This window comes from Kitasatospora sp. NPDC032757 (assembly GCF_055579305.1).
In genome coordinates this window covers 1-57,671 of sequence record NZ_JBVINN010000027.1, presented here as the reverse complement: position 1 = coordinate 57,671, position 57,671 = coordinate 1, and the positions used below count along the sequence as shown (strand labels likewise).

At 74.8% G+C, this 57,671-nt stretch carries 35 protein-coding genes (1 of these 35 running past the window's edge); 21 read left to right on the top strand and 14 right to left on the bottom strand.

Annotated elements, in window-relative coordinates; genetic code table 11:
• The 8 genes from ACZ5WK_RS26185 to ACZ5WK_RS26150 all read left to right on the top strand — a co-directional run.
• Nucleotides 1-493: the end of a carbon-nitrogen hydrolase family protein gene (locus ACZ5WK_RS26185; protein WP_465550632.1), read on the top strand. It extends 521 nt beyond the left edge of the window; the window shows 493 of its 1,014 coding nt (coding positions 522-1,014); its start codon lies beyond the left edge, outside the window; it ends in the stop codon at nt 491-493.
• Complete coding sequence (locus ACZ5WK_RS26180) at nt 490-1,602, top strand: cupin domain-containing protein (protein ID WP_465550630.1); 1,113 nt, start codon at nt 490-492, stop codon at nt 1,600-1,602. The genes ACZ5WK_RS26185 and ACZ5WK_RS26180 overlap by 4 nt, the downstream gene beginning before the upstream one ends.
• Nucleotides 1,603-1,612: 10 nt before the next feature.
• A complete protein-coding gene (locus tag ACZ5WK_RS26175) occupies nt 1,613-2,593 on the top strand; it encodes a fumarylacetoacetate hydrolase family protein (protein ID WP_465550628.1) in 981 nt (326 codons plus the stop codon).
• The gene (locus ACZ5WK_RS26170) at nt 2,590-3,459 is read left to right on the top strand and encodes a maleate cis-trans isomerase family protein (protein WP_465550626.1); all 870 of its coding nucleotides are present in this window, start codon (nt 2,590-2,592) and stop codon (nt 3,457-3,459) included. The genes ACZ5WK_RS26175 and ACZ5WK_RS26170 overlap by 4 nt, the downstream gene beginning before the upstream one ends.
• 69 nt (nt 3,460-3,528) lie before the next feature.
• A complete protein-coding gene (locus tag ACZ5WK_RS26165; RefSeq protein ID WP_465550624.1) occupies nt 3,529-4,371 on the top strand; it encodes a PaaX family transcriptional regulator in 843 nt (280 codons plus the stop codon).
• A gap of 76 nt (nt 4,372-4,447) precedes the next feature.
• On the top strand, nt 4,448-6,061 hold the full coding sequence (locus tag ACZ5WK_RS26160; protein ID WP_465550622.1) for an amidohydrolase: 1,614 nt from the start codon (nt 4,448-4,450) through the stop codon (nt 6,059-6,061).
• Nucleotides 6,062-6,457: 396 nt separating this feature from the next.
• Nucleotides 6,458-10,354 (top strand): amino acid adenylation domain-containing protein, encoded by a 3,897-nt coding sequence (locus ACZ5WK_RS26155; protein WP_465550620.1) that lies wholly within the window; start codon nt 6,458-6,460, stop codon nt 10,352-10,354.
• Nucleotides 10,355-10,581: 227 nt separating this feature from the next.
• Nucleotides 10,582-11,925: a serine hydrolase domain-containing protein gene (locus ACZ5WK_RS26150; RefSeq protein ID WP_465550618.1), complete on the top strand. Its 1,344-nt coding sequence runs from the start codon at nt 10,582-10,584 to the stop codon at nt 11,923-11,925.
• A 136-nt stretch (nt 11,926-12,061) separates the two neighbouring features.
• On the opposite strand, the gene ACZ5WK_RS26145 is transcribed toward ACZ5WK_RS26150, so the two are convergent.
• On the bottom strand, nt 12,062-12,739 hold the full coding sequence (locus ACZ5WK_RS26145) for a macro domain-containing protein (RefSeq protein ID WP_465550616.1): 678 nt from the start codon (nt 12,737-12,739) through the stop codon (nt 12,062-12,064).
• Nucleotides 12,740-13,026: 287 nt separating this feature from the next.
• Between ACZ5WK_RS26145 and ACZ5WK_RS26140 the strand changes: the two genes are divergently transcribed.
• Entirely contained in the window at nt 13,027-14,643 is a 1,617-nt protein-coding gene (locus ACZ5WK_RS26140) for an ADP-ribosyltransferase domain-containing protein (protein WP_465550614.1), read from the top strand.
• Here ACZ5WK_RS26140 and ACZ5WK_RS26135 read toward each other — a convergent pair.
• Nucleotides 14,625-15,869, bottom strand: a complete 1,245-nt coding sequence (locus tag ACZ5WK_RS26135; protein ID WP_465550612.1) for an RNA polymerase sigma factor — start codon at nt 15,867-15,869, stop codon at nt 14,625-14,627. The two genes, ACZ5WK_RS26140 and ACZ5WK_RS26135, sit on opposite strands and share 19 nt — an antisense overlap.
• Complete coding sequence (locus ACZ5WK_RS26130; RefSeq protein WP_465550610.1) at nt 15,866-16,237, bottom strand: YciI family protein; 372 nt, start codon at nt 16,235-16,237, stop codon at nt 15,866-15,868. Before ACZ5WK_RS26130 ends, ACZ5WK_RS26135 begins: the two co-directional genes overlap by 4 nt.
• Nucleotides 16,238-16,525: 288 nt before the next feature.
• On the opposite strand from ACZ5WK_RS26130, the gene ACZ5WK_RS26125 reads away from it, so the two are divergent.
• Complete coding sequence (locus ACZ5WK_RS26125; RefSeq protein WP_465550608.1) at nt 16,526-18,019, top strand: MFS transporter; 1,494 nt, start codon at nt 16,526-16,528, stop codon at nt 18,017-18,019.
• 102 nt (nt 18,020-18,121) lie between these two features.
• On the opposite strand, the gene ACZ5WK_RS26120 is transcribed toward ACZ5WK_RS26125, so the two are convergent.
• Nucleotides 18,122-20,605 carry a tetratricopeptide repeat protein gene (locus ACZ5WK_RS26120; RefSeq protein ID WP_465550606.1) on the bottom strand — a complete coding sequence of 828 codons (2,484 nt, stop codon included), beginning with the start codon at nt 20,603-20,605 and terminating at the stop codon, nt 18,122-18,124.
• Nucleotides 20,606-20,843: 238 nt separating this feature from the next.
• On the bottom strand, nt 20,844-23,603 hold the full coding sequence (locus tag ACZ5WK_RS26115; protein ID WP_465550604.1) for an AfsR/SARP family transcriptional regulator: 2,760 nt from the start codon (nt 23,601-23,603) through the stop codon (nt 20,844-20,846).
• A gap of 334 nt (nt 23,604-23,937) precedes the next feature.
• Between ACZ5WK_RS26115 and ACZ5WK_RS26110 the strand changes: the two genes are divergently transcribed.
• A complete protein-coding gene (locus ACZ5WK_RS26110) occupies nt 23,938-26,817 on the top strand; it encodes an AfsR/SARP family transcriptional regulator (RefSeq protein WP_465550602.1) in 2,880 nt (959 codons plus the stop codon).
• A 33-nt stretch (nt 26,818-26,850) separates the two neighbouring features.
• On the opposite strand, the gene ACZ5WK_RS26105 is transcribed toward ACZ5WK_RS26110, so the two are convergent.
• The 3 genes from ACZ5WK_RS26105 to ACZ5WK_RS26095 all read right to left on the bottom strand — a co-directional run bounded on the left by ACZ5WK_RS26105 (nt 26,851) and on the right by ACZ5WK_RS26095 (nt 28,753).
• Nucleotides 26,851-27,651, bottom strand: a complete 801-nt coding sequence (locus ACZ5WK_RS26105) for a sigma-70 family RNA polymerase sigma factor (protein WP_465550600.1) — start codon at nt 27,649-27,651, stop codon at nt 26,851-26,853.
• Nucleotides 27,652-27,785: 134 nt separating this feature from the next.
• Complete coding sequence (locus tag ACZ5WK_RS26100) at nt 27,786-28,136, bottom strand: hypothetical protein (RefSeq protein WP_465550598.1); 351 nt, start codon at nt 28,134-28,136, stop codon at nt 27,786-27,788.
• Nucleotides 28,137-28,348: 212 nt separating this feature from the next.
• Nucleotides 28,349-28,753, bottom strand: a complete 405-nt coding sequence (locus tag ACZ5WK_RS26095; protein ID WP_465550596.1) for a hypothetical protein — start codon at nt 28,751-28,753, stop codon at nt 28,349-28,351.
• Between the two features lie 219 nt (nt 28,754-28,972).
• Here ACZ5WK_RS26095 and ACZ5WK_RS26090 point away from each other — a divergent pair, with 219 nt between their 5' ends.
• On the top strand, nt 28,973-30,175 hold the full coding sequence (locus tag ACZ5WK_RS26090) for a hypothetical protein (protein WP_465550594.1): 1,203 nt from the start codon (nt 28,973-28,975) through the stop codon (nt 30,173-30,175).
• A 90-nt stretch (nt 30,176-30,265) separates the two neighbouring features.
• Here the strand turns inward: ACZ5WK_RS26090 and ACZ5WK_RS26085 are convergent, their stop codons facing one another.
• The 6 genes from ACZ5WK_RS26085 to eccCa all read right to left on the bottom strand — a co-directional run bounded on the left by ACZ5WK_RS26085 (nt 30,266) and on the right by eccCa (nt 43,822).
• Nucleotides 30,266-31,606, bottom strand: a complete 1,341-nt coding sequence (locus ACZ5WK_RS26085) for a S8 family serine peptidase (RefSeq protein ID WP_465550592.1) — start codon at nt 31,604-31,606, stop codon at nt 30,266-30,268.
• A gap of 5 nt (nt 31,607-31,611) precedes the next feature.
• Complete coding sequence (locus tag ACZ5WK_RS26080; RefSeq protein WP_465550590.1) at nt 31,612-34,986, bottom strand: right-handed parallel beta-helix repeat-containing protein; 3,375 nt, start codon at nt 34,984-34,986, stop codon at nt 31,612-31,614.
• A 99-nt stretch (nt 34,987-35,085) separates the two neighbouring features.
• Complete coding sequence (locus ACZ5WK_RS26075; protein ID WP_465550588.1) at nt 35,086-36,453, bottom strand: hypothetical protein; 1,368 nt, start codon at nt 36,451-36,453, stop codon at nt 35,086-35,088.
• A 127-nt stretch (nt 36,454-36,580) separates the two neighbouring features.
• Nucleotides 36,581-37,024 carry a hypothetical protein gene (locus tag ACZ5WK_RS26070; RefSeq protein ID WP_465550586.1) on the bottom strand — a complete coding sequence of 148 codons (444 nt, stop codon included), beginning with the start codon at nt 37,022-37,024 and terminating at the stop codon, nt 36,581-36,583.
• Nucleotides 37,025-37,035: 11 nt separating this feature from the next.
• Nucleotides 37,036-39,753, bottom strand: coding sequence for a hypothetical protein (locus tag ACZ5WK_RS26065; protein WP_465550584.1), 2,718 nt, complete (start codon nt 39,751-39,753; stop codon nt 37,036-37,038).
• A gap of 133 nt (nt 39,754-39,886) precedes the next feature.
• Nucleotides 39,887-43,822, bottom strand: coding sequence for a type VII secretion protein EccCa (eccCa, locus tag ACZ5WK_RS26060; RefSeq protein ID WP_465550705.1), 3,936 nt, complete (start codon nt 43,820-43,822; stop codon nt 39,887-39,889).
• Between the two features lie 199 nt (nt 43,823-44,021).
• Here eccCa and eccD point away from each other — a divergent pair, with 199 nt between their 5' ends.
• The 9 genes from eccD to ACZ5WK_RS26015 all read left to right on the top strand — a co-directional run.
• On the top strand, nt 44,022-45,407 hold the full coding sequence (eccD, locus tag ACZ5WK_RS26055; RefSeq protein ID WP_465550582.1) for a type VII secretion integral membrane protein EccD: 1,386 nt from the start codon (nt 44,022-44,024) through the stop codon (nt 45,405-45,407).
• A gap of 47 nt (nt 45,408-45,454) precedes the next feature.
• Complete coding sequence (gene eccB, locus ACZ5WK_RS26050; RefSeq protein ID WP_465550580.1) at nt 45,455-46,906, top strand: type VII secretion protein EccB; 1,452 nt, start codon at nt 45,455-45,457, stop codon at nt 46,904-46,906.
• A gap of 55 nt (nt 46,907-46,961) precedes the next feature.
• A complete protein-coding gene (locus ACZ5WK_RS26045) occupies nt 46,962-47,309 on the top strand; it encodes a hypothetical protein (protein ID WP_465550578.1) in 348 nt (115 codons plus the stop codon).
• Nucleotides 47,310-47,340: 31 nt separating this feature from the next.
• Complete coding sequence (locus ACZ5WK_RS26040) at nt 47,341-47,631, top strand: WXG100 family type VII secretion target (protein ID WP_465550576.1); 291 nt, start codon at nt 47,341-47,343, stop codon at nt 47,629-47,631.
• A gap of 11 nt (nt 47,632-47,642) precedes the next feature.
• Nucleotides 47,643-48,134: a hypothetical protein gene (locus ACZ5WK_RS26035; RefSeq protein ID WP_465550574.1), complete on the top strand. Its 492-nt coding sequence runs from the start codon at nt 47,643-47,645 to the stop codon at nt 48,132-48,134.
• A 79-nt stretch (nt 48,135-48,213) separates the two neighbouring features.
• Nucleotides 48,214-50,364, top strand: a complete 2,151-nt coding sequence (locus tag ACZ5WK_RS26030) for a hypothetical protein (RefSeq protein ID WP_465550572.1) — start codon at nt 48,214-48,216, stop codon at nt 50,362-50,364.
• A 130-nt stretch (nt 50,365-50,494) separates the two neighbouring features.
• Entirely contained in the window at nt 50,495-50,932 is a 438-nt protein-coding gene (locus ACZ5WK_RS26025; protein ID WP_465550570.1) for a YbaB/EbfC family nucleoid-associated protein, read from the top strand.
• A complete protein-coding gene (locus tag ACZ5WK_RS26020; RefSeq protein WP_465550568.1) occupies nt 50,925-51,221 on the top strand; it encodes a hypothetical protein in 297 nt (98 codons plus the stop codon). Before ACZ5WK_RS26025 ends, ACZ5WK_RS26020 begins: the two co-directional genes overlap by 8 nt.
• Before the next feature lie 105 nt (nt 51,222-51,326).
• Nucleotides 51,327-57,671, top strand: a 6,345-nt coding sequence (locus ACZ5WK_RS26015) for a WXG100-like domain-containing protein (RefSeq protein WP_465550566.1), incomplete at its 3' end; no start/stop codon positions are given.

Sequence of the window (57,671 nt, the reverse complement as noted above, 5' to 3'; positions counted from 1 at the left end):
CCGCTTCACCCTGCTCGCCCAGGGCGAACTGGTGCACGCCGCGAGCTACATCGCGCTGCCGGTCGCGCCCGAGGACTACGACATGGCGGAGGCGATCGCGCTGCGCGCGGCCGCGCACTGCTTCGAGGGCAAGGTGTTCACCGTGGTCTCCTGCTCGACGATCTCGCCCGAGATCGTCGACCTGGTGGCCGGCGAGGACCAGCAGGTACGCAAGCAGCTCGCCCGCCCGCGCGCCGCGCTCTCCGGCGTCTTCGGCCCGGACGGGCGCCCGGTCACCGAGCCGCTGGTCGACGAGGAGGGCATCGTCTACGCCGAGATCGACCTCGCCCGGTGCGTCCGGCCCAAGCAGATGCACGACATCGTCGGCCACTACAACCGGTTCGACGTCTTCCGTCTGCACGTCGACAACCACCCGCACCTGCCGGTGACGTTCCCCGACGGACACCGGCCCGACGCCCCGCAGGAGCCCGGCTCCCACCAGGAGGAAGCGTGAACGACTACGACGACACCCGGCTGGGCCGGGCCAGGGTCGGGGACAGCCCCGAACTCGCCGCCTACTACGAGGAGCTGGCCAAGCAGGAGGCGGGCGCGCTCTGGACGGTGGCCAACGAGATCGAGCCCTGGTACCCGCAGCCCAGGTCCGTCCCGGTGCTCTGGCGCTACGCGGACCTGGCGCCGCTCGTCCGCAAGGCGCTGCCGCTGGTCCGGGCGGACGACGCCGGCCGGCGGGTGGTGATGCTGGTCAACCCCGGCCGGCGCGAGCTGAGCGCGGCCGTCGGACTGCTCTACACCGGCCTGCAGATCATGGGCCCCGGCGAGGCGATGACCGCGCACCGCCACCAGGCCGCCGCACTGCGCTTCGTCCACGAGGGCACCGGCGCCTGGACGATCGTGGACGGCCAGAAGCTCAAGGTCGGGCCGCGCGACTTCGCGATCACGCCGAACAACACCTGGCACGAGCACGGCAACGAGGACTCGGACGAACCGGTGATCTGGCAGGACGGGCTGGACATCCCGCTCGTCAACGCGCTCGACGCCGGCTTCTACGAAGTCCACCCCGAGCTGTACCAGCGGCCCGGCACGGTCGTGAACTCCTCGCTGCTCAGCTACGCCGGCACGCTGCTGCCGTACGGCGCCGAGAAGTGGGGCCGCCCGTACTCCCCCCTGCTCGGCTGGCCCTGGGGGCCCAGCTACGAGGCCCTGTGCCGGCTGGCCCGGGCCGGCGAGGGGTCCCCGTACGACGGCGTGATCATGGAGTACGCCAACCCGGTCACCGGCGGTTCGGTGATGCCGACCATGAGCGCCCACCTGCAACTGCTGCGGCCGGGCCAGGCCACCCTCGCGCACCGGCACACCGGCTCGGTCGTCTACACGGCGGCCAAGGGCCGCGGCGTCTCGGTCATCGCCGGGCGGCGCTTCGAGTGGCAGCAGGGCGACATCTTCGTGGTGCCGTCCTGGGCCTGGCACGAGCACGCGAACGCCGACCCCGGCGAGGACGCCTGCCTCTTCTCGTTCAACGACTTCCCGGTGATGCGCTCCCTCGGCATGTACCGCGAGGAGGCGCACCCGGACAACGGCGGCCACCACCCCGTCCTTCCGTAAGGAGCTTTCGATGCACCTGCTCAGCTACCGCACCGGCGGCAGCGACACCCCGCGCCTCGGCGCTCGGACCGGCGACCGGGTGGCCGACCTCGCCGCGCTCGCCACCGCCGCCGGCGCCGAACTGCCCGGCGACCTGGCCGCGCTGATCCGGGCCGGCGAGCCCGCCCTCGCCACCGCCCGCGCGCTGCTGGCCGGCGCGGCGGCCGGCGCGTCGCTGCCGCTGGCCGAGGTCACGCTCTGTGCGCCGCTGCGCCCCGGCAAGGTCGTCGGCGTCGGCCTCAACTACGTCGAGCACGTCGCGGAGTCGCACCGCTCGCTCGACACCGAACGCGAACTGCCCGACCGTCCGGTGCTGTTCGGCAAGCCGGCCACCGCCGTCACCGGCCCCGGGCAGCCGATCCTGCACAACGCCGACCTGACCAAGCAGCTCGACTGGGAGTGCGAACTGGCCGTGGTGATCGGCCGCACCGCCCGCCGGGTCACCGAGGCCGAGGCGCTGCGGCACGTCTTCGGCTACAGCATCGTCAACGACGTCAGCGCGCGCGACCAGCGCCGCTCCGGGCAGTGGTTCTTCTCCAAGGGACAGGACTCCTACTGCCCGTTCGGACCGGTCGTGGTCACCGCCGACGAGATCCCCGACCCGCAGAACCTCGACCTCTCGCTCAAGGTCAACGGTGTGACCAAGCAGGACTCCAACACCCGCCACATGCTCTTCGGCGTCGCCCGGCTGATCGCCGACATCTCCTCCGGCATGACCCTGGAGCCCGGCGACGTGATCGCCACCGGCTCGCCGTCGGGCGTCGGCGCAGGTCTGGTGCCACCGCAGTTCCTGCAGCCCGGCGACCTGGTGGAGGCCACCGTCGAGCGGATCGGCACGCTCGCCAACCCGGTCGTCGACGCCCGCGGTGACGAGGCCCGTGGTCACGAGGCCCGCGGTCACGACGCCCGCACCGGCGGCGCCCGGCTCGACGACGAAGGGGCGGACGCATGACCACCTACCGGATCGGCCAGATCGTCCCGAGCTCCAACGTCACCATGGAGACCGAGGTCCCCGCCCTGCTGCGGGCCCGGGAGGCGGTCGCCCCCGAACGCTTCACCTTCCACTCCAGCCGGATGCGGATGACCAAGGTCACCCCCGAGCAACTGCGCGCGATGGACGCCGACTCGGACCGCTGTGCGCTCGAACTCTCCGACGCCCGGGTCGACGTGCTCGGCTACGCCTGCCTGGTGGCCGTCATGAGCACCGGGCCCGGCTACCACCGGGAGTCCGAGCAGCGGCTGCACCGGCGCACCGTCGAGAACGGCGCGCCGGCGCCGGTGGTGACCAGCGCCGGCGCCCTGGTGGCCGGGCTGCACGTGCTCGGGGCGAAGAAGGTCGCCCTGGTCGCGCCCTACCTCCGGCCGCTCGCCCGGACCGTGGTGGACTACCTGGCGCACGAGGGCATCACGGTGACCGACCACGCGGCCCTGGAGATCCCCGACAACCTGGCGGTCGCCGCCCACGACCCGGCCCGGCTGCCCGGGATCGCCGCACGCCTCGCGCACGCCGAGGCGGACGCCGTGGTGCTCTCCGCCTGTGTGCAGATGCCCTCGCTGGCGGCCGTCGAGGAGGCCGAGCAACTGCTCGGCAAACCGGTGGTCTCGGCGGCGATCTGCACCGTCCACCAGTTGCTGCGCGCGCTCGGGCTGCCCGCCTTCGCACCGGGGGCGGGGTCGCTGCTCTCCGGCGCCTACGCCGAAAGCACGGCACCGGCCCACGGGGCGCCCGCCGCACCGCCGTCCCGCCCGCCGGCGACCGTCCCGCAGCCGCCCACCGCACCGCCGTCCGGACCACTCGGCTGCGCTCCGACAGTATGATCAGGCCGGGCGGTCGGCAGGCGTGACCGCCCGGGACCGGCGCACACGCCGTACGGGAGGAGGGCCGCCATGCCGGAGAACGCGTCACGCCCCAGCTCCCTGATCCACACGATCTACGGCGAGTTCGTCCGCCGGCTCGGCGGCTGGATCTCGATAGCCGACCTGATCGCCCTGATGGCGGAGCTGGACGTCGACGCTCCGGCCGTCCGGTCGGCGATCTCGCGGCTGAAGAAGGCCGGCACACTGCTGCAGGAGCGGCGCGAGGGCACCGGCTACCGGCTGAGCCCGGCGATGGGCCCGGTCTTCGACGAGGGCGACCGCCGGATCTTCCACAGCCTCGGGCCCGCCGAACTCGCCGACGGCTGGGTGGTCGCGGTCTTCTCGGTGCCCGAGTCGGAGCGGGCCAGCCGCCACCAGCTGCGGTCCCGGCTGAGCTGGCTCGGCTTCGGCAACGCCGCCCCCGGGGTCTGGCTGGCACCCGCCCGGGTGCTGCCGGACGCCCGGCTGCTGCTGGAGCGGCTCGGGCTGAGCGCGTACGTCCACCTCTTCCTCTCCGAGTACGCCGGGTTCGCCGAACTGCGCTCGGCGGTCGGCTCCTGGTGGGACTTCCCGGCGATCGAGGAGCAGTACGCCGAGTTCACCGGGGCCTGGGGCCAGGTGGCCGCCGACCTGCGCCCGTCCCCGCGGATCGAGGCGGTCGAGGCGTTCCGCGCGTACGTCCCGATGCTCACCCAGTGGCGCCGTCTGCCCTACCTCGACCCGGGACTGCCGGAGCCGCTGCTGCCGGCGGAGTGGAACGCCGTCGCGGCCCGCGCGGTCTTCACCGAACTGCACGGCCTGCTCGCCGGGCCCAGCCTGCGGCACGTCGAGAAGCTCACCGGGCTCTCCCAGCCCCGGCCGGACCCGACCTGACCCGACCTGACCCGACGCGACCTGGCCTGACCCGACCCGTACCCCAGCCGACCGCCGTAACGCCGGAGGATCCGCCGTGACCGACCACGCCCCCGCCGACCTGCTGATCCGCTCCGGCGCCGTGCACACGCTCGTCCCCGGCGAGGCACCGCACCGGGCACTGGCCGTCACCGGCGAACGGATCACCGCACTGTCCCCCGCGGCCGACGGCCTGGACCACCTGATCGGCCCGGGGACGGACGTGCTGGACCTGCCCGGCACGACCGTGCTGCCCGCCTTCGACGACACCCACACCCATCTGATCCTCGCCGCGCACAGCGTCCACGACGTCCCGGTGCACCGGGCCCGCGACCTCGACGGGTTCCTCGGCCTGATCCGTGAGCGGGCGGCGAACACGCCCCCCGGGCAGTGGATCCGCACCACGATCAACTGGCAGGAGGTCAACCTCGCCGAACAGCGCCTGCCCCGCACCGAGGAGTTGGACGCGGCCACCGACGAACACCCGGTGCTGGTGCGGCGCGGCGCCTACAACATGGTGCTCAACACCCCGGCACTGCGGCTGGCCGGCATCACCGCCGCCACCGAGGCCCCGCCCGGCGGCGTGATCGAGCGGGACGAGCGGGGCCGGCTGACCGGCCGGCTGGTCGACAAGGCGGTCGCACTGGCCGAACGGGTACTGCCGCGCCCGGCACTCGCCGACCGGATCGAGGGCCTGCGGGCCGCGTCCGCCGACTACGCCGCGACCGGGATCGGCACGGTCCGCGACTGCCTCGTGCCGGTCGAGGACCTCGAGGTGCTGCGCGCGGCCCGGGAGGCCGGTGCCCTGAGCGTGCGGGTGCGGGCCCTGGTCTCCGGATTCGGCGCCCGCACGCCCGGGCAGGTGGACGAACTGCTCGACCGGATGGAGCCCTGGCGTGCCGGGGGCGACGCCTGGCTGAGCGTCTGGGGCGTCAAGTTCGGCATCGACGGCGGCATCGAGGCGGGTGCGCTGGACGAGCCGTACGAAGGCCGCCCGTGCTACCACGGCACGCTGCTCTGGGACCGGCAGGAGCTGGTCGCGGCGGTCGGACGCGTGGTCGCGCGCGGCTGGCGGGTCGGCGTCCACGCCTGGGGTGACCGCGGGCTGCGCACGCTGCTGGACGTGTTCGAGCAGGTGATCAAGGACCACCCCGGTCTGGCCCCGGGCACGCTGGTGGTCGAGCACGGCGGGCTGGCCCGCCCGGACCAGCGCGCGCGCGCGATCGCGCTCGGCGTCCCGGTCACGGTGCAGCACCCGCTGCTGCACGATGCGGCGACCGCCCAGATCCGGGCCTGGGGCGGCGAGCGGGTGCGTGGCATCTTCCCGCTGCGCGAGTGGCTGGACGAGGGCGCGCTGCTCGCGGCCGGCTCCGACTTCCCGGTCGGGCCCTACGGCGCGATGGTCTCGGTCTGGGGCATGACCACCCGGCAGACCGTGGCCGGCGCGCAGGGCGTCGAGCACGCGATCACCCGGGCCGAGGCGATCGGGCTGCACACGGTCGACGCGGCCCGGCTGCTGGGCGAGAGCGGAGCACGCGGCAGCCTGCGGCCCGGGGCCCTGGCGGACCTGACCCTGTGGCCCGCCGACCCGTTCGACTGCCCGCCGGACGAGCTGGCGGGGCTGCGGCCGGTCCGCACGGTGCTCGGGGGCCGGACGGTGCACCGGATCTGACGGGTGCCCGGGCGGCGGGAGCGGCCCTGACGGGGCCCGGCCGGCGGGGCCGGACCTGACGAGTGCCCGGCCGGCCGGAGCAGCCTGACGGGGCCCGGCCGGCGGGACCGGATCAGACGGGTGCCGGGCCGGCCGGAACGGCCCTGGCGGGGGCCATCCACCCGGCCGGCGGCGCCGGCGTGCCCCGTGGAGTGCCCGGGACAGGTGGCCCTGGCCCGCGGCGCGCCACCCGGGACCTCCGGCCGCCCCGCGGGACCGGGCCCGACTGCGGCCGGGCCACGGCCGGGCGGGAAGGCGGCCCGTGCCCCAGGCGCCCGGGACGACGGGCGGCGCAGCGTGGATGTCACGCCCGCTCCACCGGGCGACGTCACCCGCAGCCACCCTGGGGATTCCACCATGTCCGCACAGCCCGTGCTCTCCACCGTCCACGACACCCGCCGCGCCGTCTGCCTGCCCGACCTGCTCCGGCAGCAGGTGGCCGCCCGGCCGGACGCCCCGGCCGTCACCGGCGGCGGCGAACGCCTCAGCTACCGGCAGCTCGGCGAGGCCGCCGACCGGCTGGGCGCCCACCTGCACCACCTCGGCGCAGCGCCCGACGACCGTGTCGGGCTGTTCGTCGAGCCCTCACCGGAGCTCCTGGTCGGAGCCTGGGGGATCCTCTGCGCGGGGGCCGCCTACCTGCCGCTCTCCCCCGAGTACCCCGAGGACCGCCTCCGCTACATGATCGAGGACGGCGGGACCGGGGTGATCGTCACCCAGGAGCACCTCCGGGACCGCCTCACCGAGCTGGCCCCGCGGGGCACGCTCGTCGTCACGCCGGGCGACGCCCGCGAGGACCGCGGCGACCGGCACGCGCGGGGCGCCCAGGACGCGCGCCCGTTCCCGCACCAGAGCCAGGGCCCGGGCGGGCCGCCGCCCGGCCCCCGGCCGGAGTCGCTGGCGTACGTCATCTACACCTCGGGCAGCACGGGCCGGCCCAAGGGCGTGATGATCGAGCACCGGAGCATCGTGTCCCAGCTGCGCTGGCTGATCGCCCGCGGGCACCTGGGCGCCGACGCCACCGTGCTGCAGAAGACGCCGATGAGCTTCGACGCGGCGCAGTGGGAGATCCTGGCGCCGGCGGCCGGCGCGCTGGTCGTCATGGGCGCTCCGGGGGTCTACCGCGACCCGGAGGCTCTGATCGCCACCGTCCGGGAGCACGGCGTGACCACGCTGCAGTGCGTGCCGACCCTGCTCCAGGCGCTGCTGGACACCGAGCGGCTGGGCACCTGCACCACGCTCCGGCAGGTGTACTCCGGTGGCGAGGTGCTGTCGCGCCGGCTCGCCCGGGCCCTCGCCGAGGAGCTGCCGTGGGCGTCGCTGGTCAACCTGTACGGGCCGACCGAGTGCACGATCAACGCGACCGCGCACCGGGTCGACGCCGCCACGGTCGGCGAGGACGCCGGCTCGGTGCCGATCGGCGTGCCGGTCGACCGCACCCGGTGCTTCGTCCTCGACGGGGGGCTGGCGCCGGTGGAGCCCGGCGCGACCGGTGAGCTCTACATCGGCGGCATCCAGCTCGCGCGCGGCTACCTGAACCGGCCCGACCTGACGGCGGAGCGCTTCGTCGCCTCCCCGCACCTGCCGGGCGAGCGCCTGTACCGCACCGGGGACCTCGCGCAGTGGAACCCGGACGGCACCCTCCAGTGCTCGGGCCGGGTGGACAACCAGGTCAAGCTGCGCGGCTACCGGGTCGAGCTGGACGAGGTCGCGCTCGCCGTCGAGGAGCACACCTGGGTGCGGCGGGCCGCTGCCGTCGTCACCGACGACCCGCGCACTGGCCACCGGAACCTGGTGGCGTGCGTCGAGCTGAACCCCAAGGAAGCGGCCCTGATGGACCAGGGCAACCACGGCAGCCACCACCAGTCCAAGGCGAGCAAGCTCCAGGTGAAGGCGCAGCTGTCGAACCCGGGCGCGCGGGACGCCGAGGAGCTGGCGGGCCGGCCGGTGGTCGAGCTGCCCGGTCGGCGGGAGACCGGCCGCCAGCGGCGGGAGACGTTCGCCCGCAAGACCTACCGCTCCTACGAGGGCGGTGCGGTCACCCGAGACGACCTGCTGGAGCTGCTCGCCCCGCGGGCGGCAGGCGGCGCGGCCGCGGCCGGCCGCCCGCCCCGGGAACCGGCGGAGCCGGGCCTGGCCGGGCTCGGCGCGATCCTGCGGTGGTTCGGCCAGTTCCACAGCGAGGAGCGGCTGCTGCCGAAGTACGCGTACGCCTCACCCGGCGCGCTGTACGCCACCCAGCTGTACCTGGAGACCAGCGGCGCCCACGGGCTGGACGCCGGCGTGTACTACTACCACCCCGTCGACCACACCCTGGTGCGGGTCGGCGACGGCACCGGGGGGCCGGGCCTGGTCGTCCACCTCCTCGGCAAGCGGCGCGCGATCGCACCGGTGTACCGCAACAACATCCAGGAGGTGCTGGAGTTCGAGGCCGGCCACATGGTCGGCGTCTTCGAGGAGGTGCTGCCCGCGTACGGGCTGGCCATCCGGCCGGCCGGCCACGACCCGTCCGTCCGGGAGAGGCTGGACGTGGCCGAGGAGGACGGCTACCTGGGCTCGTTCGAGATCCGCCCGGGCGGCGACCTCCTGCGGACCGACCGCACCGAGCTCTACGTACAGGCCCACACCGGGGGCGTCGAAGGCCTGGCGGCCGGTCAGTACCGGTACACTGACGGCGAGTTGGTCCGGATCTCGGACGACCTGGTGGAGTCCCGGCACGTGATCGCGATCAACCAGCAGGTGTACGAGCGGGCCGGTTTCGGCGTCACCGCGGTCAGCCGGGCCGACGAGCCGTGGCTGGAGTACATCGGCCTCGGTACGACCCTGCACCGCCTGCAGCGCAAGGGCCTCGCCCTCGGCCTCGGGTTCATGTCCTCCGGCTACAGCTCGAAGACCGGGCACCCGCTGCCGGCCGCCCGGCGGATCGACGACATCCTGGCCGCCTGCGGGATCCCGTCCGGCCCCTCGTACTTCTTCCTCGGCGGCAAGGTCAGCGAGGAGCAGATCCGCAGCGAGGGCATGCGCGAGGACGCCGTCCACATGAAGGGTCCGGCCGAGATCATCAGGGACGAGCTGGCCACCTTCCTGCCCGACTACATGCTCCCCAACCGGGTGCTCGTCCTGGACGAGCTGCCGTTGACCGCCAACGGAAAGGTCGATGTGTCGACCCTCACCGCCAGTGAGCAGGTCAGGAACGCGGAGACCGGCGGCCCGTTCGTCCCGCCGTCGACGCCGACCGAGCGCCGGCTCGCCGAGGCCTGGGGGCGGGCGCTGGCGTACGAGAACGTCTCCGCGACGGACGAGTTCTTCGGCGCCGGCGGGAACTCGCTGATCGCCGTGGCGCTGGTCAACCGGCTCAACCGGGAGTTCGGCACCCGCCTGCCGCTGCAGGTGCTCTTCGAGAGCCCCAGGCTGGCGGACCTGGCCGGCCGGATCGACGACGACACCGGCGCCGCCTCCCGGCTGGTACCGCTGCACCGCGAGGGCACCGGTGACCCGGTGTTCTGCTGGCCGGGGCTCGGCGGCTACCCGATGAACCTGCGGCTTCTCGCCGGCACCGCGGGCCGGCCGTTCTACGGCATCCAGGCCCACGGCATCAACCCCGGTGAGACGCCGTACCCGACGGTCCCGGAGACGGCCGCCGCCGACGTGGCCGAGATCCGCCGGGTTCAGTCCGAGGGCCCCTACACCCTGTGGGGGTACTCCTTCGGCGCCCGCGTCGCCTTCGAGGCGGCCTGGCGGCTGGAACAGGCCGGCGAACGGGTGACGGACCTGCTGCTGATCTGCCCCGGCAACCCCGAGGTCCGCCGGGCCGACGGCGAGCTGTACGGGCGCGAGGCCTCGTACCGCAACCCGGGCTACGTGACCATCCTCTACTCGGTCTTCGCGGGCTCGATCGGCGGACCGGGGCTGGCGGCGTGCCTCGCCGAGGCCCGCGACGAGGACGGCTTCACCGCCTTCGTCCACCGCCTGCTTCCGGACCTGGAGGAGGAGTCGATCCGCCGGATCACCCGGATCGTCGGGGAGACCTACGCATTCGAGTACAGCTTCCACGAGCTCGCGGAGCGCCGGCTGGACGCCCCGGTCACCGTCTTCAAGGCCGCCGGCGACGACTACTCCTTCATCGAAGGCCGGTCCGGCTACTCCGCCGCGCCGCCCACCGTCGTGGAGCTGGCGGGTGACCACTACGCCGTGCTGAAGGAGCCCGGCATCACCGAACTGGTCACCGCCATCCGCACCCGCCGGCTCGGCTGAGCAACAGGGCGAGCGAGGGATCTACACGCGTCATCCTCCGGCCCGGGCCGCCTCCCCGGGCCGGAGGAGCGCCGTGTCCGGACGTCCACGGCCCGACGGGCCGGTCCGCCGGGATCCGATGTCCTGTCACCCGGACAGCTCGTCAGGCTCGTCGTGGTGGGCGTTTGCCGTTGACGATCTCACCAAGAGCTCGACACCAACGCGACCCTGGAACGAGGACAATCCTGATGACCCGATCGTTTCCCCACCGACGAAAGACGACGGCCTACCGCGGCTTGGCAGTGGCTGCGATAGCCGTCGCCGGGCTCCTCCCGGTGGGGGCGACACCCGCGAACGCGGCTGCGCCCGACAAGGTGGCCGCGCACGACCACGACCACCGCCACGGCCACGGCCACAGGCATGGGCACGGCCACAGACACGGACACGGACACGAATACGGCGCCCGCGGCGACGGCCACCGTGACGATCACCGCCGGTACACCGACGTCAGCTCCGACGAGGACTGCGCGCCGGACGAGCTGAGCCCCGAACTCGCGGCCAAGCTCGACGCGGCCATCCAGCAGACGATGAGCCAGGCGGGTGTTCCCGGTGTGTCCGTCGGGCTCTGGCTGCCGGGGAAGGGCCAGTACGTCCGCTCGTTCGGCGTCGCCGACAAGAAGACCGGCGCCCCCATGACCGACGACCTCTTCACGCGGATCGGCAGCGTGACCAAGACCTTCACCGCCACCGCGGTGCTCGAACTGGTCGACGACGGACTGGTCGGGCTGGACGACCCCATCTCGACCTACGTGAGCGGCGTCCCGGACGGCGACCGGATCACCATCCGCGACCTTGCCGAGATGCGCAGCGGCCTGTTCCCGTACTCCGCGGACCCGGGCTTCATCACCGCGCTGGAGTCGGACCCCACCAAACCCTTCACTCCTCACGAGCTGCTCGCGTACGGCTACAAGCACCCCAACGTCGCCGCGCCGGGCACGCAGTTCCTGTACAACAACAGCAACTACATCCTGCTCGGCCTGGTCGTCGAGAAGGTCAGCGGCATCCCGCTGGCCGACTTCATCCACGACCGGGTGACGGAGCCGAGCGGCCTTCGCCACACCGTGTTTCCCGAAGGGGCCGAGTTCCCGTCGCCGCACGCGCACGGCTACACCAACCAGACCCCCAACGGCGCGACGGTGGACGCCACGGACTGGAACCCCAGCTGGGGCTGGGCCGCCGGTGCGATGATCTCCGACCTGGAGGACCTCAAGCACTGGGCCAAGGACCTCGCGACCGGCACGCTGCTCTCACCCGAGACCCAGGCGCAGCGCACCAAGTACCTGCCCGCCGGCCTCCCCGGCGCGGGCTACGGGCTCGGCCTCTTCGACGTCCAGGGGTGGGTGGGCCACAACGGCTCGCTGCCCGGGTACCAGAGCCTCACCCTCTACCTGCCCGAGCTGGACGCGACCCTCGTGGTGGTGCTCAACACCGACATCCTCTACCAGGGCATCGAGCCGAGCACGCTCTTCGGACAGGCCATCACCAAGATCGTGACGCCGGACCACGTCTACTTCATCCCCCCGACGAGGTAGACCTCCGCCGAGGACTGCAACGCACGGCGGAACCCGTGACCGGACCGCGCCCGATCGGCGGTCCGGTCACCGTGCGATCCGGCTCGCCGGCGCGGCGGGCGCCCCGAGGGGGACGCCCCGATGCCGGCGGCCCGGCTCAGCGACGGGAGGCGGGGCGCTTGGGCGGGGCGATGCGTATCCGCTGCTCGACGGGGGCGCTGTCGATGCCGTCGAGCTGCGCGGTGATCGTGCTGCGCAGGTCGTCGTCGTCCTCGAAGCTGAAGTCGTTGAAGAGCGTGTAGCCCGTCCACATCAGGTTGGCGCACACCCGTGCCGGGACCCGGCCGGTCCGGGCGCCCATGCCCACCAGCGCCACCGACGTGATGCTGCCCGGGGTCGCCCCGTTCTGCCGGTGGATCGCCTGGAACGCGGCGGCGCACGCCAGGGCCACGTTCAGCGTCTCGCTCACGTTCTGCGAGGAACTCTCCATCGTCGGCGTCGAGATCAGGAACCTCGGGCTGACCGCACCGGACGGGACGCAGACCGCGCTTCCCACCGGGAGGCTCCCCGCGAACCGGCTGCGGATGGCGCGCTGCACGCGGAGCTGGATGCCGGCGCCGAGGTGGCGCTTGATGACCGCGTCGACCCCGCCGTCCATCCGGCCGAGGGAGTTGGTGGGGCTGACCCAGGCGTCGACGTCCTCGTCGAGGATGGACCCGGTGCGGATCTCGATGCCGGGGGTGTCCGCGAACGCCGCCCGCCACGCCTCCACCACCGCCTTGTTGAGGTCGGTCAGCACCACTCGCAGCGGCGGCTGTACCTGGTCCACGGTCATGGTTCACTCCGTTCGAAGCAACTGCCCTTCACTGGTCACGACGCTATCGGGGCCCACTGACAGTGCGGCCGACGGCGGCGGCTCCGCCGGCCCCGCCCGCTCCCCGCGCCGAGGGCGCTGTCAGTGGGCCGACCTATCGTCAGGTCCGTCGAGGTCGGTCGACGGGAGGCCACGGCCACCGGCCGCCGCTCCCCGGTCCCGCGCGCCAATTCACGGCTGCCGCACGGACATCGGCCGCCTCGACGACCACCCCGTCAGCACGGTTCGACAGTTCGGAGCCCTCCGCCATGAGCGATGCCACCACCCCCGCCACGCCCGACCCGAACGACCCGCTGGCCCTCGCGGAACTCTTCAAGGGCGGCGGCGAGCCCTGGCTCCCGCTGCTGAAGCCGGTCATCGAGGCGCAGCCGGACGCGGCCTCGTTCATCGGCGCGGGCCGCGGCCCGGAGGTCGTCCCCGTCCGCGAACTGACCTTCCAGGCGCTCAAGCCCAACGCGCCGCACCGGTGGAAGGTCGTGATCTTCGGTCAGAACCCGTACCCGCGGCCGGAGAGCGCCACCGGCATCGCCATGTTCGACAACACCTTCCACGACTGGAAGGACAGTCAGTTCGGCCGGGTCGTCAGCATCCGCTGCATCATCAAGGCGGCGGCGATGTGGAAGTACGGCGTCCCCAAGAAGACCCCGATCGCCGACATCCGTGCGCTCCTGAAGAAGGAGGACACCGTCCAGCCGCCGGAGTGGTTCCAGGCGATGCTCACGCAGGGTGTGCTGCTGTTGAACGCGGCACTCACCGCCAGTGCCGACGGGGCGATCGGGACGGACCGGCACACCGCGTTCTGGCGGCCGGTCGCCGAGCGGATCGTCGAGGAGATCCTCAGGGCCAAGCAGAACGCCGCCGAGGAGGACCGCGGCGTCGTCTTCGCGTGGTGGGGGGCGCACGCGCGCAACCTGAAGAAGGTCGTCCTCCGGCTGCAGGAGAAGTACCCCGAGGTCGAGGTCCGGCACATCGACCACCCCAATCCCGCGGCGCAGGGCGACGTCTTCTGCGACGGCGACCACTTCGCCATGGTGAACGCGGCCCTCGCCTCGCTGGGCAGCGACGCGATCGACTGGCTTCCGAGCAAGGGGTGGAACAAGGCCGGGGCGGAGGCCGGCGGGACGGACGGTGACGTCGCCGACCGCATGGGCGCGTTCATCGCATCCACCATGGAGCTGCACCAGCTCTATCTCGACCGGCTCGCGAGCGTCAAGGACGAGGGGCTCGTCCTCCCCGCCATCACGGGCGTGTTCGACACGCCGCTCATGGACTTCCGCGAGGCCGTGGGCCCGGTCGCCGAGCTGCTGTCCGGGCTGGACCGCCACGTCGTGCGGTCGGACGAGTTCGGCAGGCGGCGGGCGGACGAAGCGGCCGGCGGCCTGTCCGCCGACGCGATCGCCGCCCTCTACCTCTACACCTGCGAGTCCGCGTTCTACCGGGAGATCAACGCCATCCTGCGCTCCCCGGACCGCACCAGGATCGTCCCCTACCTCCCGTATCTGCGGCTGCTGTTCTCGGCGGTGTCCCAACTGCCCGCGCGCACGGAGCCGTTGTGGCGCGGGGTGTCGCTGGACCTCCGGGCGCAGTACCCGCTCGGGCGGACCGTGACGTGGTGGGGCGTCTCCTCGTGCACGTCCGAGCTCGGCGTGGCCCGGGGGTTCCTCGGCAGCCGCGGCAAGCGGACGCTCTTCGAGGTGCAGCCCGCCCGGGCGGTGGGCATCCGCAGCTTCTCCGCGTTCACCGGCGAGGAGGAGTTCATCCTCCTGCCCGGCACCCAGCTCAAGGTGACGGACGTCAGGACGGAGCGCGGCGGCCTGTGCACCGTGAAGCTGACGGAGCTGGAGGATCAGTCCCTGGTGTCCTGACCACGCCCCGGAGGGCCCCCGCCGGCCCTGGCCGCCCGGGACTCGAGGTGGCGTTGCTCGGCGATGCTGGCGGTGGCCCTGGCGGCACGCCGGTAGTGCTCGTACGCCCCGGCCGTGTCGCCGGTCCGCTCCAGCAGATGGGCCCGGACGGACAGCAGCCGGTGGTGCCCGGCCATCCGTTCGTCGCCGTCCAAGGTGGACAGCAGGGCCAGCCCCGCCTGCGGGCCCTCGGTCTCGGCGAGCGCGATCGCCCGGTTGAGGGTGACCATCGGGTTGGGCGCGATCCGTTCCAGGATCAGGTAGAGGGCGTGCACCTGCGGCCAGTTGGTCTCCTCGGCGGTGGCCGCGGCGGCGTGCGTGGCGGCGATGGCGGCCTGCAGCTGGTAGGGCCCCAGCGCCGGGCCGGCCAGCGCCGCCTTGACCAGCCCGATGCCCTCGTCGACCAGTGCGCGGTCCCACCTCCCGCGGTCCTGCTCGTCCAGCGGCACGAGGTCACCGGCCGCCGTGGTCCGCGTCTCCCGGCGGGCGTGGGTCAGCAGCATCAGTGCGAGCAGTCCGGTCACCTCGCCGTCCTCCGGCAGCTGCGCGTGCACCGTCCGGGCCAGCCGGATCGCCTCGCGCGCGAGGTCGGCGCGGTGCAGCTCGCTGCCCGAGGAGGCCGTGTAGCCCTCGTTGAAGATCAGGTAGAGCACGAGCAGGACGACCCGCAGCCGCTCCTCCCGCTCCGCGCCGGCCGGCAGGCCGAACGAGCTGCCGGCAGCCTTGATGCGCTGCTTGGCCCGGCTGATCCTGGCCGCCATCGTGCCCTCCGGCACCAGGAACGCGCGGGCGATCTCGGCCGTGGTCAGGCCGCCGACCGCCCGCAGCGTCAGGGCCGTCTGGGAGGCCGCGGTCAGCGTCGGATGGCAGCACAGGAACAGCAGGACGAGCGTGTCGTCGGTGTCCGGCACGCCGTCGGGCACCACCTCGGCGGCCGTCGCCGACTCCCGCTCGCGGCGCGCGTGGTCGCTGCGCATCTGGTCGATGAGCCGCCGGGACGCCACGGTCACCAGCCAGGCGCGCGGGTTGTCCGGCACTCCCTCGGCCGGCCACTGCACGGTGGCGGCGAGGACGGCCTCCTGCACGGCGTCCTCGCAGCCTTCGAACCGGCCGTACCGGCGTACCAAGGTGCCGAGGACCTGCGGCGTGAGCTCACGCAGCAGGTCCTCGAAGTCCGGTGCTGTCATGCCTCCAATTGTCCGTCGGCGAACATGACCTGCCGCACCTCGACACCCAGACCCTCGATCGCGGCGTCCGGGATCTGCGCGGCCAGCTCGACCGCCCGCTCCCTGTCCTCGCAGTCGACCAGGTAGAAGCCGCCCAGGTACTCCTTGGACTCCAGGAACGGACCGTCGGTCACCACCGGCTGGCCGTTGCGCACGGACACCACGACGGCCTGGGACGGGTGGACCAGCGCCTGCGTGGTGATCAGCTCGCCGGACGCCTTCAGCGCCTCGATGAACCCGCCGTGACCGGCGCCGATCGCCGCCTTCTCCTGGTCGGTCAGCGCGTCCAGCACGGCCGGGTTGATGTGCATGCTGATCAGGAACTGCATCTCGTACCCCTCATGGTTCGCGGGCCCCGGGCGGGCCCTCCGACCGGTTGGTCGGAGCCGGCGCCGCCGTCTTGACACCCCCGCCGGAACTTTCGCACGAGTCCTTCCCGCCGCACCGACCGACCCGCTGGGGCGCCACCTCCGGCGACGCTCGACCGCGGGTGACGGGCCGCCGCGGGTGACGGCCGGCCGTGGCAGGCGCGGGAGATTCCGTCCGTACCGATGTCAAGAAGCTCCCGGCCGCTCCGACCAACGGGCGAATCGTCGGGAGAACAGGGAGTTTCGGATATGCGGGTCAACCGGGCGTGGCTGGGACTGGTCGTCCTCATGCTGCCCACACTGCTGGTCGCGATGGACACGACGGCGTTGCTGCTCGCGCTCCCCCAACTGAGCGCCGACCTGGGTGCCACCAACGTCCAGCAGCTGTGGATCAGTGACGGCTACGGGCTCATGGTGGCCGGCCTGGTCATCACCATGGGCACGCTCGGCGACCGGATCGGCCGCCGCCGGCTGCTGATGACCGGCGGCGCGGCGTTCGCGGTGCTGTCGGTCGTGGCGGCCTTCGCGACCGGCCCGCTGATGCTGATCGTCGCGCGTGCGCTGCTGGGCGTCGCCGGCGCGACCCTGGCGCCGTCCACCCTGGCCCTGATCATCACCATGTTCCGCGACGAACGGCGGCGCGGGCGGGCCATCGCGATCTGGGCGACCTGCCAGTTCACCGGCGGCGCGCTCGGACCCGTCCTCGCCGGAGTCCTGCTGCAGCACTTCTGGTGGGGGTCGGTGTTCCTGGCCGCCGTGCCGCCGATGGCGTTGCTGCTGCTCGCCGGGCCGGTCCTGCTGCCCGAGTTCCGCGGCGACCGGGTGGGGCGGCTGGACCCGGTCAGCGTCGGGCTGTCGCTCGTGGCGGTGCTCCTGATGGTCTACGGGATCAAACAGCTGACCGTCGGGAGCGCGCCGGTCGTGCCGGCGGCGGCCCTCGTCGTCGGCGCGGCGGCCGGATTCCTGTTCGTCCGCCGGCAACTGCGGATGGAGACGCCCCTGCTGGACCTGCGGCTGTTCCGCAACCGCCCGTTCACCGCCGTGATCGTCGCCCTGGTCTTCGCCGGCGTGGCCATGGCCGGTACCGGCCTGCTGGTGACCCAGTACCTGCAGGGCGTGCTGGGCTTCTCGCCGGTGGCGTCGGCGCTGCTGTTCGCACCGATGGGCCTGGGCGTGGCGGCCGGCACGACGGCCGCGCCGGCGCTGGCCCGGCGGATGCGGCAGACGACCGCCATCGCCGGCGGGCTGGCGGGATCGGCGCTGGGCAGCCTGTTGCTCGTCCGCGTCGACGGTGCGGGCGCCCTGCCGCTGGTGATGACCGGTATCACCGTCCTGGCGCTGGGCACCGGCCCGCTGTTCGCGCTGGGCACCGGGCTGGTCGTCGGGTCCGTGCCGCCGGAGCGCGCCGGCTCGGCGGCGTCGATGTCGGAGACCGGCAACTACTTCGGCGGTTCGCTGGGCTTCGCGCTGCTCGGCGCGACGGCCGCGGCGGTCTACCGCAGCCGGACGGACGGCGCGTCCGACTCGCTGGCCGGCGCGGTCGCCGCCGGCCGGAGCCTCCCCGCCGGCCAGGGCGCGGAACTGCTCCACACCGCGCGGGAGGCGTTCACCGCCGGCCTGCACGTCACCGGCGTCGTCGCCGCGGTCATCTTCGCCGGGCTGGCCGCCCTGACCCTGGCCATGCGCCCGGCCGCCCGCTCCACCCCGGCCGCGCTCCCCGACTACGAGGCGACTCACTCGTAGGGCTTGTCTCCTGCCGGGCCGGTCTCGTGGCTGGGGTACCACCGCCGGGAACCCTCTCCGCGAGCGCGTCCGGCGTGGCGGCACCGGCAGCTCCGGCCCGGGCTACGAGGCCGTCGTGGCGCCCGGGCGGGTGCTGTGGCGGCCGTGGGGCCGGCCGCTTTCGGAGCTGAGGTCGGTCAGCGCCTCGGTGAGGATCTCGCGGGCCTCGTCCGCGCGGCCCTGCTCGATCAGCGCGGTGCCCAGCTCGGTGAGGGTCTTGGTCATCGAGTCGGGGCGCCCGACCGCCTCGAAGTGCACCAGGGCCTGGCGGTACGCCTTCTCGGCGGCGGGCCAGCGCTTCAACGCCGCGCGGTCGAGGCCGAGTTCGTGGGCCGCGAAGGCGGCCATCAGGTGCGGCAGCGGGGACGACCAGAGCTCCACCAGCTCCAGGGCCCCGGCCAGGGCGAGCCGGCGGGACTCCACCGCCTCCTCGACCCGGCCGGACTCGCGCAGGCAGTTGGCCGCGCCGCGCAGGGTGACCAGCCCGCCCAGCCGGGCGGACCGGCCGGGCACGGCGGCGAAGACCTCGGCGGCCTGGCGGTAGGTGTCGAGGGCCTCCTGGTGCCGGACGAGGAACCGCAGCGATCCGCCGAGGTAGATCAGCGCCCAGCCCTCCTGCTCGCGGTCGCCGACCTGCCGGGCCGACTCCAGTGCCTCGCCGGCGAGTTCGGCCCCCCGCCGGTACTGGTGGAGGCAGGTGGAGTAGGTCCAGGCCAGGTAGTTCAGGTGGACGGTCTCGGCGAGCCGGTCACCGCACGCGCGGGCGGCGTCGACGGAGAGCTGGAAGACCTCGGCCCAGATGTCCCAGCTGATGAGGCGGTCCGAGAACCAGTGCATCGCCTCGGCGGTGTCGATGACCTCACGGTGGCGGCCGGCGGTGAAGGCCTGACGCAGGGCGGCCAGCCACTCCGGGCTCTCCTCCTCCAGCCAGCGGGCGGCCTCGGCGAGCGCCCCCGTGGCGGCCGGGTCCGGGTCGCCGCCGCCGGAGTCGTCGTCGGCGCCGTTCTCGGCGGCCTCCGGGTCGAACAGCAGGCCGGCCTCGGCGGCGCGGCGCAGCAGCCAGGCGCCCGCCCGGCCACGGACGGCTTCGAGGCCCTCCGGGGTCTCCTCGGCGGCGAGCAGCTCACCCGCGTAGAGGCGCACGAGGTCGTGCAGGCGGTAACGCTCCGGGGTGGAGAGCTGGATCAGCCCGGCATCGGTGAGCTGCTCCAGGTGGCGCTCGGTACGCGGGACGGACAGCTCCGCGTAGGCGGCGACCACGGCGGCGGTGACGTCGTACCCGGCGGTCAGCGCGCAGCGGCGCAGGACCAGCCGGGTCTCCGCGGGCAGCCTGCGGTAGGAGAGGGCGAAGGCCGGGCGGACTGCGAGGTCCCCGGTCTCCAGCACGTCCAACCGGTGCTCCTCGGCGGCGAGTTGGCGCACGAGGTAACTGACGGTCTGCTGCGGGCGGGCGACCAGGCGCTGGCCCGCGATCCGCAGGGCGAGCGGCAGGTACCCGCAGAGGCGGGCGAGTTCGGCGGTGGCCTCGGGCTCGGCGGCGATCCGGTCGGGGCCGGCGATGCGGCCCAGCAGGACCGCGGCCTCGGCCGCGGTGAGGGCGTCGAGCCTCAGGCGGTGGACGGACTCGAGCCCGGGCAGGGTGTGGCGGCTGGTGACGACGGTCAGGGCCGGCCCGGAGCCGGGCAGCAGCGGCCGCACCTGGCTCTCGTCGGCGGCGTTGTCCAGCAGCAGGACGAGCCGGCGCTCGCGGACCAGCGCGCGGTAGAGGCCGGCCCGCTCCTCCGTGCCGGCGGGCACCGCGCCGTCGGCGACGCCGAGGGCGCGCAGGATCTGGCCGAGGGCGTCGCGGGCGGCGAGGGGCTCGGGGGCCATGCCGCGCAGATCGAGGGAGAGCTGTCCGTCGGGGAAGAGGTGGGCCAGGGTGTGGGCGGTGTGCAGGGCGAAGGCGGTCTTGCCGAGGCCGGGCTGACCGCTGATCAGGACGACCCGGGGGTGGGCGGGCCGGTCCTCCGGGGCCGGTTCGCCGGTGCCGGCCAGTGCAGTGATCAGCGCGAGGGCGTCCTCGCGGGCGGTGAAGTCGGCGATGTCGCGGGGCAGGGCCAGGGCGTACGTCCCGGCGGCCTGGGCGGCGGCGCTCTCCTCGGGGGCGGGCGCAGCAGTGGCGGGTGTGCCGGCAGGCGCAGCGGCGGCGGGTGTGCCGGCGGGCGCAGCGGCCGGAGCGGGAACGGCCGGAGCCGGAACGGCTGGAGCGGGAGCGGCCGCGCCGGTGGCCCGGGTGCCGCGGGGGCGGCCGGCCCGGGCGGCCTGTTCGAGCGCGGCGGCCCGGCGCTGGTCGAGTCGCAGTGCCTCGGCCAGGGCCCGCACGGTGCGCCGCTGCGGCCCCCGGGTGCGGCCGCGTTCCATGTCCCCCACGGCGCGCAGGCTGATCCCGCTCACCGCGGCCAGCTCCTCCTGCGTCAGCCCCGCCCGCACCCGGTACCGGGCCAGCAGCAGGCAGAACTGGTCGGCCTCGCCGGTGTCCGTCACCGTGCTGCCCGGATCAGCCATGTTCCGCCCCCGCTACTGCCACTACTTCTGCCCCCACTCGTACCGCGTCGGCCGTATGAGGCAGAAGTATGCCCGGTCCACCCCGGTCCTCCGCCATCGGCCCAGCTCAGCGCGGTCTTCCCGCACCGCGGTGAGGCGGCCGGCCGGGGCTCGGGGCGGCACTTTCGCCCGCTGGATCTGCCGGTAGTTCTGCTCATGGCGGCAGTTCGAGGGGCATCCTGCGGACCACGCCGGGCGGTCAGCGGTCTCCGGCCAGGAGGAGCTCGGCCTGCCGCCGCTCCACCGTGGCCTCGGTGGTGCGGCCGACCGCCTGGAGGAGGTCGGCGAGCAGGGCGTGGGAGCGGTGCTGGAGGGCCGCGTCGCCGACCGTGCGCCCGAGCGCGACGGCCAGTTGGGCGGCGACCAGGGCGAGGCCCGGGCGGCCGAGCGCGTCCAGGGCCCGGGCCCGGCTCTGCGTGGCCAGCACGACGTCCACGCCGCCGGGGCGGGCGGTGGCGGCCTGCAGCGCCTCGTCGGCGTGGGCGAGGGCCGGGCCGGGCGCGCCCGCCAGCACCAGGGCGTCGGCGAGGTCGCTGAGGGACCGGGCCAGCAGGTGGCCTGCGCCCGGCATCCGGGCACCGGCCACCAGGGCGGTCAGCAGCGGCAGCGCCTGGTCGTACCGGCCCGCCCGGACCAGGGCGTCGGCGACCCGGGCCCGGCAGCGGTGGCGCAGCAGCGGGTCGTCGGCCCGGTCGGCCGTGGTGACCGCCCGGTCCAGGTGTTCGGCGGCGCCGCGGAACACCCGCCGGTCGACCAGCAGGACGGCGAGGTCGGTGCAGAGCCGGGCCTCGGCGGCCGGGTCGGCGCAGGCACGGGCGGCTCGCAGGCCGGCCTCGACGGTGGTCCGCCAGTGGGTGCGGTCGAAGTCGGTGCGCTCGTAGAGGCGCCCGGCCCGGTGGGCGAGCTGCCAGGCCTCGACGGTGCGGCCGTGCTCCTCGGCGCAGAGCACCACCGCGCGCACGGCGCCCTCCTCCCGCCGGAACCAGGCCTCGGCCCGCCCCGCACCGGCCGGGCCGGGTGCGTCGGCCGCGGTCTCGGCCAGGTAGTGGCCGATCAGCCGGTCCAGGGCGGCGAGCCGCTCGTCGCAGGTGAGGTCGGCGGCCAGCCGGGCGCTGTAGCGGCGGACCAGCTCGCGCCGGGTGTAACGGCCGGGTGTCGTCTCCTCCAGGAGGTGGGTCGCGTCGAGCCGGGCCAGCAGCGTCCGGGCGGCGGCGGGTGGCAGGTCGGCGAGCGCGGCCGCGGTGCCGGTCCCGATCACCCGGCCGGGGTGCAGGCCGAGCAGGGTGAACAGCCGGGCCGCGGCGGGCGTCAGCGTGCGGTACGTCAGGTCGAGGGCCGCGGTGATGCCGAGCGGGCCGCCCGTCCCGGCGAGCGCGGCGTGCCCGGCCTCGTCGTCGGAGAGTTCCGCGGCGAGGTCGCCCAGGGTCCAGCCGGGCCGGGCGGACAGCCGGGCGGCCGCCAGGCGCAGGGCGAGCGGCAGGCGGTCGCACCGTTCGGCGAGTTCGACGGCGGCCTGCGGCTCGGCGGCCACCCGGGCCGCGCCCAGGCTCCGGGCGAGCAGGTCGCCGGCCTCGGCGGGGGTCAGCACGTCCAGCGGCACCGGGATGCCGCCCTCCCGGAGCAGGAGGTGGCGCAGCCGGCTGCGGCTGGTGACGACCGTGACGGGCCCGGCGGGTGCGGCTCCCCCGGCGAGCGGCAGGCCGGGGTCGGGCGGCGGGTCCGGCAGCAGCGGGGCGAGCTGCTCGTACGAGCGCGCGTCGTCCAGGACGAGCAGCATCCGGCGGCCCGTCAGCAGGTCGCGGTAGCGGCGGGCGCGGTCGTCGGGCGAGTCGGGCAGCTCGTCCTCCGGGACTCCGAGGGCGGTCAGCAGGACGCCCAGCACCTCGGCGGGGTCGCGTGGTCCGTCCTTGGCGAAGCCGCGCAGGTCGACGTGGAGCCGGCCGTCGGGGAAACGGTCGGCGGAGCGGTGTGCCCAGTAGTGGACCAGGCCGGTCTTGCCGACCCCGGCGGGCCCGGTGACCAGGATCGGGCGGCCGGCGGGACCGGTGGCGACCGCCTCGTCCAGCCGGTCGAGTTCGGCCGTCCGGCCGACGAAGCGCCGGTCGGCGGGCGGCGGCGCGGCCGGTGCCGGCCCCGCGGGTGCCGTGGGGCCGGGCCGGGGCGCGGGGGCCGCGGACGGCGGGCCGGCGTCCGCCCGCCGGCCGAGCCGCTCGCCGGCCAGGCGCAGCTCGGGGCCCGGTGCGCCCGGCAGTGCGGCCACCGTCCGGTCGTACCGGGCGATGGCCTCGTCGTGGCGGCCGGCCTGGCCGAGGCAGGTGATCAGCCGGGCGGCCAGCCCCTGCCGGGAGGGGTGGGCCGCCGCGGCTTCGGTGAGTTCTGCGACGAGTTCGCCGCCCCGGCCCGCCCGGCAGAAGCCGTCGGCGAGCCGGTCGAGGGCGCGCAGCCGCAGGTCGTCCAGGTGCGGGGCGGTCCGTTCCCGGAGCAGGGTGGAGCCGCAGTCGGTGAGCGCGGCGCCGTGCCAGAGGTCGACGGCGGCGCGCAGGAGCGGGAGTGCCGGGTCCTCGTCCGGGCGCGTGCCGGGGCCGGCGGGGCCCGGTCCGGCGGGGTCGGGGCGGCCGGGCAGGTGCAGGCCGGCCCGGTCGCAGAGCCGCTGGAAGCGCAGCGCGTCGACGCGGTCGGGGTCGCCGGTGAGGACGTAGCCGGTGCCGCGGGTGCCGAGGGCGAGTGAGTCGTCGTCAAGTACGCGGCGCAGGGCGGTGATGTGCCCCTGGAGGGCGGCGCGGGCGGTGGGCGGCGCGGTGGCGTCCCAGACCAGTTCGATCAGTTCGTCGGTGGCGACGAGCTGGTCGAAGCGGATGGCGAGCGCGCTCAGCAGGGCGCGGCGCTTGGGGGCCGAGGGTGTGACCGGCGCCCCGTCGTCACGCCGGACGGCGACCGGTCCGAGCAGGTCGATCCGCATGCGGCCGCTCCCCCTCCCGCGCCGGGCGGGCATTCCGCCCGGCGGCGCTTCTCCGAGCCGTCCGAAGCCGCTCGATTCGCTGATGATCCGGTCGGTCGGGTCGGTCCGACCGGCGGCGGCCGGACGGTCCCGGGCAACGACGAGGGCGTCCGATCCGGCCGGTCCGTCCGAAGGATAGGCCCGGGCCGGCCGGTGGCCCACGCCGGGTCCGCCGCCGGCCGGTCGCCCGCCGCCCGTCGCCGTCCGTGGCGCGGCCGACACCTGCGGGCACTACACTGCACCACCCGGGACGGTCCCGGGCCTGGTCGGGGTGGTCTGAGGGTGAGGGGTACGGGTGCGGATTCGGCTCCTCGGCCCGGTGGAACTGCGCGCCGGGGCAACCGACTTCGCGGCTCTTCCGGGGGCGCAGCGGCGGGCGGTCCTGGCGCTGCTGGCCCTGCGGCTGGGGCGGGTGGTCGCCGTCGACACCTTCTGCGAACTGCTCTGGGGCGAGTGGCCGCCGGCCAGCGCCCGGGCGGCGCTCCAGGGGCACGTGGCCGCGTTGCGCAAGGCACTCGCCGGGACGCCGTTCGTGCTGCACACCCGGGCGCCCGGCTATCTGCTCACCGGGCCGGCCGACGAGGTGGACGCGCTGCGGTTCGAGGCGCTGACCGGCCGGGCCGACCGGCACGCCGGCCGCCACGAAGGCAGCGCGGACTCCTACGGCTGCGACGGCTGTGACGACTCCGGCGGCTGCGCCGCGGACGACGCGGCGATCGCGCTGCTGGAGCAGGCGCTGCGGCTCTGGCGCGGCGGCGCACTGGCCGACCTGCCCGACACCGCACCGCGCCGCGCCCTGGTGGAGCAGCTGGACCAGGCCCACACCCGGGCCCTGATCGCCTGGGCCGGGCTGCGCCTGCGCCAGGGCAGCGGCGCGGCGGCCGTGCCCGTCCTGGAACAGAGCGTCCGGGCCGACGGGCTGCGCGAGGAGGTGGTGGCGCTGCTGGTCCGGTGCCTGCACCAGAGCGGGCGGCAGGCGGACGCGCTCACCGCGTACCACCGCGCCCGCGTGAGGCTCGACGGCGAGCTCGGCATCCGGCCCGGCCCGGCCCTCCAGGCGGCCCTCGCCGAGGTACTGGCCGGTGGCGGGGCCACGCCGCCTTCGCCGCCCCGGGCCCGTCCGGCCGACCCCGCGCCGACGGCGCCGGAGCCGGCCGCCCACCCCGTGCCGCGCCAACTCCCGCGCCCGCCGGTGGACTTCGCCGGCCGAGAGACCGAACGGCAGTGGCTGGACCGGATGTGCGGGCCGGACCGCGGTGACGACGGTCCGGCACTGGTGGTCGGCCCGGCCGGGGTCGGCAAGAGCGCCACCGTCCTCGCCTGGGCGCACCGCGCGGCCGGGGACTTCCCGGACGGCCTGCTCTTCGCCGACCTGCGCGGCTTCGACCCGGACGGCCCGGCGGACCCGGCGGAGCTGCTCGGCCGGTTCCTGCTCGCGCTGGGCGTGCCGGCCTCCGAGATCCCCGCGGACGGGGCCGGGCGGACCGCCCGCTACCGCGACCGGACACGCGGGCGGCGGCTGCTGGTGGTCCTGGACAACGCCCTCGACGCCGAGCAGGTCGCCGAGCTGCTGCCCGGCGCGGGGTGCGCGGCCGTCGTCACCAGCCGGGGATCACTGGAGGGCCTGCTGGTCGCCGAGGGGGCCGCCCTGCTGCGCCTGGCCCCGCTGCCGGAGGCCGACGCCCTGCTGCTGCTGGAGCACGGCCTGACGCCCGCGCGGGTGCGGGCCGAGCCGGCGGCCGCCGCGCGGCTGGCCGGGCTCTGCGACCGGCTGCCGCTGGCGCTGCGGACCGCGGTCGCCAGGCTGGCCGCCCGGCCGGACTGGACGATCGCCGAGCTGGCCGACGAACTCGCCGACGAGCGCACCCGCCTGGGCGCGCTGGAGGCCGACGGGGTGGCCGGTGTCGGCGAGGCACTGGAGCAGACGTACCGTCACCTCTCGCTCGACGCCACGCTGTTGTTCGCCCTCCTCGCGACCCACCCGGGCCGGGATGTGGACGCCCTCGCGAGCGCGGCACTGCTCGGCGCCGACCCGGCCGCCGCCCGCGCCACCCTGGGCGAGCTGGTCGCGCACCATGTGCTCACCGAGACCGCGCCCGGACGGTACGGCCGCCCCGACCTGGTCCGCCTGTTCGGCGTCCAGCTGCTCGCCGAACAGGCGGAGGGGTTCCGCCGGATCGGCACCGAGCGGCTGCTGGACTACTACCTGGAGGCCGCCTGGCACTGCGGCGAGCAGGTGGAACCGGGGCAGGACAGCCTCGGCGAGCGCGTCCACCCGCCGGTCGCGCTGCCGCCGGTGACCGGCACCCGCGGCGCGCTCGACTGGTTCGCGGCCGAGGAGCCGGCGATCCGCGCCCTGGTCATCGCGACCGCCGGCACCGACCCCGGGCGGGCCTGGCGGCTGGCTGCGGCCGCCTGCCCGCTCTACTACGGCTCCAGCCGCTTCACCGACTGGCTGGACTGCCTGCGCGCGGGCGGACGGGCCGCCGAGGCCTGCGACGACCGGGTCGGCATCGCCCTGCTGCGCGGGGCGGTGGCCAACGCCCTGCTCGGCCTGGAACGCCGCCAGGAGGCGGCCGAGGTCGCCCGCACGGCCGTGGCGGGCACGTCCCCCGCGGACGGCGCCGCACACCTGCGGGCACTCGCCACCCTGGCGCTGGCCACCGCCCTGCGGGGGGACACCGCCGAGGCCACCCGGCTGGCCGCCACGGCGTTGGCGCTCGCCGAGGAGACCGGCGACGCCCGGCGCCTCTCCTACGCGCTCGGCTACCAGGCCGGGGTCAGCCTGCTGGCCGGCGACCGGGAGGGGGCGCTGCGCCAGGCCCGTGAGGCCAGGGGCCTGCTGCCCGGCCTCCCGGCCTCCACGATCCAGCTCTGGTCGATGCTGACGGAGGCGCAGGCACTGCAGGCGCTCGGCCGGCACGAGGCCGGCGAGCTGGCCTGGCACCGCCTGCTGGCCACCTGCGAGGAGGCGGGCATGCTGCACCTGCAGGCCCTCGCCGAACAGTCCTACGCCACCTTCCTGGCGGCCCGCGGCCGCGAGCCGGAGGCCGTCGGCCGGATGCGCTCGGCGCTCGGCCGCTTCCGCTCCTGCGGCCATCTGGCCGGCGCGACCAGCGAACGGGCCACCGTCATCGAGGAGGCGCTGAACGCGCGGACCGACCGGCAGATCTGACGGCTGGTCAGCCGGCTCCGGCGGCCCCGGCCGTCAGGCGCCCACCCCGCGGCGCACGGGGGCCGCCGTCGCGGTGCGGGCCTCCTTCGGGCCGTACCCGTGCTCCGCCGCCAGGACCGGGCGCAGGGCGCGGATCGCATAGAAGTTGCGGGACTTGACCGTGCCCGGCGGCACGCCGAGCCGGGTGGCGGCGTCCGCCACCGACCGGTCGTTCAGGTGCAGCTCGACCAGCACGTCGCGGTGGTGCTGCTGGAGCCGCCGGAGCGCCGAGTCGACGTCCCGGGCGACGACCACCTGGTCGTACGGGTCCTCGGTGACCGGGCGGTCCGTCGACTCCTCGCCGAGCACCTCGCGGGCGCGGGCGGCGGCCATCCGGTAGTGGTCGATGGCGATCCGCCGGGCGACGGTGAACAGCCAGGGCCGGCTCTGCTCGGGCCCGGCCGCCAGCGCCTCGGGGTTCTGCCAGGCACGCAGCAGGGTCTCCTGCAGGATGTCCTCGGCCTTGCCGCGATCGCCGCCGGTCACCCGCAGCAGCGCCCGCAGCAGGTAGCCGCCGTGCAGGCGGTGGATCTCGGCGAGGGTGTCCGGGTCGAGGGTCGGACGGGCCTTGCGCGCGGCGGCCGCGGCGGACTTGGCGGCGGACCGGGCTGCGGCGGCGGCCTTGGCGTCCGCAGCGGCCGACGGCTCGGCGGGCCGCAGGGTGCCGGACTGGGGAGGGGGGCCCGGCTGTGACGGGATGACCGGGTGGGTGACGGGGTGCTTCTGGGTGACCGGGTGCGGCTGGGTGACCGGCTGTGACGGGGTGGCCGGCTGTGACGGGGTGACGGGCGGCATGGGGAAGCGCTACCTCTCGGGTCGGGCAAGGGCAGGGCAGAGACCGACCGGAATCCCCCCGGTGGTCGGACACCAGGCTGCCGGGGGCCGCCAAGAGTGCACCAACATTCCGCCAACGCGCGCCCCGCGCCCGCTCAGCCCCTGGTGAGCGCGCCGACCAGCTCCTGGACCCCGTCCTCACCCCGGTGCTCGATCAGCACGGCCACCCACTCGGCGAGCCGTTCCCGGTCGGCCACCGACCAGGCCGCCGCGGACGGGTGCTCGTCGACGACCAGCACCGTCGCGAGCCGCAGCAGCGCGGGCAAGGGAGCCAGACGCGGCCGCCCCGCCGGCAGCGCGCGCAGGGCGATCCGCCGGGCGACGGCGATCACCTCGTGCGCCGGCGCCTCGGGTACCGCCAACGCGGGCGGCCCGGGCAGGCTCTCCACCCGCTCGCCCACCAGGGCCGCGACGAGGTCGCCCGGTCTCCGTCCGTCCGCCGCCATCGTTCTCCCTCCCCCGTCCCGAACCGGGACGCATGCCGACTCTCCTCGGTGGTGCCGGCCACTGGCCGTACACCCCGGGGAAACGGTATCGATTGGCCGCCGGATCCAGCAGCGGATTTCCGGCGGCCGGCCGCACAGCCGGCAACCTCACAGCAACCGGACGGACGGGCGCTCGCCGCCCTGCCGCCCGCCGGCCTGCTGTAGGGGCCGTCCTAGAACGTCGTCCAGTCGTCGTTGTCGGGGGTGTTGAGGGTCTTGATGCGCTCGCCGTCGGGGAGGTCGAAGCTGTCGGTGCCGATCTTGAACTTGCTGCCGTCGGCCTTGCGGCCGTAGATCACGACCGTCTCACTACCCCGGCCGCTCAGCGACACACCGACGCAGCGCCCTGACTCGGCGACCGCGGTGGACATGTTGCCCCGCTTCGGGAACACCGCGTAGGAGGCGTAGTTGCCGTACGAACACAGCACGAAGTTCTTCCCGGCGGGGATGGCCGGCTGCTTCGGCTCCGTCGGATCCAGGTCCCCGGCGTGCGCGGAGGTGGCGCCGGTGAGACCGATCAGACCGGTGGCCATGAGCAGGCCGACCGTACGGACGGCGCGGGTCGTGGTGGTACGCATCTGGTCCTCCGAGCGCTACGGGAGCGCCGCATGCGCCCGATCCGCTCAACGGGCCCGCCGTCTGAAGCGGTTCACCGCCGCTTCCGGCACCCCGGGCGCGGCCGACGGGAGCAGCCGGCGGGGGCGTCCGGCCCGGCCGCCGGGTGAACCGGGACGGGCGGACAGCCGTATTCCTGACTGGACGGGCCGACACGGCGGACACCCCGGGAGGGACACGGCATGACGTTCGCGGACGACAGCCCCGGCCAGGTACGACGCCCCGGCCCGGAGGACCATCCGGACTACACGCCGGCCGACTGGCCCGTCCCCGTGCCGGTGGTCGCCCGGCGGCCGCTCGACACGCTGGGAACCCAGCTGATCCCGCCCGCCGAACGGTCGTTGTTCGCCCGTGCCGCGGCCGCCGGGGAACCGCCCGCTCCGGCGGACCCGCCCCCGACCGTACCGGCCCCGTCCGCGAGCCCCGTACCGGCCCCGGCCCCGGCCGGACCTGCGTCGCCGCCGGCACCACCCACCGCGTTCGCCGGATTCGCGCCCGCGGCGGGACCGCAGCCGCCGGCACCGCAGCGGCCGCGCATGCTGCGGCTGCCCTTCGCGGGCGGCGCGGAGGCACGACGGCTTCTGGTCGACCGGATCCGCACCCCGCTGCTCGGCTGCCACCGGATCGCCGTCCTCGGCCGGCCGGTCGAGGACCGCTGGACCGGTTCCCCGGTCACGCTGGCTGCCCTGCTCTCCCGTCACCGCTCGGACCGGGTGGTCGTCCTCGGCCTGGAGGACCGGGGCCCCCGCCGGGGTGCCGCCGGTCCGCCGGAGGGCGTACCGGCGAGCCTGTGGGCCGTGGGCGACGTGTTCGCGGCGGTGCCCGGGCCGGACGGTCTCACCCGTCCGGCCGACCGGCTCGAAGTGCTGACGACGCGTCCCGGCCCGTGGGCCCCCGCCCTCGACGCGGACCGCTACCGGCACGCGGCGGGACTGCTGGGCACGCACTACCCACTGGTCCTCAGTGACGCCACGGCCGCGGCGGACGACGTCCGGCAGGCCGCCGTCGAGCTCGCCGACCAGTTGGTGATCTGCGCGAGCACCTCGGCGGCCGACGCGGCGGCCGTGTCCACCCTGCTGGAGGGCCTGGTCGCGCAGGGGCACGGCGCACTCGTCCGCGGCGGCACCGTCGTCTTCACACCGTGCCCGCCCTCGGCGGCGGGGGCCGATCGCCCGGTACCGGCCCGCGAGCTGGTCGCACACTTCGGCGCCCGCTGCCGGGGCGTCGTCGTTCCCCCCGACCGCAGGCCCGCGTCGGCCGGGACGGCGATGCTGGAACTGGCCGCTCTGGTCGGCGACGCGCTGGCCGCGACCGTCCCGTGGGCGGCTGCCAGGCCGTACGCCGCCGCGGCCACCACCACGGGCCTGCCGGTGGCCGGGCACTGACCCACCGCTCCACACGCTCCACCCGCTCCGCCGGCTCCTCGCGACGCACGCGCCGCATGCCCGCGCGTTCGGAGGACCGCTCCGCACGCCCTACCCGGTCCCGGCTCCCTGCTCGGGCCTCGGTGGCTGCCAGCCGCGGGCCCGGCCGCGCGGGCCGACGACCCCGCCCACCGCGACCAGGCCGATCACACCCATGGCGCCCAGCGCCACGACGACCGCCTGGTGGGGGGCGGCGGAGTCCGGCCGGCCGGGCGGCATGGCCACGGCGGCCGGACCGGCGGTGACGGCGGCGGCGGGAGGCGACGGCTGTTCCTGCGGGAGGAGGGCGGTGACGGCCGCGACCGGGTCGACCGTGCCGTGGCCGACCTGCGGGTCGGGCGCCGGGCCGGCCGTCCGGTAGGCGGTCGCCTTCAGCCGCTGTGCCAGCTGGTCCGCGGTCAGGCCGGGGCGGTAGCCGAGCACCAGGGCTGCGGTGCCCGCCACGAACGCCGTCGCGTAGCTGGACCCGGTGCCCGTGTAGTAGCCGCCCGGGTTCGGGCCGACGCTCATCACCGCGTCGCCGGGGGCCGCCAGATCCACCCGGCCGCCGACCACTGCCGCGTCGCCCTCCGGGAGCGCACCGCCGGGTGCGAGGTCGCGGACGGCCAGCACCTCGGGATAGGCGGCCGGGTAGACCGGTTGCGGCTTCGCCGCGTCCCCCTGATTGGGGGGCGGCGCGTCCGGGGCCACCGGGGCGAGGACCAGCGCGCCCCGGCTCCGGGCCTGCCGCACCGCCGCCGCGAGCGCGTCACTGCCCGCCGGGACGGTCACGCCCACGTCGATGACGCGCGCGCCCCGCTCGACCGCGGCCGTGATCCCCTGGGCGAGGAGATCGGCGGTGGTGGCTCCGGTGTCGTCGGTGACGCCCACCGCGAGAATCCGGGCGTGCGGGGCCAGGCCGGCGAATCCGGTGCCGTCACGCCGGGCCGCGGCGATCAGGCCGGTCAGGAAGGTCCCGTGCCCGACGCAGTCGGCGGCCGGGTCGCCGGCCCCGGGCAGCTTGGCCGCGTAACCGATCCGCCCGGCGAGTGTGCCGGCCCCGTCGGACACCCCGGAACCGAGCACCGCGACGGTGACGCCGTCGCCCTGGCTCAGTGGCCAGACCCGGTCGGGCCGCAGGAAGGTCTGCGGCCAGGGGGTGAGCTGGGTGCCCTTGGCCGAGGCCGGCAGGCAGCCGGCCGGGCGCCCGGACGGGTCGCGGCGCAGCTGGCCGACGCCCGGTAGCGCGTCGGCCGGTGCGCCCGCCGCTGTCGGTGCGCCCGCCGCCGGCGCACCCGACGCCCCGGGTGACCCCGGTGCCGCCGACGGTCCGTGCGTGTCGGCCAGTGCCGTACCCGCCGTCAGCAGGCCGCAGGCCGGCAGCAGCAGGGCCCCGGCCAGCACTGCGGCCACCGGCCTCACAGGAAGCTGCCGATCCGCTCGGCCGGGATGTCCTGCGGCAGCAGCAGGCTCAGTTCGGCTAGGTCGGCGATGTCCAGCCGGGCCAGTCGGCCGGCCTGGCGGGTGATCATCGACTCCAGGACCTGCCGGGCGAAGCGTCCGTTCCCGAAGCTCCGGTCGCGCGGGACGGACGCGAACCGGACGCCGAGCGCCGCGAGGGTCTCCGGGGTGCAGCGGTAGCCGCCGGCCTCGGCCTGGAGCCGCACGATGGTGAGCAGTTCCTCGTCGCTGTAGTGGTCGAAGGTGATCTCCCGGGAGAAGCGCGACGCCAGACCGGGGTTGGAGGCCAGGAAGCCCTGCATCTCCTCCTGGTAGCCGGCCACGATCACGACGACCTCGTCGCGGTGGTCCTCCATCAGCTTCATCAGGGTGTCCACCGCCTCCTGGCCGAAGTCCCCGCCGGCGCCGTGGCGCGGCGTCAGGGTGTAGGCCTCGTCGATGAAGAGCACGCCGCCGCGGGCGCGTTCGAAGGCGTCCCGGGTCAACTGCGCGGTGTGGCCGATGTAGCGGCCGACCAGGTCGGCGCGGGCGGTCTCGATCAGCTGGCCGCTCGGCAGCACGCCGAGTTCGGCGAGCAGCTCGCCGTAGAGCCGGGCGACCGTGGTCTTTCCGGTGCCGGGCGGGCCGGAGAAGACCAGGTGGTGGCTGATGACGGCGGCCGGCAGCCCGGCTTCGACCCGGCGCCGGGTCTGCCGGGTGAGGTTGACGAGGTCCTCCACCTGTTCCTTCGCGGCAGCGAGCCCGACCATCGCGCGCAGCCGGTCGAGCAGGCCGGGCTCCTCGGGCTGCTGGGTGCCCGCGGTGGCGCGGGCGGCCGCGGCGGCGGCGTGCTCGTCGACGTCGGACGGGACGAGCAGGGCGAGGTCGGCGTTGTTGATGCTCTCCAGCTCGGCGAGCCGGGAGGCCTGGCGGTCGACCATCTCCTCGAACACCTTGCGGGCCGCCCGGCCGTTGCCGAAGTCGGCGCCCCTGGGCATCCGTTCGAAGTTCTGGGCGAGGGCCTCGCGGGTGCCGTCGGCGAGTTCGTAGCCGTGGCCGGCCGCCGCGCGTTCGACGATGGTGGTGAGTTCGTCGACGCTGTAGTTCGCGAACTCGACGGTCCGGCTGAACCGGGAGGCGAGGCCCGGGTTGGAGGCGAGGAAGGCGCGGATCTCGGCCTCGTAGCCCGCCACGATCACCACCAGGTCGTCGCGGTGGTCCTCCATCAGTTTGACCAGGGTGTCGATCGCCTCGCGGCCGAAGTCGGGGCCCGTCCCGCCGGAGCCCGCCGACAGGGTGTAGGCCTCGTCGATGAAGAGCACCCCGCCGAGGGCCTCCTTCACCACCTCGGTGGTCTTGAGCGCCGTACCGCCGATGATCGAGGCGACCAGGTCGGCCCGGGCCACCTCGACCAGGTGGCCGCTGCGCAGCACGCCGAGCTCCGCCAGGATGGCGCCGTAGAGCCGGGCCACGGTGGTCTTGCCGGTGCCGGGCGGGCCGGCGAAGACCAGGTGCCGGCTCATCGGCAGGGCCGGCAGCCCGGCCTGTTCGCGGCGTTTGGCCAGCTTGTTCAGGTTGACCAGGGTGGCGACCTGCTCCTTGACGCCCTCCAGGCCGACCAGCGTCCGCAGGACGGCCTGCGGGCCCTGCGGGCCGGCGTCCGGCCCGGCCGGGGCCGCGCCCCCGGAGGCCTCGCCCTCGCCTTCGGGGGTGTCGGCCGTACCGGCTGCTCCCGCCGCGGCGGTGGTGGTGCCGTGGGCGTCCGCCGTGCGGTTGTCGCGGCTGTCCAGGTTCTCGACCGACAGCCGTTCGCTGGACTCGCTCTGGCGCAGGCCGGCGCCCTGGTTCTCGGCGACCACGCAGTCGGTGAGCCGGACCGGCTCGGTGGTCTCCGAGCGGATGCCGTCCACCGTGTTGCCGGTCAGCCGGCACCCCGTCAGGGTGGCCCGGGCGCCGGGCAGCAGGTGGAGGCCGTGCCGGCGGTTGGCCCGCAGCCGTGACCTGGTCGCGGTCAGCTCGCCGCCGCGCTCGACGCTCACGCCGTCGTACTCGTTGTCGGCCGTCTCGACCTCGCGCAGGGTGGCGATGCCGTCGGCGCCGACCGAGATCCCGCTCGCCCGGCTGCCGCGCACGGCGCCGCCGCCGAGGTAGGTGTTGGCGCCGTCGGCGATCCGGACGCCGGACTTGCCCGCGTCGAGCACGGTCGCCTCCTCCAGCCGGCCGCGCCCGTCCCGCACCACCTCGACACCGTGTCCGGACGCGCCGGAGACGATGATCCGGCGCAGCAGCGGGTTGGCGCCCTCGCGGACGACGACGCCGTTGCCGGCCGCGTCGCGCACCTCCAGGCGGTCGAACTCGGCGGCGCTCTCCTCGCTCAGCTCCACGCCGTCGGCCTCGCCGTCGCGCACCACGGCCCGGACCAGGGTGGGTCCGGAGGACTCCCCGACGAAGATGCCCGCCTGGGCGGCGGAGGTGACCTCGAAGTCCTCGAAGGTGCCCCGGGAGCGGCCGGCGACGTGCAGGCCGTGGCCCTGGGTGCGGACCGCCCGGCAGCGGCGAAGCAGCGGGTCGGTGCCGTTGGCGAGGACGAACCCGTGACCGCGCACGGCGGTGACGGTGCACTCCTCCAGGACCACCCGGGCGGTGGAGCCGAGGAAGACGCCCTGTGCGCTGTCCCGGACCTCCGTCCGCACCAGCCGTGTGGTGCTCTGCTCCTCCAGTGCCACGGCGGGCTTGTCGGTGGCGGAGATCTCGCAGTCCTCGATCACCCCGCGGGCTTCGCCGTTGGCGCAGACGCCGTTGCCGCGGGCGTCGCGCAGCACGCAGCGCCGCACGACGGGGTTGGACCGCTCGCCGATCACCAGGGCGGAGGTGCCCAGGTGCTCGATCACGCTGTCCTCGACGACGCTGGTGCCGTCGGAGGTCTCCACCAGGCCGGCGCCGGCCGGGTTGGTCACCCGGCAGCCGCGCATCGCCAGCGAACCCTGCCGGCGGGTCAGCACGGCCGTCCAGGAGTTGCCGATCACCTCGCAGTCCTGGAGGGCGAGCTGGCCCTGTGGCACGTCCACGGCGGGCAGGTCGTCGTCCTGCCCCTGGATCACCAGTCCGGTCAGCTGGACCGCCTCGGCGAGGACCTGGACCACCGAGCCGCGCCGCGGGCTGATCCGCACACTCCCCCGGACGTCCTCGGCCGCGATGGTCACCATCTTGGTGACCACCAGGTTCTCGTCGTAGCGGCCGGGGCGCACCGAGATCACCGCCCCGCTTCGGGCGACCTGGAGGGCTTCACCGATCGTGCGGTAGGAGCCGGCCTCCCGCTGCTCCGCGCAGACCGTCAGCACCGGGCGCGACATGCCAGGGGTTCCCTTCGTCGGGGTGGGTTCACCGGCTGGGTCCGCCGAAGCGGGGCACCGGGATGGGTGGGTGCGGCAGACCGGGTGGCCGGCGCCGGCTCAGGAGGTGCAGGTGGCCTTGACCGCGGAGGCCGCGTGGTGGGCGTTGTTCTTGGTGGGGCCGACGAAGTCCTCGCCGCGGGTGTGCAGCGTGACGGTGAGCGAGCCCTGGTAGGCGTACGCCGTCTGGTCCACCCAACGGCCGCGGTTGGCGGTCTGGTTGATGACGAAGGAGCCGGACGTGCTGCCGCTCTTCACGGTGTAGAGCGTCGCCTTGCCGCCGACCTTCTTCAGGTCGCTGTCGCCCGGGATGTAGACGGACAGGGTGCAGCTCTTGACGTTGCCGAGGTTGAACGTCCACACCACGGAGTTGCTGTCGTCCTTGTTGGCATCGCCGGACATCGGCACCGAGACGTACGTGCCGTTGCAGCCGTCGCTGCTCCAGCCGCCGGAGTACTTCTTCCAGCCGATGTCGCCCTGGTCCCACCAGCCGATCGGGGTGTAGTTGGTGCCGCTGGCGCTGCAGTACGGGCCGGCCACCGCGACCAGGGGGGCGGGAGCGGGGGCCTTGGAGGCGGCGGGCGGCGGGACCGGCTGCTGCGCGGCGGGCGGGGCCGCCCCCTGGGCGGGCGGCGGCGGGGCGGCGGCCGCGCTGCCGCCCGAAGCGGCGCCTCCGGAGGCACTGCCCCCGCCCCCGCCACCCGCGCCACCGGCCGCGGGGGGCGGCGCCGCGGTGCCGGCTGCGGTCGGGGCCCCGCCGGATCGGGGCGAGGCCTTGCCGGGGGCCGGGGTACCGCCGGCGGGCGCGGCGGGGCCGGTAGCGGGCGCCGGCTGGCCGGCGGCCGGGTCGGGCGCGGGCGAGCCGCTCTCCCCGGCGGGCGCGGGCGTGCCGGGGGTGGCGTCGGGCGGGACCGAGGCGCCCGTGACGGCACCGTGCTGGTCGAACCCGGGGACGAAGCCGCTGCCGCCGTCGCCGTTCTCCGGGCCGTAGCCGGGCGGGGCGTCCGCCCGGGCCGGCCCGTGGTTCGGCTCTGACCCGCCGAGCCGGGTGGCCACCACCGACCCGCCGACCAGCACCAGCCCCACGGCGACGGCGGCCGCGATCATCGGCCGGGAGACCCGGCCCGGCTTCGGGCCGGCCGCTTCGGCCTCCCCCGCGGTATCGGGGTCGGCGGGGGAGGCGACGGCGATCGCCGTGGCCGCGCCGCCGGCGGGCGGCGCGGCCACGGAGGCGGCCCCGGAGGCGCCCGCGCCGGGCACCGGGGGCACCGGCGCGGTGGCACCGAGCGTGGTGCTGTTGCCGGCGGTGCTGATGGCGCCGGCGGCGGTGCGACTGGTGGTGCCCGGGCCGGGCGGGGCGGCGGCCGGCTTCTCCCCGTCCGGCGCGGGGGTCTCCTCCTCGGCCTCGGCCGCCACGGCCCAGTTCACCGCGGGGAGCTGAAACCCGGGCGTCGCCCGCTCCCCTGCACCGCGATTCTGCTCGCCCACCGTCATCCCCTGCGCTCGGCTCGACAACACTCCTGTGGGGAGGTACGGGCGGCGTGGCCGTGGAGGTTCAGCCCTGCTGCCCGACGGTCCACACGGCGGCGTCCGCCGGCTCCGGCGGGGTCAGCAGGAACGCCACCGCCCGCTCCAGCACCTCCGGCAGCGGAATGGCCGGCGGCTCGTCGACCCGGGACAGGACGTGCCGCAGAAGGCCCGGTTCGGGCGCCAGACCGTACTCGTCGAGGTAGTACGTCACCGTGTCGGTCCAGATCCACTGCCCGTCGGTGCGGTAGCCCATCGGCACCACGCCCCGGCGCTCCTGGTCCACCACGTCGTCCATCAGCATCGGGGTCAGCAGCACGGGCGTCCCCGCGCTCAGGTAGCGGGCGACGGCCTCACGCTCGGCGCCCGCCGCGAGCCGGGGGTGCTCCGGCTCGAAGCCCGGGCCCGTCACCGGATCCACGTGGTCGAACACCGCCGCGAGCTCGAAGCCCGCCCGCACCGTCTCGGACATCCCTGCACTCCTCACGACTCGCCGGTCCTCCCTTCCTCCGACGGCCCGCCGGTGGCCGGAGGTTCACCGGCCGGTCCGCCGACGCCGCCCAGGTCGATGCGGAAGCGGTCGGGGGCGGCCGGGCGGATCCGGTCGGCGGGCGCGACGGCGTCCCGCCGGCCGAGCCAGGTACGCAGGCGCTCCGGGGCGGGGCGGATGGCACCGACCTCGTGGAGCAGCACCCGCGCGGGGCGCCCCGCGTCGGCGTCCGACGGCTCGACGGCCACCACCTCGAAGCTGCTCCCCGGTGCGAACACCACGGTCGGCTGCTCGCCCGGCTCGCCGAAGGCCGAGGTACGGCGTCCGCCGACGGACCAGATGGCGAACTCGATCCCGACGTCCGCGCCGAGATCGGCGCCCGCGGTGGCGATCCCGCTGACCGGGGCCGGCTCGGTGAGGACCGTGCCGGGGACGTAGGCGGCCAGGTCGGTGCGGCCGGCCGGGGCGGAGGCCAGCACGCCGCCGTAGTGGCTGGGCAGCCGGCGCAGGCCGGCGGCCAGGCAGCGCAGGTACGCGGCGGGCGGGCCCGGCGTCCCCGCCCGCGCCGCCGCGGTGAGTTCGGCCCGGCCGGCCGGCACGCCCGCGTCGGTGTGGTGCAGCAGGACGGCGACCAGCTCGGGCCGGGAGTCGTCGTCGTCCGTGACCGAGCGCAGCCCGGGCAGCCTGGTCGTCGCGTCGTCGGTGCGGCTGGCCCAGCGCTGGTAGGCGGGCCCGAGAGCGGCGACCAGCGCCGCCCGGTCCTCGGCCGGGGTCGCGGGCCCGGTCTCGTCGGGCAGGGGCGTGGCGTGCAGGGGCGTGGGGGGCTCGGGGAGGAGCGCGGCCGCCACGTTCGCGCCGGGCTCGGGTGCCCCGGCGGCCTCTGCCGCCGACTGCGGGTCGGGGCCGGGCTGCGGGTAGGGCTCGGGGGCGGGCTGCGGGTCGGGGGTCGGTTCGGGCTCGGGGAGGGTCTCGTGAGCGGCCCCCGGCACCGGCTCGGCACCCGCGGTGAGGCTGTCGGCGCCCGGCTCCGGCGGTCCCGCGGCCGTCGGCGCGGCGGCGGTCGTCGTAGCAGCTCCCGATGTCGTGGCAGCGGTCGTCGTAGCCGCTCCGGACGTCGTGGCCACGGCGACCGGCCCGGGCGGGACGGCGGGCACACCAGGCGCGGCGGGCGGCTGCACCGGCTCCGGCCGGAGTGGCAGGACGGCGGTCGCGTCGTCGGCCCCGGCCGGCGGCTCGGACACCCGCCCGGTCACCGGACCCGGCACGAACGGCGGCGCGGCCGGCGCCGAAGGCCCGGCGGGCGCAGCGGGGACAGCGGGGACAGCGGGGACAGCGGGCGCAGCGGGCCCGGGCCCGGGGACCGGGACGAGCACCGGCGCCACCGGCCCGACCACGCCCTCCGGGCCAAGCCAGTCGAGTCCGTGGATCCGCGCGCAGAACCGCCCGACCGCGTCCGAGGCGACGTCCGGCATGCCCGCCACCGCGAGCGCGAGCCGGGGCGGCCCGACGGGTGCCGGGCCCGGCGGCACCGCCCCGAACGGAGTCGCACCGAACGCCGTACCGGCCGGTGCCACGGCGAATGCCGCACCGAGCGGGGGAAGCCCGGCGAGCACGCCGCCGAGTTGCGCCCAGGCGTCCTCGGTCACCGGCCGGCCGGCGTCGCCGATGAGCAGGACGGGCTGCCGGGGGTCGGGGCGGCGCAGCCGGGGGCCGCGGTCCACCGTCCCCTCCGGGTGCAGCCAGAGGCCGGCCGCGACGGGCTCCAGCTCCCAGCCGGGGAAGGCCGGATAGCGCACCGGACCGTCGTCCTGGGGGGCGCCAGGCCGGGTGCGCCGGCCGACGGCGGTCACCGTCCGGCCGACCGGGCAGGCGGACAGTTCGGTGAGGTACGGCTCCCAGCCCGGCGTGCCGTCGGCGGCCAGGTGCACGGTGCGGTGGCCGGTGGCGTCGGCGATCGGGAGGCCGACGGCCGCCCGCACCTCGCGGCCGAGCGAGGAGGCCAGCACCGCGGCGAGTTCGATCAGGTCGACCGGCGCTGCCCAGGGGAGGCTGAGCAGAGGCCGGTCCGCGCCGACGGTGTCGAGCAGGAGGGCGGTGGCGTTCGCCAGTTGGACGGCGGTGGGCAGTCGCCCGTCGGGCTCGCCGACCACGAGCAGGAGGGTGCCGCCCGGGGCGGCAGCCCGGTCGAGTACGGGCGGGCGGGTGTCCGGGGCGGCGGCGGTCACCCAGAAGCCGCCTCCGGGCAGCGGAGTGATCGTCGCGGCGGCCGGCCAGCGTTCGCCGAGTGCCTCGGCCGGCCCGCCTCCGGGCCGGCACCGCCACCAGCAGCCGCCCGGCGCCACGAGGGTGCCGTCCTCCTCGACGGAGACCACCGCGTCCGGCGCGACGACCGTCAGCCCCGTCCGCCCGGCGAGCCGTTCGGCGGGGCGGCGGCCGTCCGGCCCGGTCGCGGCCAGTCCGGAGGCGGCCAGCACCAGGGTGTCGGCGCCGCGGGCGGCGGCGGTCCGGGCCAGTTCGTCCAGGGACCCGAGCAGGACGGGTGCGGCGTCGGCCGCCGCGGCGAGCAGCAGCAGGGTGCCGGGCTCGGCCCGTACCGGATCCAGGGCCGCCGCCAGTCCGGCCGCCTCCGCTTCGGGCGGGGCGATGACGAGGTGCGGGCCCACCGCGCGGAGCGTGGACCGCTCGGCGGTGCCGGATGCCGGCGGGGTCATGGGCCGGCCCCCTTTCTGGTGGTTGCGGCCGGTCGGCTGCTTGCGGCCGGTCGGGGCGGGGCGGCGCGCCCGGGCCCCGACGGCCCGGTCGTCGGATGCCGGCCGGGCCGCCGGGAGGACGCGCCTGCCGGGACTACGGCCCGGACGGGTCCAGCGGTTCACCCTCCGCCGCGGCCAGCCGGCCGGTCTGCACCTGCACGGTGCGCCGGCGGGTGATGTAGAGGCCGCGGCCGGCGGGGAACTGGCGGGGCTTGAGGTTCCCGAACAGGTAGCCCTCCGAGGGCGGGCAGGAGAGCAGCAGCGAGGGCGAGTTGACCTCCTGGAGCTTGCGCAGCAGCGGGTCGCCGAGGGCGCGTCCGATGCCGTTGGCGCCGCGGGCGACCACCAGGTGCAGGCCGATCTCCGAGCCCTGGGCGAGGTCGTCGAGCAGCGCCGCGAACGGGTGGGCGCCCGATCCGGTGCCGACCAGGTCGTAGTCGTCGACCAGGATGAACAGCTCCGGCCCCTCCCACCAGTCGCGCAGCTTCAGCCGCGCGGGCGTGATGTCGGCGGAGGGGATGCGGTTCTTCATCGCCCGGGAGGCGCCGTCGACGATCTGGCGGAGCATGTCCACCGCGACGGCGTAGCCCAGCCGGTACTCCTCCGGCACGCTGTCGTACAGCTCGCGGCGGTAGTCGACCAGCATGATCCGCGCCTCGGAGGGCGTGTACGCGGTGGTGATGGCGTTGATCATGAGCCTGAGCAGGTTGGTCTTGCCCGACTCGCTGTCGCCGACCACCAGCAGGTGCGGGCTCTCCTCGAAGTCGTGCCAGAGCGGCGCGAGCTCGGTGTCCTCCAGGCCGATCGGCACCCGCAGCCGGCCCGTGGGGGCAGGCAGCAGGCCGGCGTCGAGGGTGAGCGGCAGCATCCGCACCTCGGGGGCGCGCGGGCCGGTCCAGTGCGCGGCGACGGCGTCGACCAGGTCGGCGACGCCCTCGCCGAGGTCGTCGGCGCGGCCGGCGCCGTCGATCCGGGGCAGCGCGGTGAGGAAGTGCAGTTGCTCGTCGGTGAGGCCGCGGCCGGGCACCTTGGGGACCTTAGCCGCCGCGCGCATGTTGATGACCGAGTCGACGGAATCGCCCAGCCGCAGTTCGAACCTGGTCTGCAGCTGGTCGCGCAGGCCGCCGGCGATCTCGCCCCAGCGAGTGGTCGCCACCACCAGGTGGACGCCGTAGTTGATGCCGCGCTGGGAGATCAGGGTGAGCGGCTGGACGAGGTCGTTGAACTCCTGACGCAGCGTGTTCCAGCCGTCGACCACCAGGAAGACGTCCCCGTGCGGGTCGTCGGGCAGCTCCCCGGCGGCCTTGCGGCGGCGGAAGGAGGTGACCGAGTCGATGCCCAGCTCGGCGAAGTACTTCTCCCGCCGGGTGATGATGCTGTTGATCTCGGCGACGGTGCGCAGCACCCGCTCGCCGTCGTGCCGGCCGGTGACCCCGCCGACGTGCGGCAGGCCACGCAGGGCGGAGAGCGTGCCACCGCCGAAGTCCAGGCAGTAGAACTGCGCCTCGCGCGGGGTGTGGGTGAGCGCGAGACCGGTGATCAGGGTCCGCAGCAGGGTGCTCTTTCCGCTCTGCGGGGCACCGGCGATGCCGACGTGGCCGCCGGCACCGGCGAGGTCGGCGGTGAGCAGGTCGCGCAGCTGCTGGAACGGGCGGTCGATGACGCCGACCGGGATGCCGAGCGCGCCGTGGCTCCGCGCGTCGGCGGTGGTCAGGCCGCGCTCGGGGTGCGGGACGAGCGGCGGGAGCAGCTCGTCCAGGGTGGGCGGCGCGCCCAGCGGCGGCAGCCAGACCCGGTGGGCGGGCGGGCCGGCGTCGCGCAGCCGGTCGGCCGCGATCTCCAGCAGCGTGCCGGCGGCCTCCTCCTGCACCGGCTCCTCGACGGCCTGCGGCCGTTGGCGCGGCGTCAGGTACTCGGTCCCGTACGCGACCACCTGGCCGGCCAGGGCGGCCTGCTGGGCGGCGCGGCGCTTGGGCCGGTAGGGGCCGGAGACGTACGCGGCCTTGAACCGGGTCAGGGTGGAGATGTCGCTGCGCAGGAAGCCGTTGCCGGGCTGGGGCGGGAGCTGGTAGGCGTCGGGCACACCGAGGACGCCCCGGCTCTCCATCGCGGAGAACGTGCGCAGGCCGATCCGGTAGGACAGGTGAGACTCCAGCGCGCTCATCCGGCCCTCGTCCAGCCGCTGCGAGGCCAGCAGCAGATGCACGCCGAGTGAGCGGCCGAGCCGCCCGATCATCACGAACAGCTCCATGAAGTCCCGGTGGGCGGCGAGCAGTTCACTGAACTCGTCGACCACCAGGAAGAGCGTGGGCAGCGGCCGGAGCGGCATCCCTGCGGCTCGCGCGGTCTCGTACTCCAGCAGCGAGGCATGACCGGACTCCCGCAGCACCTCCTGGCGGCGGACGAGTTCGCCGTGCAGGGCGTCGCGCATCCGGTCCACCAGGGCCGCCTCGTCGGCGAGGTTGGTGATCACCGCAGAGGTGTGCGGCAGGGTGTCCAGGCCGAGGAAGGTCGCGCCGCCCTTGAAGTCCACCAGGACGAAGTTGAGCACCTCGGAGGAGTGCGTCATCGCCAGGGCCACCACCAGGGTGCGGAGCAGCTCGGACTTGCCGGAGCCGGTGGCACCGATCAGCATGCCGTGCGGGCCCATGCCGCCCTGTGCGGACTCCTTGAGGTCGAGGTCCACCGGGCGGCCGTCCGGGCCCAGCCCGAGCGGCACCCGCAGCCGCTTGGGGATGCCGCGCTGCGCCCAGAGCGCGTCCACGTCCAAGGCGTGCAGGTCGGGGATGCCGAGCAGGGCGGTCAGGTCGAAGTCGGTGGCCAGCGGCTCGGAGACGTCCACGGTGTCGGCGATCCGGTAGCGCGCCAGCAGCGCGGCGAGCCTCGTCGCGGCGGGCAGGCCGAGCGCGTCGGGGCGGCCGAGGTCGGTGTCGACGTCCTTGCGGTTGCGGTCCGCGCCGACCATGGCCAGCCGGCCGCCTTCGATCCGCAGCCGCAGCGTGGTCCGGGCCGCCCGCCATTCCAGGTCGCCGGTGAGGTCGATCAGCACGGTGTTGCGGTAGCCGGCGAGCGCGGCGCGGCTGCCGGAGTGGGCACCCGGGCCGTCGAGCACCAGGACGGTGAACGGCTCGTCGCGGTTCGGCACGGCGTCCGGCTCCCAGCCGGGTCGGCCGGTGAACTCCTCGCCGAGCAACTGCTCCAGCTCGACCAGGCTGCCGGCCACCAGCCGGACCGGGCCGGAGCCGTCGCTGTCGGTCGGGTGCAGCGCGTGCGGCAGCCACTTGGCCCACTCCCACTCCGTGCGGCTCCCCGGCCCGGCGACGACCGCCGTCCGCAGCTCGTCCGGCCCGTGCACCACGGCGAGTTGGGCGAGCACCGCGCGGACCAGGGCGCGCGCGGCGTCGGGGTCGTCGGCCTGCAGCAGCAGCCGGGCGAAGCCGCGCAGGTGGATCGCCATCGGCTGCTCGGCGACCGTCCCGTAGGCGTGGATGAAGCGGCGCAGCGCGTGCGCGCAGAGCGGTTCTAGGTCCTCCACGGGCTTGGTCGACAGCGGCGCCAGCGGCGTCGCCAGGCGCTGGGAGCCGAGGCCGATCCGGACGTCGCTGAAGTCGGGGTGCGTGGAACGCCGCTCCCAGAGCCGCGTGGTGCCCACCAGCGACCAGAGCTCGTCCGGTGCCGGGTGCCGCCAGGCCAGTGCCCGGCGCTGACCGTCGATCGAGCGCCGCACCTGGCGGCGGATCTGGGACAGATAGCGCAGGTAGTCGCGCCGTTCGGCGCGCAGCAGCTGCTTGCGGTCGCTGGAGCCGCGGATCAGCTGGGTGACCAGCATGCCGACCGCGGAAAGCCCCATCATGCCGACGGCCACGTAGCCGAGCACTCCGCCGCCCTCGCTGCCGCCTGGGTGCAGGAACATGAAGACCATCGACAGCGAGCCGAGCGCCATCGGCATCATGCTGATCACGCTCGCCATGCCGCTCTGCTTCTCCGGCAGACTCGGCGGCTCCTGCAACTGCACCTCGCCGTCGGGCATCTCGGGCCCCGGACGCCGGGGCGTCCGCTTGACCAGAACCACACTCACCTCGGGGCTCTCCTCACTGCCGCTGCCGTCCCTCCTGGCTGACGGACCGCGGACCGCCACGGGTTCAGCAGACCTCTGAACGCTCGGGGCCGCACCACCCGTTCGACAGGACGAGAGTCATCGCGAACGGACCGCGGACCTGAGGAGTGGCGTGAGCAGCAGTGTGGTGGCAGGACTGTGCCGATTGAGGTTCCACGTGCCGGGGGCAGTCCTCGATCTCGCCGTTCCGGCCGACGTGCCGCTCGCCGACCTGATGCCGGCCGTCCTCGGCCACGCGGGCCCCGACCTGGCCGAGGAGGGTCTGGACCACGGCGGCTGGGTGCTCCAGCGGCTCGGCGAGGAGCCGCTGGACGAGGAGCAGAGCGCCGAATCCCTCCACCTGCGCGACGGTGACGCACTCCACCTGCGGCCCCGTCACGACGCGCTGCCGCCAGTGCACTTCGACGACCTGGTCGACGGCGTGGCCACCGGGATGAACGAGCGCGGCGACGGCTGGCGCCCCGACCTCACCCGGCGGCTGGCCCTGGCCGTGGCGCTGCTGGCGCTGGCCGGCGGCTGGGTGCTGCTTGCCCTGCCCGGTCCGGGCGGGCCGCGGATGGCCGCGTCCGCCGCCACTGCGCTCCTGTTGCTGCTCGGAGCGGGCAGCGCCTCCCGGGCAATGGCCGACGCGGGCGCGGGCGCCGCGCTGGGGGCGGCCGCAGTACCGTACCTGGCGCTGGCGGCGCTGCTACTGCCCGGCGGCCCGGGCGGGCATGACCTGCTCGGTGCCCGGATCCTGGCCGCGTCCTCGGCAGCGGCCGGCGCGGCGGTGCTGGCACTGGCCGCGGTCGGCGGCGCCGCGCCGCTGTTCCTGGGGCTGATGCTGGTCGGCGGGTTCGGCGTGTCGGCCGGCGTGCTGGTCCTGGCCGGCCTGACGCCCGAGCAGCTCGCCGCAGTGCTCGCGGTGGTGGCGGTCCTGGTCGGCTCGTTCGTCCCGTCCCTGGCCTTCCGGCTGTCCGGCCTGCGGCTGCCGATGCTGCCGCGCAACGCGGAGGAGCTGCAGGAGAACATCGAGCCCTTCCCGGCCGCCGCCGTCCTGCCGCGCAGCCTGGTCGCCGACGACTACCTGATAGCCCTCCACTCCGCGTTCGGGGTGCTCTGCGCCGTCTGCCTGACCTCGCTCGCCCTCACCCCGGGCTGGGCCGCCCCCACCCAGGCCGCCGTACTCAGCCTGCTCCTGCTGCTGCACGGCCGGGCGATCGGCAGCATCCGCCAGCGCCTGGCCGTCCTGCTTCCCGGCGTGTACGGCGCCGCCGTCCTGCTCGCCCGGCAGGCCGCCGACGTCTCGCCGACCGCCCGCCTGGGCGCCCTGCTGGGCACCCTGTTGGCCCTCTCGGCCGCCCTGCTGGTCGTCGCCTGGACCGTCCCGGGCCGTCGCCTCCTCCCCTACTGGGGCCGACTGGCGGACGTCCTGCACACCCTCACGGCGCTGGCCCTGCTGCCGCTCGCGCTGATCGCGTCCGGCGCCTACCACGCGGTGCGGGCCATGAGCGGCTGAGCTCCACCCGTACACGTACCGGGTCCGAGAACCTAAGGAGAGTACCCATGCAGTCCCGACGCGACCAGGTACAGGCCCACATGTTCGTCATGAGCAGGCTGGCGTCCGGCATGCTCCGGGCCGAGCCCGACGCTCCCGACACACCCACCGGCCGCACCACCCGGGGAGCCCTCGGCGGCCTCGTGATCGGCGTCCTGCTCGGGTTGGGGGTCGCCGTCTACGGCGCGGTGAAACCGGGCGGGGACGGCACGTGGGCCAAGCCCGGGACGCTCGTCGTGGTCCGGGAGAGCGGCGCGCGCTACCTCTACCTGGAGGGCGCGCTGCACCCCGTCACCAACCAGGCGAGTGCCAGGCTCCTGGCCGGGGAGCAACTGACGGTCCGGGAGGTCCCCGAGGCCGCGGTGCGCAGCGCCGAACGCGGCCCGGCCGTGGGTCTGACCGGTGCACCGGACGCGCTGCCCGGGCCGGACCGGCTGGCCCGGGACGGCTGGCTGGCCTGCGGCACCCGGCAGGCCGCCGTCCCGCCGGCCACCGCCGCCACGCCCCAGCTGGTCCTCACCGTGGCCCCGGCCCGGCAGGGCACCGCCCTGGGCGCCGACCAGGCCGTCCTGGTCAGCACCCCCGACGGCGCCGTGCACCTGCTCTGGCAGGGCCGCCGGCTCCGGGTCGACCGGCAGAACGGGGCCCTGCAGTCCCTCACCCGGACCACCGTCACCGCCACCCCCTACCCGGTGACCGAGGCACTGCTCGGCACCCTCCCGGCCGGACCGGACCTCGCCGCTCCGGACATCCCCGGGCGGGGCGGACCAGGACCCGCCCTGTCCGCGCGGCCCACCCGGGTCGGGCAGCTCTTCACCGACCCCTCCGGCGGCCACCACGTCCTGACGGCGGCGGGCCTCACCCCGCTGACCCCGCTTCAGTACGACCTGCTCCGCGCCGACCGGCGGACCCAGCGCGAGGCCTATGCCAGCGAGGCCGATGCGCCGGCCTCGATCGGCGCCGACGACCTCGCTGCCCACACCGCCCCCGGGCCCGGCCTGCCCGGCGGGCTGCCCACCGAGCGGCCGGTGCTGGTGGAACCGGGCCGCGGCCAGGCGGTCTGCGCGGTCGTCCGCCCGGGCACCGGCGTCTCCCCGGTCACCGACGTCTCCCTGCTGGACGCCGGTTCCCTCGGCGGCCGGCTGCCGGAGAGCCAGCCCGGGGTCGCCCCGGGCTGCGCGGCCGCCGACCGGATCGCGGTACGACCCGGTTCCGGTGCGCTGGTCCGGGCGCTTTCCGGCGCCGACACCGGCTCGTCGGAATACCTGGTGACGGACAACGGCGTGAAGTACCCACTGCCGGCCGCCGGCCGCCAGCAGCTCGGATACGGCGGAGCACCGGCCCAACCCCTCCCGCAGGCCCTTCTGGCGCTGTTGCCCACCGGGCCGGTTCTGGACCCGGCCGCGCTGACCCGACAGGTCGTCGGACCGCAGCCCGGAACGAGCGGCTGCCCGGGCTGAACCGAGGCACTTCGCAGGCCCGTTGACACAGATAACCCGCTAGAGAGGAACTCCGATGAGCACTCCCGCGCCCGGCACACTCAGTGTGCAGGACCAGGCGATCATGACCGCGCTGCAAAGTCTGGAGGGACAGATCTCCGCGATGATCACCTCGGGCCAGACGGTCGAGCGGATCAACATGGAGATCGCCGCCAACTACGTCTCCGGCGCCAGCACGAAGTTCCAGGCGAACGTCAACGACTGGGTCGACCGCTACAAGAAGGTCATGCAGGCCTTCGACCACCTCACCTCGAACCTGGGGCGGGCCCGCGAGGTCCTGAACAAGGCCGAGGAGGACGCCCACGTGGCAGGCGGCAACTGGGGCGCCTCCGACGGCGTCTACAACGCCCTCAACCAGCACTGACCGGTTCCAGACCCGCAGAGAGGAAGAGTTCATGCCCGGCCCCTCCGACATCCAGCTCAGGCACGAGTCCATCGACGAGGCGTTCCAGGAGCTGCTGAACGCCGCCAAGACCATGCAGGACAACCTGGGGAACCTCGTCTCCCAGCTCAGGGTCCTGGACACCACCTCCGGTCAGTACCACGAGGCCTTCAGGACGTTCTTCGACGTGGTGGACGCCAATTCCCAGCAGATGCACGACGACATCCACAAGGGCGCGATGGCCCTCGAAGAGATGAACCAGACCATGCGGTACGCCGACCGGGCCGCCGCCGCGGGCTTCTGAGCGGAGTACTCATGGCCAAGGAGTTCCGGACCGACGACGACAGCATCACCACGCTCGAGGGACAGGTCCGCGACTGGTCGGCCTGGGTCAACGGCAGCGCGTCGCCGTTCCCGCCACCGCCCAAGGACTGGCCGCACCAGAACCTGATCAAGATGCTCCAGAACTTCGCCGCCGGTGGCGAGGGAGCCGGGATCGACGGCGGCGCCGACGGATACATCAAACTGCTGGGTGCGGCCGGCCTTTCGGCCAACACCGACATGCAGAAGGGCTTCCAGGCCTACACCGCGGCGATCAACGCGCAGCTGCAGGCCATCGGCACCTCGCTGGACAACATCGTGGTCGGCCTGGAGATGGCCAAGGTGAAGTTCCACGACGCCGGGGAGCACACGCTCACCGTCGCCGAGATGTTCGCGATCCTCAGCCCGCCGCAGCCGCCAGGGCCGCCGCAGGTGGGTCCGCCCGGGCCGCCGCAGGTGGCCCCGCCCGGGCCGAAGCCCGCATGAGGCCGCCCGGGGCCCGGCCCACCGCCGGGCCCCGGGTCGTACCGAGTTCTGTCCATCGTCCCGTGGGAGTGTGAGTCGAGTGTCCGAGCAAGCCACCCCGAGTCATCCGTGGGAGGACGCGCTCAAGTCGTTCGGGGACACGCTCGGCGTGACCCGGGACAGCGTCGCGGACCTCGCCGTCGCCGACGACTGGATCAAGGGCGACATCTACTGCAGCACGGATTCGCCGTCGAGCGCCCATGACGTCAACCTCAGTCTCATGCCCCCGGACAACTCGTACGTCGTCTACGTGGCCTTCAACGCGAACTGGAAGGGCAACGGCGACGGCAAGCCCGGGTTCGACGATCCCAGCAACAAGTGGGACCAGTTCTGCGGTCGGGCCGACCTCGTGCTGAAGCCGCTCGTGGCCGGCGGCCAGAACGCCGCCACCAGCGTCGGCAGTATCGAGGCGGGGCTCTACCTGGCCACCAACCTGGACGCGTTCATCACCGAGATGCGGAGCAGCGTCCACAAGTGGGCGGACACCCTGGACGTTCCGGACAGCGACTTCCAGGGGAGTGCCGCTGGGCAGCTGAAGTCCTATCTGACCAGCATCGAGGAGGCCCTGCTCCGTCTCGAAGTGTCGATGACGGTGCACGGCCAGCCGTCCGTCCCGCTCGTGAAGGCCATGCTCGCCCTGAAGAAGGGGTACCAGGACCTCCTCACCGCCCGCCAGACCTGGGGCAACCACAAGATATACCCCTTCGGACCCGTGGCGTCGCCCGTGAGCTGCCTCAGGGGCGGCCTCATGAAGCTCGCAAACCCCACCATCGCGACGGTCTCGGGCGACAAGAAGAACTTCCAGGTCACGGCCAGCGGGCTCGACGTCAAATCGGAGGCCTTCCGGCACGCCGTGGAACAGACCGCCAAGCAGATCTGGATCTCGTGGGTGGAGAAGGATCTCGACGTACCGGCGGCCGCCGTCACGAGGGCGCTGACCGATGCCTTCCACGACGTCGCCACGGCCGTGAACGTCAAGATCACGACGCAGACGCCCTCCCCGGGCGCCATGACCCCACCTCCGGGAACGGGCGGCGGCGACGGATCCGGGGGGAAGGACGGCACCGACGGCGGCAAGGACGGCGGGGACGGGGGCGGTGACAAGAAGCAGGACCTCACCGCCCCGCCGCCGCCGAACCACACCAGCACCCCGCCACCGCCACCGCCGCCGAAGAACGTGCCGCTCACCCCGACCCCCGTCCCCGGAGGCACCGCCGGAACGAAGCTCCCGCTGCTCGACTCCAACGGCAAGCAGCTGCTCGGCCCCGACGGCAAACCGCTGACCGCTCCCCCCGGCTCGACGATCAACAGCAAGGGCCAGGTGATCGGCCCGGACGGCAAACCGGTACTCGGCCCGGACGGCAAACCGCTCGTCGTCCCCAAGGGCACCGTGTTCGGCCCGCCCCCGATCACCGTCCCCGCCGGCAACGGCCCCTTCACGGTGCCGAAGGGGTCCACGATCAACGGCGACGGCATGGTCATCGGCCCGGACGGCAAGCCCGTCCGGGACGCCCGGGGCAATCCGGTGTACGCCGGGAACAAGTCCTCGATCGACAAGGACGGCCGGATCGTCGACGCCAACGGCACGCCGATCAGCAGTCAGGACCAGCTGCTCGCCGACGAGGAGCACGTCCTGAACCAGATCCTCTCGCCGGGCGGGACGGGCGGCGGGACCGGCCTCATCCCAGGACCGTCGGTGGGCGGTATCCGCTGGCCCGATCCCGTCGGCACCGGGCTCACCGACGACTGGCCTGGCACGGTCGGCGTCAGGACCGGGTCCGGTGGGCTCCCCGGCCTGTCGTCGGCGTCGAAGGACGGCGCCACCAGCGTGCCGCTGACGGTGTCCGGCAGCTACTACAACGGCAACGCCCTGACCCACGGCGGCATGGTCAACTCCCCCAAGGACCAAGCCGCCCTGATGGCCGCCGAGAAGGCTGCCCTCGCACAGCGCACCGTGGCCGGTCAGCGGACCGCCGCGGCGGCCCTCGCCGAGGAGGAGGCCCAGCTGATGGGCCGGTCCATCTCGACCACCGGCGGAACCGGCATGCCGCCGATGATGCCGCCAGGAGGTGGGGCGGGCGCCGGCGGACCGCAGAACGGCCAGGAGCGGCAGCGCACCACCTGGCTGGCCGAGGAGGAGGAGGTCTGGGGCACCGAGAGCGGTGCCGTCGACGGGGTGATCGGACGCTGAACGCGCCCCGGTGCCCCGGCCGTTCCTCCCCAGGGAAACCCTGAATCCCACGGAAGTCCTGAAACGACGCGCGCCCGGCCCGACCCGCGGGACCGGGCACGCGTGCCCCACGTGACCGAGAGGTGTGTCGATGGCGGTCTCCCCGTTCGCCGAACAGATCGAGCAGGCCATGGCGACGCTGCGCGAGCAGCAGGCCGAGCTGGCCGAAACCACGAAGGAGCTCCAGGAAACCACCGTCTCGGTGACCTCGAAGGACCGGCTGGTCACCGCCGTCCTCGGGGCTCAGGGCCAGGTCGTGTCGCTCACGTTCCACACGACCGCCTACCGCTCGATGGCCCCGGCCCAGCTGGCCGACGTCCTGACCGACGTGCTGAACCGGGCCCGGGCCGACATGGGCGCCAAGGTGCTGGAGTCGATGCGCTCCTTCGAGGGCCTCGGCGAGATGCTGCGCACCTCGATGACCGGCGGCACCGAGCTCGACGAGCTGCTGGCACCGCTCCAGGCCATGCGCCCGGGCCTCCCGACGGATCCGCACCGCCACACCCGCCAGGAGGAGTTCCGTGGCTGAGTTCACCGCGCTCGCGGACTTGAAGACGGCCTTCGACAAGTTCGGCTCGATGACGGCGCTGCTCGGCACGCTGGAGGTCCACGTCGACCAGATCAGCAAGTACAACAGGGATTCGGGCGGCCACGACGAGATCGGCAACCACTACCACGCGACCGTCGACGGGCCGACCAAGAACCTCACCGACCTGCTCGCCCAGGTCCGCGCGGCCGTGAAGAAGGTCACCACCTCCGGCACGGAGAGCAGCGACCTGTTCACCAAGACCGACGACGACCTGACCGGCATCGCCTGACGCCGGACCCCGGCGGGCCCGGCAGGGGCCCGCTCGACGGGCCCCGGCCGCCCCCGGGGCCGCTCCCCCCCGATCCGCCACCCGCCACCAGGAGCACGTCCCGCCATGTCGATCATCATCCCGGAAGGCCTCGCCAGACTCTTCCACGGCCTGACCGGCATGGCGTGGCCGGAGGCCGACGAGGACAAGCTGCGCGCGGCCGGCGACGACTACCTGGCCGTGGCCCGGGACATGCCGCAACTGGCGGACTACGTCCGGCTGATGGTCGGCGTCTGCGACCAGAAGTTCTCCGGCGAGGCGGCCGACGCGTTCAAACAGACGACCGGGCAGCTGGTCGGCTACGGCGGCGGCGACAACTACCTCGAACTGGCCGGCAAGCAGGCCGCTGACCTCGGCAAGACAGCACACGAAACGGCCAATCAGGTCGAGTACGCCAAGTGGATGACCATCGCCCAGCTGGTCCAGCTGGCGGCCGAGATCGCCTGGGCGATCGCCGCGTCGCCGTTCACCGGCGGTGCCTCGCTCGGCACGATCGTGGCGGCGCGGCTCGTCGCGGAGGGGGCCATCCGCAAGATCCTCGCCTGGCTGCTGGACCGGATCGCGATGCACACCTTCATCAGCATCATGGGTGGCATCGTGATGGACGGGATCATCCAGAGGATCCAGATCAACAAGGGTCACAAGGACACGTGGGACAACGAGGCCACCCTCCAGGCAGTGAGGTTCGGCGCGCTCAACGGCCTGATCGGCGGGCCGCTCGCCCTGCTCGGCAGCGGGCTGGGCCGGCTCTTCCGGAACACGGTCGGCAAGAGCCTCGGCAAGTCGGGCGGCCGGGAGCTCGGCAACGGCCTCGCGCACGTCTCGAACGGGCTGGCCAAGGACGGTCTCGCGATCGCCCGCAAGGACGGCCTCAACGCCCTGGGTCGGGACGCCGCGCGGACCGCCGGGAACAGCGCGACGCGCACCGCGGAGGCGGCCGCCGGGAACGCCGCCCGGGCGGCCGAGCACGCGGCCGCGAACGAGGCCGCCCGCGGGGCGGGCGGTGCCGCCGGCCGCGCCGCGGGCAGCGGCGCGGAGCGCGCCGCCCGCGAGGTGTCGTCCGCGCTGGAGAGCGCGGCGTCGCACGGGGCCGGCGCCGGCGAGAAGTGGCTCGGCAAGGACGCGGCGAGGGCGTTCGGCGACGAACTGGGCCGGACCATCGGCAAGTACGCCGACGAGTTCGGCAACGGCTTCGCAGGTGGCCTGCGCGAACTCCGCGCGGACGCCGTCGGCCGGTTCTCGCGTGACATGGGCGCGGTGTTCGAGAAACACCTCGGTGGCCTGCTCGGCAAGGAGGAGGCCAGGGCACTCGGCCGGGACTTCGGCCGCGCCATGGCGGAGGGCGGCGGCCAGGGCGCGGCCGGGCACGAGGCCCTGGGCAAGGCGCTGGGGGAGGCGCTCGGATCCTCCGGGCTGCACGGCGGAGCCGTCAACGAACTCGTCCGGCAGGTGCCCGGTCTGATGGGCCGCGCGGGCGGGGACACGATGGTGTTCAAGCTGGGCTACGCCCTCGGCGGCTACCTGCACGGCGGTACGCAGAACCTGCTCACCGAGGGGTTCTACAACCTCAGCTTCGGCCCCGACCACACCTTCTCGGTGACCTGGGAGACCTTCGCCTCCGGAGTCGGCATGGGCTTCCTCGGCCACATGGGACGCCTGGCGGGCCAACCGCTGGGCGAGCGGTACAAGACCTGGGTGCACGAACGGCTCGCCGACCCGGCCGGAATGAACGCCGACAGCAAGCACTACGGGCCGCTCCACCCCCTGACCCTGGCCTCCATGGCGGCCAACCTCACCGGCATCTCCTCGCCGCTCCCGGTGCCGCGGCCGCAGCACGCGCCCGCAGCGGCGCCCTCGGCCCACCCCCACGGCGAGGGGACCGGCCGGCCCGCCACCGTCGGCGGCGACAAGCCGTCCGGGGCTCCCCGGGCCGACTCCCGGTCCGCCCCCGGCACGGCCCCGGCGGCGGCGTCGGTGCGCACCACCGGAGGCACCGACCCGCAGGAACGGTCCTCCACAACCCCTCCGTCGGACGCATCGTCGCACGCCTCCTCGTCGTCGCCGAAACCGGGTGACCACGGAGCCCCCGAGGCACCCCGCAAGGTGTCGACGGTCGCCTCCGAGCGGCAACCGCAGCAGCCCGCGGCGCCCGGGAACCAGACCACTGTCGGGCGGGACACCACCGCCCCGACGGTCACCGCAGCGGGCACCAGCACGTCAACGGCCGAGCACCGGCCGTCCACGACCCCGGCCCAGCCGCACGGGCCGGCCACCCGCCCCGACAACCCGGCCGGCTCGCCCGTCCCGACGGCACACGGCCCGGCGGACGGCGCCGGGGAGGTCCCGGCCCCGGCCACGGTACCGACCTCCGATTCGAGGACCGGTCACGATCCCGATGCTCCCGCCGAGCAACCCGGCGCCCCGACGGCCGACGACGCGGCGCCGAGCGGCCACCAGGACCAGCCGGGCCATCAGCCCGCGCCGACGCAGCCCCACGCGTCCGATCCACCCACCGGTGCGCCGGACGACCCGCACCCCCCGCTGCCCACGCACACGCCGACGCCCACGCACACCGCGTCCGGCCACGCCTACCACTACACCCCTGCACCCGAGCACGGTGGTGCCCGTCCGGACGATCCGCGCCACGACGAGTGGCGGCAGGCCCAGCGCGACCTCCAGAACGCCTACGACGCCAAGCTGGCCGACGCGGCCGAGAACCCACCGCCGGACCCAGCCACCGGCCATCCCCGGGACCAGCAGGCCGAGGAACTCCTGCGCCGCACCTTCGCCGAAGGATCCCTCCACTTCCCCGAGGCGGCCGGCCCCGGCCTGCCCGTCGCCGTCCAGCAGCGCGCCCGCAACCTGATGTACGAGCAGCTGGCCGCCCGCCCGGCGTCCCGCGAACAGATCCTCGCCGACCTCGACGGGGTGGCGCGGGTCGCCGCCGTCCGCGAGGCGGCGGTGCGGGTGGCGATGCAGCGCTTCGAGCGGACGGTGACGGAATGGAGCGCCCCGCCACACGCGCTGGAGGACGGCGTCGCCCGTGAGCCCGGGACCGGGCCCGCCGACCTGCCGCCCGCCACCCTGCACCTCATCCGCACCGAGATGTCGGGTCGGTTCCGCGAACGGGCCGAGGAAGCCGTCGCCCAGCTCTACACCAGGGCCGAGGACCTCACCGATGCCCGCAATGCCCAGGCCCAGCAGGCCCTGGACCGGCTGACCGGCCGGCTCGGCGCCGACCTGGACCTGCGTGCCGACTACGAGCGCGCCCTCGACCGGGCCACACACCTGACGACCGAGGCGGAGGCCTCCTGGTTCGACCGGGCCGACCCCGCCGAGCGCGAGCTGCTGGCGTCGCTCGGTGTGACCGGGCGACCCGAGCTCTCCGCCGAGAGCCTCACCCTGATCGGGGACTCGCTGCGCGACCGGCTGTCCGAGGACTTCGAGGACTTCGCCGGTTCGACGCACTCCGCCACGGCCGCGTTCCGCGAGCGGCGCGAGGCCGTGGACCTCTTCGAGCGGGCGCTGACCGACCACGCCGCACGCCTGCCCCGCGAGTTCGCGATCCAGGCGGCCCGCGAGGCGGCGATCCGCCAGGGTGTGGACGCCGCGCTGAACGCCGTCTCGACCTGGCCCGAGGGCGGTGGCCGCGCCCGGTTGGACACCGGACTGGCCGAAGCCCTCGGTGTCACCGAGCAGCACGTCCAGCAGGCGCGCGGCGCCGTCACCCGTGACCTGGCGGCCGCACTGGACCGGCGGGTCACCGAGCACTTCGACCTGTCCCGCCGCACGGTCGACCTCAGCGACCTCACCGACACCGCGCGGCTGCACGACCGGCTCTCCTACGAGGCCGCCCGCGCCGCGGTGCTCAAGGACGCGGCCGGCACGGCCCGGCACGCCACCTGGCGCAACGGCACCCTGTCCGACCACGGGGCCGACCGGGTCCGGGAGGGCCATGCCGACCGCGTCACCAAGGCCTTCGACGAGGTTTTCACCGGGCCCGCCGACCTGACCGGTCCCGGAGCGGCCGCGAAGGCCGACCGGTGGCGCGAGGAACAGCGACTCCTCACGGAGGAGTTGGACGAGCGGGTGGCCTTCGAGGCGGACATCCTGCCCGCCCTGCGCGATGCCGCCGACGGCTACGAGGACCTCGCGGCCGCGCACTCGCTCGGCGAGGAGCTGATCGCCTCCTTCAAGCGCGAGTACGGGGCCGATTTCTTCGACAGGTACCGGGAACTGTGGGGCCCGAGGAACCTGGACCCGGCCCACTGGCGCGCCCACGAGCGGGCCCACGAGGACACCTTCGCGCACGAGGAGCGCGGGCCAGGACGAGCCGACGCCACCGAACGGGACACCGTCACGGAGCCGACCGGAAGCACGGAGCACACCGACCACAGCGCGCTCACCCGGCCGACGCCCGACGAGACCCCCGCCGGTGCCACCGACCTCGTCTCCTCGATCGAATCCGTTCTGAGCAGTCCCGCCCCGGCCGCCGCTCGCACCTCCGGGCACCCCGATCTGTGGATCCCGCACCCCAGCATGCCGCGGGAGGCCCGTCTCCGGGTCGAGGAGTCACTCGCCCGTTTCCCGGCCGACGAGGACCACTTCGTCGTCGCCATGGAGATTGGCCCAAGCGGACCGCCGCACACGGCGCCGGAGCTCGCCGAGCGGCTGTACCGGGAGCACCGGGCCGACCGCTGGGACGGCGTCACGCCGATCCGCTTCGTCGCCTGCCGGCTCGCCACCGACCACGCGAAGTACGTCCAGGAGGTCGTCGACATCCTGGCAGCCAAGTACGGCCTGTCCACCGACGCCCTCGCCGCCACCGGCAAGGTCGTGTTCGCCCCGAACGGCGCCACGCACCGCGGCGCTCTCATCGTGGCCGATCAGGTCGGCGTCGACGCCTCCGGCCGGATCAGAGTGGTCGCCGGCCCCGGCCACTGGCAGGAGTTCAGCTCCCACCTGCCGTCGACGGACAAGCAGCCCGCGCCGCTTGCGGCCGACTACCAGGTGGTGTCCGCCGACCAGGTCCACGCGCCGATCGACGGCGCGGTGAGCTTCGGTGAGAACGAGAACCACGCCGCACGCACCCGAGCGGTCTCGCACGGCCTCCGACCGGAGACCGTGAAGTTCCTGTTCGACGACGGTGCGCAACCGCACGCCCTGGAGCACGAGCTCGGTCGGGTCCCCGACTGGGTCGACCGACGCGAACTCGGCAAGTGGCTGGTCGGCTTCGAGTACCCGAAGCGCGCCCGCATGCTGCTGCAACTCAACCGCATGGTCCACGACGGCACAGGAGCCAACGGCGACACCCTGCTCTATCTGGGCGGAGACGCCGACATCGAGACGCCGTTGTTCACCACCGGCGCCAACAACCTCACCTTCGTCTCCCTCAATCCGGAGGCGCTCAACGGCGACCTTCAGCACGACGAGAAGATCCGGACGACCAACCTGGAAACCCTAGAGAAGGACATGCGCCGCGCTCTCGGGCCGTACGTCGGCGACGGCCACAGCATCGACGGCCCACAGCGGGACGGGAACCGGGGCAGTGTGTTCACCGTCCGCTCCGCGGACGACGAGGCAAAACTGACGGTCACCATCCGATCCGAGACCTACGACGAATTCGTCCAGGCCGTACTGGACCGCCGGTTCGCCGTCGTCATGGACAAGGACTCCTGGCTGCCGGGCTGGAAGAACGGCGACCGCAGAGCCGTCGCAGCAGCCGTTGCGAGCCTGCTCACCCCGGACGGCCACTGGCTCGGCGGGACGCACGGGCCGGGGTTGGACGCCACCACGCCCGTGCCGGGAGGTGCCTTCCGCGACCAGGCACTCTTCGCCGATCCGGGCGATTCGATGACGGTCGGTGACTGGAGCGGCTCGCAGTTCGCCCACCTCCGCCGGCTCGGACCGCCGGAGGCCGGTATCGCCGAGCCGCAGAACGCACCGGACCAGGCGTTCGAGGAGCTCTGGGACAGCACCCGGGCGCTCACCGACGAACACCTCTCCGGTCAGGCGCCCATCGACCTCGGACGCTACCGGGGCATGATCGAGGTCCTGGAGCTCACGCTCCCGTACCACTCCACCGTCACGGAGATCGACGGTCAGGGACCGGAGGCCGTCTGGCGGCTCGTTGACGGCCTGACCGAGCGGCTCGTCGACCCGATCACAGGCGCCGGCGACGGGAGGATCGGCGCCGCCGACCTGCGCCACGACCTGTGGAAGGTCCTCAGCGGGGACGAAGAGCTGCCATTCAGCTGGGATCTGCCGCAGGCCCGTCCGTTGTCGGAGTTCGGGAGCGGGCAACCGGGTGTGTGGGTCCGGGATCCCTCGGTCGACGGGAACGCGCAGTCGCGGATCGAGCAGGCCCTGTCACACCTCCCGGTCGACACCGGCCGGTTCGTCGTCGCCATG

Bases quoted from the DNA above. Each gene is read 5' to 3' on its own strand.
- eccCa (WP_465550705.1), bottom strand. From the start codon at position 43,822: ATGCCCGACGGCGAGGTGCAGTTGCAGGAGCCGCCGAGTCTGCCGGAG.
- ACZ5WK_RS26065 (WP_465550584.1), bottom strand. From the start codon at position 39,753: ATGACCCCGCCGGCATCCGGCACCGCCGAGCGGTCCACGCTCCGCGCG.
- ACZ5WK_RS26155 (WP_465550620.1), top strand. From the start codon at position 6,458: ATGTCCGCACAGCCCGTGCTCTCCACCGTCCACGACACCCGCCGCGCC.
- ACZ5WK_RS26125 (WP_465550608.1), top strand. From the start codon at position 16,526: ATGCGGGTCAACCGGGCGTGGCTGGGACTGGTCGTCCTCATGCTGCCC.
- ACZ5WK_RS26105 (WP_465550600.1), bottom strand. From the start codon at position 27,651: ATGCCGCCCGTCACCCCGTCACAGCCGGCCACCCCGTCACAGCCGGTC.
- ACZ5WK_RS26140 (WP_465550614.1), top strand. From the start codon at position 13,027: ATGAGCGATGCCACCACCCCCGCCACGCCCGACCCGAACGACCCGCTG.
- eccB (WP_465550580.1), top strand. From the start codon at position 45,455: ATGCAGTCCCGACGCGACCAGGTACAGGCCCACATGTTCGTCATGAGC.
- ACZ5WK_RS26170 (WP_465550626.1), top strand. From the start codon at position 2,590: ATGACCACCTACCGGATCGGCCAGATCGTCCCGAGCTCCAACGTCACC.
- ACZ5WK_RS26145 (WP_465550616.1), bottom strand. From the start codon at position 12,739: ATGACCGTGGACCAGGTACAGCCGCCGCTGCGAGTGGTGCTGACCGAC.
- ACZ5WK_RS26045 (WP_465550578.1), top strand. From the start codon at position 46,962: ATGAGCACTCCCGCGCCCGGCACACTCAGTGTGCAGGACCAGGCGATC.
- ACZ5WK_RS26090 (WP_465550594.1), top strand. From the start codon at position 28,973: ATGACGTTCGCGGACGACAGCCCCGGCCAGGTACGACGCCCCGGCCCG.
- ACZ5WK_RS26150 (WP_465550618.1), top strand. From the start codon at position 10,582: ATGACCCGATCGTTTCCCCACCGACGAAAGACGACGGCCTACCGCGGC.
- ACZ5WK_RS26080 (WP_465550590.1), bottom strand. From the start codon at position 34,986: ATGTCGCGCCCGGTGCTGACGGTCTGCGCGGAGCAGCGGGAGGCCGGC.
- ACZ5WK_RS26040 (WP_465550576.1), top strand. From the start codon at position 47,341: ATGCCCGGCCCCTCCGACATCCAGCTCAGGCACGAGTCCATCGACGAG.
- ACZ5WK_RS26100 (WP_465550598.1), bottom strand. From the start codon at position 28,136: ATGGCGGCGGACGGACGGAGACCGGGCGACCTCGTCGCGGCCCTGGTG.
- ACZ5WK_RS26095 (WP_465550596.1), bottom strand. From the start codon at position 28,753: ATGCGTACCACCACGACCCGCGCCGTCCGTACGGTCGGCCTGCTCATG.
- ACZ5WK_RS26175 (WP_465550628.1), top strand. From the start codon at position 1,613: ATGCACCTGCTCAGCTACCGCACCGGCGGCAGCGACACCCCGCGCCTC.
- ACZ5WK_RS26025 (WP_465550570.1), top strand. From the start codon at position 50,495: ATGGCGGTCTCCCCGTTCGCCGAACAGATCGAGCAGGCCATGGCGACG.
- ACZ5WK_RS26035 (WP_465550574.1), top strand. From the start codon at position 47,643: ATGGCCAAGGAGTTCCGGACCGACGACGACAGCATCACCACGCTCGAG.
- ACZ5WK_RS26115 (WP_465550604.1), bottom strand. From the start codon at position 23,603: ATGCGGATCGACCTGCTCGGACCGGTCGCCGTCCGGCGTGACGACGGG.
- ACZ5WK_RS26120 (WP_465550606.1), bottom strand. From the start codon at position 20,605: ATGGCTGATCCGGGCAGCACGGTGACGGACACCGGCGAGGCCGACCAG.
- ACZ5WK_RS26135 (WP_465550612.1), bottom strand. From the start codon at position 15,869: ATGACAGCACCGGACTTCGAGGACCTGCTGCGTGAGCTCACGCCGCAG.
- ACZ5WK_RS26130 (WP_465550610.1), bottom strand. From the start codon at position 16,237: ATGCAGTTCCTGATCAGCATGCACATCAACCCGGCCGTGCTGGACGCG.
- ACZ5WK_RS26165 (WP_465550624.1), top strand. From the start codon at position 3,529: ATGCCGGAGAACGCGTCACGCCCCAGCTCCCTGATCCACACGATCTAC.
- ACZ5WK_RS26070 (WP_465550586.1), bottom strand. From the start codon at position 37,024: ATGTCCGAGACGGTGCGGGCGGGCTTCGAGCTCGCGGCGGTGTTCGAC.